Annotated in this window: 54 protein-coding genes (2 of these 54 running past the window's edge); 28 read left to right on the forward strand and 26 right to left on the reverse strand. The window is 42.3% G+C overall.

Going from position 1 to position 57,671, the window contains the following annotated elements; all coding sequences use genetic code 11:
- The 3 genes from NP165_RS18325 to NP165_RS18335 form a co-directional block, all read left to right on the forward strand.
- Positions 1–581 carry the 3' portion of a hypothetical protein gene (locus NP165_RS18325; RefSeq protein ID WP_257085902.1) on the forward strand. 280 nt of this gene lie to the left of the window's left edge, so 581 of the gene's 861 nt are visible here — the last part of the coding sequence; its start codon lies beyond the left edge, outside the window; its stop codon occupies positions 579–581.
- Positions 582–867: 286 nt separating this feature from the next.
- Entirely contained in the window at positions 868–1,767 is a 900-nt protein-coding gene (locus tag NP165_RS18330) for an HprK-related kinase A (RefSeq protein WP_257085903.1), read from the forward strand.
- Positions 1,751–2,839, forward strand: a complete 1,089-nt coding sequence (locus NP165_RS18335; protein WP_257085904.1) for a nucleotidyltransferase family protein — start codon at positions 1,751–1,753, stop codon at positions 2,837–2,839. Before NP165_RS18330 ends, NP165_RS18335 begins: the two co-directional genes overlap by 17 nt.
- Positions 2,840–2,957: 118 nt before the next feature.
- Here NP165_RS18335 and NP165_RS18340 read toward each other — a convergent pair whose 3' ends face one another.
- The 7 genes from NP165_RS18340 to NP165_RS18370 all read right to left on the reverse strand — a co-directional run bounded on the left by NP165_RS18340 (position 2,958) and on the right by NP165_RS18370 (position 9,715).
- Positions 2,958–4,133 carry a hypothetical protein gene (locus NP165_RS18340; protein ID WP_257085905.1) on the reverse strand — a complete coding sequence of 392 codons (1,176 nt, stop codon included), beginning with the start codon at positions 4,131–4,133 and terminating at the stop codon, positions 2,958–2,960.
- Positions 4,134–4,500: 367 nt separating this feature from the next.
- The gene (locus NP165_RS18345) at positions 4,501–4,869 is read right to left on the reverse strand and encodes an EamA family transporter (protein WP_257085906.1); all 369 of its coding nucleotides are present in this window, start codon (positions 4,867–4,869) and stop codon (positions 4,501–4,503) included.
- Positions 4,866–6,290 carry a UbiA family prenyltransferase gene (locus tag NP165_RS18350; RefSeq protein WP_257085907.1) on the reverse strand — a complete coding sequence of 475 codons (1,425 nt, stop codon included), beginning with the start codon at positions 6,288–6,290 and terminating at the stop codon, positions 4,866–4,868. The genes NP165_RS18345 and NP165_RS18350 overlap by 4 nt, the downstream gene beginning before the upstream one ends.
- A gap of 71 nt (positions 6,291–6,361) precedes the next feature.
- Positions 6,362–7,303, reverse strand: a complete 942-nt coding sequence (locus tag NP165_RS18355) for a hypothetical protein (RefSeq protein ID WP_257085908.1) — start codon at positions 7,301–7,303, stop codon at positions 6,362–6,364.
- A 111-nt stretch (positions 7,304–7,414) separates the two neighbouring features.
- Entirely contained in the window at positions 7,415–8,125 is a 711-nt protein-coding gene (locus NP165_RS18360) for a nucleotidyltransferase family protein (RefSeq protein WP_257085909.1), read from the reverse strand.
- Complete coding sequence (locus tag NP165_RS18365; protein ID WP_257085910.1) at positions 8,109–8,699, reverse strand: D-sedoheptulose-7-phosphate isomerase; 591 nt, start codon at positions 8,697–8,699, stop codon at positions 8,109–8,111. The genes NP165_RS18360 and NP165_RS18365 overlap by 17 nt, the downstream gene beginning before the upstream one ends.
- Complete coding sequence (locus NP165_RS18370) at positions 8,687–9,715, reverse strand: GHMP family kinase ATP-binding protein (RefSeq protein WP_257085911.1); 1,029 nt, start codon at positions 9,713–9,715, stop codon at positions 8,687–8,689. The genes NP165_RS18365 and NP165_RS18370 overlap by 13 nt, the downstream gene beginning before the upstream one ends.
- Positions 9,716–9,864: 149 nt before the next feature.
- On the opposite strand from NP165_RS18370, the gene NP165_RS18375 reads away from it, so the two are divergent.
- Both NP165_RS18375 and NP165_RS18380 read left to right on the forward strand, forming a co-directional pair.
- Positions 9,865–10,995, forward strand: a complete 1,131-nt coding sequence (locus tag NP165_RS18375) for a glycosyltransferase (protein ID WP_257085912.1) — start codon at positions 9,865–9,867, stop codon at positions 10,993–10,995.
- Positions 10,996–11,094: 99 nt separating this feature from the next.
- On the forward strand, positions 11,095–12,396 hold the full coding sequence (locus NP165_RS18380) for a putative O-glycosylation ligase, exosortase A system-associated (RefSeq protein ID WP_257085913.1): 1,302 nt from the start codon (positions 11,095–11,097) through the stop codon (positions 12,394–12,396).
- Between the two features lie 76 nt (positions 12,397–12,472).
- On the opposite strand, the gene NP165_RS18385 is transcribed toward NP165_RS18380, so the two are convergent.
- The 3 genes from NP165_RS18385 to cysD all read right to left on the reverse strand — a co-directional run bounded on the left by NP165_RS18385 (position 12,473) and on the right by cysD (position 16,635).
- Positions 12,473–14,197 (reverse strand): SLC13 family permease, encoded by a 1,725-nt coding sequence (locus tag NP165_RS18385; protein WP_257085914.1) that lies wholly within the window; start codon positions 14,195–14,197, stop codon positions 12,473–12,475.
- Between the two features lie 80 nt (positions 14,198–14,277).
- Positions 14,278–15,708, reverse strand: a complete 1,431-nt coding sequence (cysN, locus tag NP165_RS18390) for a sulfate adenylyltransferase subunit CysN (protein WP_257085915.1) — start codon at positions 15,706–15,708, stop codon at positions 14,278–14,280.
- An 18-nt stretch (positions 15,709–15,726) separates the two neighbouring features.
- On the reverse strand, positions 15,727–16,635 hold the full coding sequence (cysD, locus tag NP165_RS18395) for a sulfate adenylyltransferase subunit CysD (protein WP_257085916.1): 909 nt from the start codon (positions 16,633–16,635) through the stop codon (positions 15,727–15,729).
- A gap of 494 nt (positions 16,636–17,129) precedes the next feature.
- On the opposite strand from cysD, the gene NP165_RS18400 reads away from it, so the two are divergent.
- Genes NP165_RS18400 through NP165_RS18415 form a run of 4 tightly spaced genes read left to right on the forward strand, consistent with a single transcriptional unit; the run spans position 17,130 to position 22,784 of the window.
- Entirely contained in the window at positions 17,130–20,111 is a 2,982-nt protein-coding gene (locus tag NP165_RS18400) for a PEP-utilizing enzyme (RefSeq protein ID WP_257085917.1), read from the forward strand.
- Positions 20,108–20,737, forward strand: coding sequence for a gamma-glutamyl-gamma-aminobutyrate hydrolase family protein (locus NP165_RS18405; RefSeq protein ID WP_257085918.1), 630 nt, complete (start codon positions 20,108–20,110; stop codon positions 20,735–20,737). The genes NP165_RS18400 and NP165_RS18405 overlap by 4 nt, the downstream gene beginning before the upstream one ends.
- The gene (locus NP165_RS18410; protein ID WP_257085919.1) at positions 20,734–21,513 is read left to right on the forward strand and encodes a phosphocholine cytidylyltransferase family protein; all 780 of its coding nucleotides are present in this window, start codon (positions 20,734–20,736) and stop codon (positions 21,511–21,513) included. The genes NP165_RS18405 and NP165_RS18410 overlap by 4 nt, the downstream gene beginning before the upstream one ends.
- 2 nt (positions 21,514–21,515) lie before the next feature.
- Entirely contained in the window at positions 21,516–22,784 is a 1,269-nt protein-coding gene (locus NP165_RS18415; protein WP_257085920.1) for a CDP-glycerol glycerophosphotransferase family protein, read from the forward strand.
- 25 nt (positions 22,785–22,809) lie between these two features.
- On the opposite strand, the gene NP165_RS18420 is transcribed toward NP165_RS18415, so the two are convergent.
- The 11 genes from NP165_RS18420 to NP165_RS18470 are packed head-to-tail and all read right to left on the reverse strand — an operon-like array spanning position 22,810 to position 36,184.
- Positions 22,810–23,841 (reverse strand): glycosyltransferase, encoded by a 1,032-nt coding sequence (locus NP165_RS18420; protein ID WP_257085921.1) that lies wholly within the window; start codon positions 23,839–23,841, stop codon positions 22,810–22,812.
- Between the two features lie 32 nt (positions 23,842–23,873).
- Positions 23,874–24,764, reverse strand: a complete 891-nt coding sequence (locus tag NP165_RS18425; protein ID WP_257085922.1) for a glycosyltransferase family 2 protein — start codon at positions 24,762–24,764, stop codon at positions 23,874–23,876.
- Between the two features lie 12 nt (positions 24,765–24,776).
- Positions 24,777–25,874, reverse strand: a complete 1,098-nt coding sequence (locus NP165_RS18430) for a glycosyltransferase family 4 protein (RefSeq protein WP_257085923.1) — start codon at positions 25,872–25,874, stop codon at positions 24,777–24,779.
- A 15-nt stretch (positions 25,875–25,889) separates the two neighbouring features.
- Complete coding sequence (locus tag NP165_RS18435; RefSeq protein WP_257085924.1) at positions 25,890–27,059, reverse strand: glycosyltransferase family 4 protein; 1,170 nt, start codon at positions 27,057–27,059, stop codon at positions 25,890–25,892.
- A 40-nt stretch (positions 27,060–27,099) separates the two neighbouring features.
- Complete coding sequence (locus NP165_RS18440) at positions 27,100–28,320, reverse strand: glycosyltransferase family 4 protein (protein ID WP_257085925.1); 1,221 nt, start codon at positions 28,318–28,320, stop codon at positions 27,100–27,102.
- A 2-nt stretch (positions 28,321–28,322) separates the two neighbouring features.
- Positions 28,323–30,203: an XrtA/PEP-CTERM system amidotransferase gene (locus NP165_RS18445; protein WP_257085926.1), complete on the reverse strand. Its 1,881-nt coding sequence runs from the start codon at positions 30,201–30,203 to the stop codon at positions 28,323–28,325.
- 14 nt (positions 30,204–30,217) lie between these two features.
- Entirely contained in the window at positions 30,218–31,654 is a 1,437-nt protein-coding gene (gene xrtA, locus NP165_RS18450; protein ID WP_257085927.1) for an exosortase A, read from the reverse strand.
- On the reverse strand, positions 31,647–32,864 hold the full coding sequence (locus NP165_RS18455) for a TIGR03087 family PEP-CTERM/XrtA system glycosyltransferase (RefSeq protein WP_257085928.1): 1,218 nt from the start codon (positions 32,862–32,864) through the stop codon (positions 31,647–31,649). Before NP165_RS18455 ends, xrtA begins: the two co-directional genes overlap by 8 nt.
- Positions 32,865–32,867: 3 nt before the next feature.
- The gene (locus NP165_RS18460) at positions 32,868–33,911 is read right to left on the reverse strand and encodes a FemAB family XrtA/PEP-CTERM system-associated protein (protein WP_257085929.1); all 1,044 of its coding nucleotides are present in this window, start codon (positions 33,909–33,911) and stop codon (positions 32,868–32,870) included.
- Positions 33,853–34,779, reverse strand: a complete 927-nt coding sequence (locus NP165_RS18465; protein WP_257085930.1) for an XrtA system polysaccharide deacetylase — start codon at positions 34,777–34,779, stop codon at positions 33,853–33,855. The genes NP165_RS18460 and NP165_RS18465 overlap by 59 nt, the downstream gene beginning before the upstream one ends.
- A 4-nt stretch (positions 34,780–34,783) precedes the next feature.
- Entirely contained in the window at positions 34,784–36,184 is a 1,401-nt protein-coding gene (locus NP165_RS18470) for a TIGR03013 family XrtA/PEP-CTERM system glycosyltransferase (protein ID WP_257085931.1), read from the reverse strand.
- Positions 36,185–36,788: 604 nt separating this feature from the next.
- Between NP165_RS18470 and NP165_RS18475 the strand changes: the two genes are divergently transcribed.
- The 11 genes from NP165_RS18475 (at position 36,789) to NP165_RS18525 (ending at position 49,054) form a co-directional block, all read left to right on the forward strand.
- Entirely contained in the window at positions 36,789–37,442 is a 654-nt protein-coding gene (locus NP165_RS18475) for an XrtA/PEP-CTERM system exopolysaccharide export protein (RefSeq protein WP_257085932.1), read from the forward strand.
- A 17-nt stretch (positions 37,443–37,459) separates the two neighbouring features.
- Positions 37,460–38,992 carry an XrtA system polysaccharide chain length determinant gene (locus tag NP165_RS18480; protein ID WP_257085933.1) on the forward strand — a complete coding sequence of 511 codons (1,533 nt, stop codon included), beginning with the start codon at positions 37,460–37,462 and terminating at the stop codon, positions 38,990–38,992.
- Between the two features lie 19 nt (positions 38,993–39,011).
- Entirely contained in the window at positions 39,012–39,866 is an 855-nt protein-coding gene (locus tag NP165_RS18485; RefSeq protein ID WP_257085934.1) for an XrtA-associated tyrosine autokinase, read from the forward strand.
- Positions 39,859–41,292, forward strand: coding sequence for a porin family protein (locus tag NP165_RS18490; protein ID WP_257085935.1), 1,434 nt, complete (start codon positions 39,859–39,861; stop codon positions 41,290–41,292). Before NP165_RS18485 ends, NP165_RS18490 begins: the two co-directional genes overlap by 8 nt.
- A 115-nt stretch (positions 41,293–41,407) precedes the next feature.
- Entirely contained in the window at positions 41,408–43,942 is a 2,535-nt protein-coding gene (locus NP165_RS18495; protein WP_257085936.1) for a PHP domain-containing protein, read from the forward strand.
- Between the two features lie 159 nt (positions 43,943–44,101).
- Positions 44,102–45,202 carry an SGNH/GDSL hydrolase family protein gene (locus tag NP165_RS18500; protein ID WP_257085937.1) on the forward strand — a complete coding sequence of 367 codons (1,101 nt, stop codon included), beginning with the start codon at positions 44,102–44,104 and terminating at the stop codon, positions 45,200–45,202.
- Between the two features lie 165 nt (positions 45,203–45,367).
- The gene (locus NP165_RS18505) at positions 45,368–46,714 is read left to right on the forward strand and encodes an MBOAT family O-acyltransferase (RefSeq protein WP_257085938.1); all 1,347 of its coding nucleotides are present in this window, start codon (positions 45,368–45,370) and stop codon (positions 46,712–46,714) included.
- Between the two features lie 77 nt (positions 46,715–46,791).
- Positions 46,792–47,706 carry a hypothetical protein gene (locus NP165_RS18510; protein WP_257085939.1) on the forward strand — a complete coding sequence of 305 codons (915 nt, stop codon included), beginning with the start codon at positions 46,792–46,794 and terminating at the stop codon, positions 47,704–47,706.
- A gap of 251 nt (positions 47,707–47,957) precedes the next feature.
- Complete coding sequence (locus NP165_RS18515) at positions 47,958–48,275, forward strand: YbjQ family protein (RefSeq protein WP_257085940.1); 318 nt, start codon at positions 47,958–47,960, stop codon at positions 48,273–48,275.
- A gap of 88 nt (positions 48,276–48,363) precedes the next feature.
- Positions 48,364–48,501 (forward strand): hypothetical protein, encoded by a 138-nt coding sequence (locus NP165_RS18520; RefSeq protein WP_257085941.1) that lies wholly within the window; start codon positions 48,364–48,366, stop codon positions 48,499–48,501.
- A gap of 358 nt (positions 48,502–48,859) precedes the next feature.
- Positions 48,860–49,054 carry a hypothetical protein gene (locus tag NP165_RS18525; protein ID WP_257085942.1) on the forward strand — a complete coding sequence of 65 codons (195 nt, stop codon included), beginning with the start codon at positions 48,860–48,862 and terminating at the stop codon, positions 49,052–49,054.
- Positions 49,055–49,167: 113 nt separating this feature from the next.
- On the opposite strand, the gene NP165_RS18530 is transcribed toward NP165_RS18525, so the two are convergent.
- The 5 genes from NP165_RS18530 to flgA all read right to left on the reverse strand — a co-directional run bounded on the left by NP165_RS18530 (position 49,168) and on the right by flgA (position 52,028).
- On the reverse strand, positions 49,168–49,374 hold the full coding sequence (locus NP165_RS18530) for a hypothetical protein (RefSeq protein ID WP_257085943.1): 207 nt from the start codon (positions 49,372–49,374) through the stop codon (positions 49,168–49,170).
- 248 nt (positions 49,375–49,622) lie between these two features.
- Positions 49,623–50,369, reverse strand: a complete 747-nt coding sequence (locus NP165_RS18535) for a lytic transglycosylase domain-containing protein (RefSeq protein ID WP_257085944.1) — start codon at positions 50,367–50,369, stop codon at positions 49,623–49,625.
- The gene (gene flgN / locus NP165_RS18540; RefSeq protein WP_257085945.1) at positions 50,350–50,787 is read right to left on the reverse strand and encodes a flagellar export chaperone FlgN; all 438 of its coding nucleotides are present in this window, start codon (positions 50,785–50,787) and stop codon (positions 50,350–50,352) included. The genes NP165_RS18535 and flgN overlap by 20 nt, the downstream gene beginning before the upstream one ends.
- A gap of 26 nt (positions 50,788–50,813) precedes the next feature.
- The gene (flgM, locus tag NP165_RS18545; RefSeq protein WP_257085946.1) at positions 50,814–51,095 is read right to left on the reverse strand and encodes a flagellar biosynthesis anti-sigma factor FlgM; all 282 of its coding nucleotides are present in this window, start codon (positions 51,093–51,095) and stop codon (positions 50,814–50,816) included.
- A gap of 144 nt (positions 51,096–51,239) precedes the next feature.
- Entirely contained in the window at positions 51,240–52,028 is a 789-nt protein-coding gene (gene flgA, locus NP165_RS18550) for a flagellar basal body P-ring formation chaperone FlgA (protein WP_257085947.1), read from the reverse strand.
- 78 nt (positions 52,029–52,106) lie between these two features.
- Here flgA and flgB point away from each other — a divergent pair, with 78 nt between their 5' ends.
- The 8 genes in view from flgB to NP165_RS18590 are tightly spaced (at most 29 nt apart) and all read left to right on the forward strand, a layout consistent with a single transcriptional unit that may run on beyond the window.
- Positions 52,107–52,469, forward strand: coding sequence for a flagellar basal body rod protein FlgB (flgB, locus tag NP165_RS18555; protein WP_257085948.1), 363 nt, complete (start codon positions 52,107–52,109; stop codon positions 52,467–52,469).
- Between the two features lie 2 nt (positions 52,470–52,471).
- Complete coding sequence (gene flgC, locus NP165_RS18560; RefSeq protein ID WP_257085949.1) at positions 52,472–52,906, forward strand: flagellar basal body rod protein FlgC; 435 nt, start codon at positions 52,472–52,474, stop codon at positions 52,904–52,906.
- Positions 52,906–53,589, forward strand: coding sequence for a flagellar hook assembly protein FlgD (gene flgD, locus NP165_RS18565; RefSeq protein WP_257085950.1), 684 nt, complete (start codon positions 52,906–52,908; stop codon positions 53,587–53,589). The genes flgC and flgD overlap by 1 nt, the downstream gene beginning before the upstream one ends.
- Positions 53,590–53,613: 24 nt before the next feature.
- Positions 53,614–54,861 carry a flagellar hook protein FlgE gene (gene flgE / locus NP165_RS18570; protein WP_257085951.1) on the forward strand — a complete coding sequence of 416 codons (1,248 nt, stop codon included), beginning with the start codon at positions 53,614–53,616 and terminating at the stop codon, positions 54,859–54,861.
- A gap of 11 nt (positions 54,862–54,872) precedes the next feature.
- On the forward strand, positions 54,873–55,604 hold the full coding sequence (gene flgF, locus NP165_RS18575; protein ID WP_257085952.1) for a flagellar basal-body rod protein FlgF: 732 nt from the start codon (positions 54,873–54,875) through the stop codon (positions 55,602–55,604).
- Positions 55,605–55,629: 25 nt separating this feature from the next.
- On the forward strand, positions 55,630–56,415 hold the full coding sequence (gene flgG, locus NP165_RS18580; RefSeq protein ID WP_257085953.1) for a flagellar basal-body rod protein FlgG: 786 nt from the start codon (positions 55,630–55,632) through the stop codon (positions 56,413–56,415).
- 29 nt (positions 56,416–56,444) lie between these two features.
- Positions 56,445–57,116, forward strand: a complete 672-nt coding sequence (flgH, locus tag NP165_RS18585) for a flagellar basal body L-ring protein FlgH (protein ID WP_257085954.1) — start codon at positions 56,445–56,447, stop codon at positions 57,114–57,116.
- Positions 57,116–57,671, forward strand: partial view of a flagellar basal body P-ring protein FlgI gene (locus NP165_RS18590; RefSeq protein ID WP_257085955.1) — the 5' end (the start) only. The gene runs 566 nt beyond the window's last position; the window shows 556 of its 1,122 coding nt (coding positions 1–556); its start codon is at positions 57,116–57,118; its stop codon lies beyond the right edge, outside the window. The genes flgH and NP165_RS18590 overlap by 1 nt, the downstream gene beginning before the upstream one ends.

Here is a 57,671-nt window from a genome sequence, read left to right on the forward strand (position 1 = left end):
TATCAGGTAACGCGTCGCATCCTCAAAGCACTCAAATCAGCGCCAGAGCACCTGCCTACTGGCTTAACACTTTCCAAGGTGGAAACGAAATTGTCCTAAATGAGCTGAACAATAATGGCTGCTATGCTTCTACACAACTTTATACTCTAGTTCCCCTGAACTTTAATACTTGGCTAAGTAACCGTGTAGTCAGTAACAATTGGCAATACAAATTGGATGCCATTTCCGACAACCCAACATTACTTCAATCAGTTCAAACGGATCTCAGCGGTTCATTTAGCTTGTGGGTGGATTTTAAAAAAAATAAAAGCAATACTGCGCGAGTCGATATTCTAAATAACGTTAGCGCCTGTCACTGTTGTGTAGTAACTGGTTATCTTAACGGTATCTTTCATCCAATGCCAGTTAACTACATCGGTGATTCCAACTATGTCAGAAACTTATTCATTGATGCTATTAATCAATCCATCAATTTAATTCTATCAGATCTTGATAAGAACAGGTTTGAAGGCCCCAATTCACCAAAGTACTCGCAACCAATTAGGGAACTTAGTAATACCCTCAATACCTGGGATTCATAACATTGAGAGCATTCTTAACCAAAGTCTATGAACATTAAAGTCAATGAAGAATACTGTATATATGACTGTGTTTTTTTTAGTGAACATGATGCTGTGATATTCAGCCCATTCACCATTGAAACATTGCTTTGTGAACGGTCCGTTTTAGATTTTTTAGTGTCATTAAGTAATAAAAATCGAAGTGTTCCCATCGAAGAAATGATGGAAGAAAATCATGAGCATATTGATGAGATTATAGAAAAACTGGTTTCGATGAGGATAATTTTACTCAAGGAGTGAGTGGTTAATGTTCCTTAAAACAAGAAAATATCTACTACAAGTAGGAAATTTTTCTTTTGAGATAGAGTCCGATGTATCCTCTATACATCACTATCTTACAAAGCATTATCAACACAACCTTCGCCAAAACGACGGTCGTCAGTTTGTTGATTACTATGTTTCTATAAGGCATGGTCATTGGCTACGCAGATTATTTAAGCCTCAAGTGGAATTTTTCTTTAATCACCTCAAACCTTTTAAGCCTTTACCGCTATCCCAAGCCCATGCGTTCTTGGAATGGGGGATGAACTGGATTCTATCCACACAAGCTCATCAGTATCTAATAATTCATGCCGCATCTTTGGAAAAAAATGGTAAAGGTGTCATCATATCTGCCCCTTCAGGATCAGGGAAAAGCACCCTTTGCGCATACTTGGTTTCTCAAGGCTGGCGTTTAATGTCGGATGAGCTAGCGTTAATTGATACAGAAACATTAAGTATGCATGGCTTAGCTCGTCCAATAAATTTGAAAAATCAATCCATTGACGTAATCAAGCCACATTACAATAACGATAGTTTTAGCAAAGTTGCAATCGATACTCATAAAGGAACAGTTTGCTTACTTAAGCCTCCACGATCGAGTATTGAGCAAGCACAGCAACCAGTAAAGCCTAGCCTACTGGTGTTTGTGAATTACAACGAAGATGAAACTATATTCATGGAGCATGTGGACAAACCAATAGCGTTGACAGAGATAATCAAGAATAGTTTTAATTTCGGGATGCTCAACCTCAAAGGTTTTCAATGCGCAAAAAAACTAGTTCAATCTTGTGACGCAATATATGTTGAATATAGCGATTTAAAGGCGTGTAACTTAGCATTAACTAATTACTTAGAAGAAGATATTAGCTGTGATAAAACTTGTTGACGTATTAGCTAACCCTGAAGCACTTATCAATCTACCGCCCTCAGCATTGTCTAACATCATTGCTGAGGCTAGATATTACAACATGCTTGCTCAACTTAAGTACATTTGTGAAAGTAAAGGTTACTGGAACGCGCTGCATAATCAATTTAAGCAACATTTGGACTCTGGCTATCTATTTTATGTTAATCAGCGTAAACAGCTAGCAAATGAAGCAGAGCAAATAGCCCAAGTATTAACCCCTCTGAAAGTGAATTGGGTCTACTTAAAAGGAGGAGCATATCATCTAAGTGAAATGAAGTGTTTTTCTGGTCGAATGATGAACGATATTGACATTCTCGTCGAAGAAAGAGACTTAGCGCGTGTTGAAGAAGCATTTAAAATCAATGGCTGGCTCTCATCCGAAATAAGCAACTATGATGACAAGTTTTACCGAAGTTGGTCCCAAGAGATCCCGCCATTACGACACTTATACAGACAGATTGAACTCGATGTTCATTTCAATATTCTCCCTAAAACACTAAAAGAATCTTTAGATGGAAGGTACTTATTCGAAGAGTCAACCGTCCTAAATGCCAACAGCTATGAAAAGGTTATGAAACCGCACGCCATGCTCATGCATAGCGCTATTCACCTTTTTTACGAAAGTGAATACCACAAGGGCCTAAGAGATCTTTATGACATATACATTCTGATCAACGCTTTTGGTAAAGAAAGTGAATTTTGGCGCAACTTGATAGATCTCCAACATAAAGTTGGCAATGAACGATCTGTATATTGTGCTCTTAGGTATAGTCGTAAAGTTTTCAATGTTGATATCCCATCAGATATCTTAGAATACTACAACCAATATAAGCCCAATACGTTCTACCTCCGTTTACTAGACTTCTGCTTTCTGAATGTGTTTACTTCTAACTACCCCCCCTATAGAAAGTTTGGTTACACTCTGTCTGAACTGGCACTTTACCTACGAGGTCATCTGAAGAGAATGCCATTAAGATTACTCGTCCCCCACCTAGCAAAAAAATCCTTTGATAAATTCAAAGTAAAAGAAGAAATACACGATTTGATTTGATTCAAAATCTGACTGTATGAACTAGTACCCTCTATTGGCAAGGGTTCGAAAATTTCGTGGTGATGATCAAATATCATATCGTTGATTAGCGCATAGATCTCACATGAAACACTAAGCATTAGTTTACCTCAGAGAAACTCCCCTTTAGACGCTTGAAAATGGAGTGAGGTAGAAAAGCTACGAATAGTGCTAATACTTTCTCCTTTGCTGAGAATTGATGCCCAACCTCCTGTGCAAGACTCCTAATTTCCTGAATGAATGGGTCACTACGTTTCTTATGATTCAAAATATGCTCAGCAATATACCAACTTCTTCCTTTCTCCCATTTTGATAAATCAAACACCTCATGATAAGAGTGGATTTTTCCAATGAGTTCCAACGTTAATAATGTTCGACCACACTTCCAACAAATTGAACAATTGTCAATGCGGTTTGGTGCAATGCAAACATTCAGCAGTGAATATGAGTTTTTAAAACTTGAAACTAAGCGTGTTTTATCAATTCGTGAATGTTGCCCACCACTTGAGATAAACGTTATTTCTTCTGTAGAGAATAAATGTATTGATAAAGGATCAATGTATCCTATGTTGTATGTCGGTGTTACTTGAGTATGTTTGTATTGATAGGCAGAAGCATATAAAAACTTATCATACAGCCCGTGCAGTACTAACGCACAAGCCGCATTTCTTAATACATGGGTTTGCTGAAAAGAGAGAGCGATAAAATCATCCATGTTAGAGTCAATGGGTATTAGCTCCTTGTTTAGGCCTCTTTGAACCCGAGATAGCTGTTCATATTTTTCATCAAATAGCTGAGTTGGAACAGCACCAACGTTGTTGAATAGAAGTTTGGTTAAGGTGTATGAGGGGGTTGTCTTATTTTCGAAGTGTTCAGAAATTGTGCAAAAAGAATCGATACCACCGGAAAAACCTGTTGCCGCACCTAGTGACTTATCATTTATAAGTTCTCCACGTGTAGTTGTTAAGTTTTTAGGCGTAACAGAAATAATGGATAGCTTGGGAGCTATTTCTTTCATTAATGGCATGAAATAATTTTGGAGGTTGTAGAAAAGGCTTTCAGAAATATCCCCATCTACAATGATATCTTCCCCTAGTAACATTGCTTGTGGTAGTAATGCCACCAAAAACGCATCAGCCCTATTCGGTTGAATGTTTTTAGCGTATTGGATAGGGACTGAAAACCATAACTCTTTACTTTCTCCACTAATTTCTATCACCGAGGCAAAGATAGAGCGATTACGTTTGCTGTAAACTTCGGGTAAATTTATTTTCATTCTGGCTTCCTAGTCATCGATAAAAAGGCTGTAGGTTCCATCCTTCGCTAAAGCACATTTCTAAATGTGATCTGCTGGCGTTTTCTAATCAAGTGATGATTCCTCTACGGGTGTTAGTCGCAGTGTTACTCATTCTTTTCTTTGTTGGGGAGATCGGCTTAGTTTAAGTGTAGAGGCTTTTGATTTTTATGCAGAGTTTGCACTCTATAATGGCTTTGATGTGATGGACGCACCTCTCTTCTAGCCTCGTTGTACCAAACTATGGTGCAACCACCCTGAAAAACGTCGCTTATCATTAAAAAATACAGCATATATAGTGAGGGAAAAAACAAAAGCTTTATACTTAGAACAAATGGTAAGGTCTCAATTATTTAGATATTAATAACACTCCTACTAGTATCATCAGCGTACCGATAAGTTTGGTTGATGTTATGGGCTCATTTAAAAACCAATACGCAAATAGCATAGTGCCGATAAAGCCTAGTCCTACAAAAGGGTAGGCTTTACTGACATCAACTTTTGCTAACACCCCTAGCCAAATTGCTGCACTAGACACATAAGAAAACAGCCCACCGAGTATAAAAATATTCGTTAAAACCGTAGATACGCCAGATATCAAGCCAATATTGAATGAAGCTTGGACTGCTGGGTTAGACATGCCTTGTTTCAATAGAATCTGAGCTAGTACAGACAATGAAACACTGAAAAGGATGAGCGTGATAGATATGACATTCATAATAATTGCGCCGCTATTGCTACCAATCCACAAAAACCAATGGTCGCCAGGCTTCCCTTATCTTTCATTGAAAAAACAATAGGATCATGGTGCATTTCGCCGCGGTGGGTTTTTATCCACATCCGCATAAGCCAATAACATAGCGCAGGAACGATTAACCAGAGTATATTTGGATGTTGGTATTGGTTCGTGAGTACATTGTTGTTGATGTAAAAGCAGAACATGAGTACTGACAACAAGGCAGATGACGCACCAAAGCTATTTAATATGGCGTAGTCGTTAATTGTGTAATCTCGACCTTTTGCCCTTTGCTTTCCTTCGCTCTCCATAGATTGAATCTCCGAGCAGCGTTTGACCAAGGCTAACGACAAAAAGATAAAAATAGAAAATGCTAATAACCAAAATGAGACGACCACACCTATCGCTGCTGCCCCTGCCAATATTCTTATCGTGAAAAGCAGTGCAAGCGCTACAACGTCCATGGCTACATGCTGTTTAAGCTTGATGGAATAAAAAACCGTTAAGCTTAAATACGCAAGTAAAACGATGGAAAACTGACTGCCAAGCGATACTGAAACTGCGAAGGAGAAGAGGAGCAAGATAAAGCCAGCTAACACGCCATTTTTTATACTGATCGTTCCTGCCGCTAATGGCCGAAATTTTTTTTGGCTGTGCGCTCGATCCGATTCGAGATCCAAAAGGTCATTAAGTATATAAGTGGCTGATGCTAAGAAGCTAAATGCAAAGAATGCATATACTGCTGTGGTGATGTTGTTAATGTCTGTAAAACCGCCAGACACCATTAGTGGCACAAAAATAAGCAGGTTTTTTAACCATTGATGAACTCGTAGCTGCTTAAACCACACTTTTATGCTTGTCGGGGAAACATCAAAGGTTTTGTCGACTTTAAACTTAGTCGCTTTCTTCTGTGCGTTATAAGAAGGATTAACCAACACGCTTTCTTCAGCATGAGCAAAGATATCGAAATCGACAGCGTCGTTGCCAGCATACAAAAACCTGGGGCTTATCTCTTTAATTTTTTTTAATTTATCTTTACCTTTTAAGTTAACACTCTGATTACTGCTAATGTAATCATCAAAAACCTTATGATGATTAACCACTTCTTGAGCGTACCTCTCATTAGACGCTGTGGCTAAATATATCCGTCTTCCTTTACTTTTCTCCGTTTGTAAAAACGAAAAAAACTCGGTATTTAAAGGCAGGTTTATGACATCAATATCGGCATGTTTAGAGAGTTGGTACTTAATGTATGACTTGCCTTTAAATAACCAAAAAAAGCTATAAAAGAGTATCAGCGGATTTTGTTTGAAAGCCGCGATAAAGCTTTCAAATAGCAGATCGGTTTTTGTGTAAGTCCCATCTAAATCGACAAACAAGGGATAAAATTCATTGTCTTCCATAACTGCCCTTAAGCATCTTAGCTTTTCAGTACGTAACCATCGTTCCTGTTGGAAAAACGTACATTGGATTTTTATCTTAGCGTTTGTATGGTGTGGTTAATCATCTTGGTGTAGAGATCATTAGAAAACCTTGTGGGACCAATAAAATGTATTAAAGACACTTTGCCTAAGTATTCAGATAGCCCATTGTGATTAGTGTCATAATTAGGGAATCCATGATTATGGTACTTTGGCCAATTTAAAATCTGGCTACCTTGACATAATGATTGCATGACATTGCTAGAAAACTGTTCTGTTCCCCATTCTGACCAAGTTTCTTTTCCCAGCTGTTTTTCCATTGTTTGAGAGACTTCCGACAACAGCGTCCGTAAGTTCGAGCCTTTAGGGAAACCGGCGAATGCGGCGCAACCTCGTAGGTAATGCGTTATGTGCAGATCCTTAAGAGCAACAAGGTTCATTTCCGCTTTCGCTTGCACATGATCAACATTCCAACTTTCCGCCAACTGAGACATATAATCGATAGGCACGGGGTCTGGAAACATGGGACCACCGATAGAAAAGCCTAGGTTATCGTTAACTTGTTGGTGTATTTCGGGTAATGCGCCAATTGTGACAGTGTCACTGTCCAATTGTATAACGTAGTAGTCCTCTGTTCTCTTGAGCAAGTGACAAAGCCTTTCCCAACACCCGCCTTTAGGACAGTCCGCGATATCTATGTCAGTGATCTCAACAATAGTGACTCCCTGTATATGCTGCTGCAGTAAAGAGAGATCTGTTTCCGTTAAACTTCCGTCGTTAATCAGTTCAATTTTGCAATGTCCAAACTTCTTCACAAAAGACTTAATTGCAATTAGCGACATTTTTACTGCGGCATGATGCACCTGTGATAACACAAGGACATTTGAATCTTCGACGCTTTGGATAGGAGGAGTCTCAATGACATTTAATAGTGCTTTATTAAACTTAATGATATTCCGCTTTTTCGCTAACTTATCTATTATATTTTTCACCATGCTTCCCATGCTCTCAGTGAAGTTAAGATCGGACCTGGAAAAGTGACAAATGTTCTGTCGAGGCTTTTTATCACCATGAGTCAGTGACTTATAGCCGACACAATGACTTAACTACATCAAATCAACTTGTGCTTTTTGATAATCTTCGGGTATACCAATATCAATAAAATAACCGTCCGAAATGGACGATAAAACATGATGCGAATGAATAGCTTGCTCTAAAAAGTCTTTCTCAAATGAAAATGACGAGCGTGTGGGTAAATCACGACTTAACCTACCACTGAGTAAGTAAACTCCCGCATTAATCAGACCCGCTTGCCCACTCTGTTTCTCTTCAAAATCCGTTATCTTGTTTTTATCAACTTTAACTCGCCCATAGCGACTCGTATCGTCGATACTTTTAAGCGACATGACTAAATCAGCATCGTGTCCTGTAATTTTGTCACACATGTCGGCTAACTCGTACTCAACCAGTGTGTCCCCATTGATAATCAAAGCGAGTTCATCAGGGTTTTTGCAATGTTGCTCAATCGCTTTTTTGATTGCGCCTCCTGTACCCAAAGGGGATGGCTCAATGGAGTAAGCAATGTCCAGATTTTTGTATCGATCGCCGAAATGCTTAACGATGAATTTTTTTTGGTAAGACACAGCCAAGACAGCTTTAGTCACTCCTTGCCGAATTAGATAATCGAGAACGTACTCCAAAAAAGGCCTTCCAGCTACAGGAACCATTGGTTTAGGCAGCCCACCACTGACAGTGCGCAATCTTGTTCCTAACCCGCCACATAGCACTATTGCAGTGATTCTATCCATACTTTGCATGGAAAAGTTCCTCTTCAACATAAGCGCAAATTATGTGGCCAATAAGAATATGACTCTCTTGTATTCTGGGCGTATGCGAAGACGGAACACTGATGCAAATATCACATTCATTCTGAATTTTTCCGCCAACGCCAGCTAATCCAATAGTGATCATTCCATTCGCTTTCGCCGATTTCAGAGCAGATAAAATATTCGGTGAATTTCCTGATGTACTGATACCGATGAAAATATCACCTGGTACACCGTTCGCTTCAATCTGACGAGAGAATAGCCTTTCAAAGCCATAATCATTGCCTATAGCAGTCAGGATGGAAGTGTCTGTTGTTAGAGCAAGTGCCGGTAGACCCGGGCGGTCAAACTCGAAGCGACTGACAAACTCTGCAGCAATATGCTGGGCGTCAGCAGCACTACCGCCGTTACCAGCAATCAGTACTTTATTCCCATTTCTATAGGCATCTAAGCAAGTGTGCGCCGCTCGTACGATACTTTTGTTGACTTCACTTGATGACAGTAATGCCTGCTTGGTTTCAATTGAAGCGGCAATATGCTGCTGGATAAACGTCATACTGTCCATGATTGTGTTCCTTGTTGAGTAAAGCGAAAGGGTTGAATATGTCCATCTAACTCATTGAGTGCTCTCTCGACGTCTAAGCGTCGGATGGGGTCAACAAAAAGCATCATAAAACCCCCACCGCCTGCCCCTGAAATCTTTATAGATTTCGCGCCAGCGCTCAGCACCTTATCCTCGATAAGTTCAATCTGGCGAGTGGAAATAGCAGTTGAGGTCGATTTCTTTGCATTCCAAGCATCTTTGAGTAACTCAGCCATACCATCAACATTGGACTTAAGGAGACACTCTTTCATTGCATAAGCGAGTTCCTTAACTTCATGCATAGCTTCTAATGGCTTTTTATCATCAGAATTGGTGGTTTTTACCTGATCATCAATGATTTGTGCAGACGATCTCGAAACGCCAGTGAAAAAGAGAATCATCTGACTTTCTAGCTCATTAATGATGTGCTGCCTTATGCGCAGAGGATTAACGATGACTCGCTCACCATCGTAAAACTCCATAAAATTAAATCCACCAAACGTTGTAGCGTATTGATCTTGTCGACCACCGGACAGCTGGCAATCTTTTCGCTCTATTTCGTACGCTAGCCTCGCAACGTCATACTCACCCATAGATAAATTCAGGAGCTGCTGGTAGGCACTAATAATGGTTACCACCATCGTTGATGAGGAGCCTAATCCACTGCCAGGGGGCGCGTCAGAGTAGGTATAGACTTTCACAGGTAACGGTTTATTGTCGTTAAACTCGCTAACAATGCGGTTATAGATCGCTTTATGCAGCAACAACTCGCCTTCCAAAGGGAGCTTATTAAGTAGAGGAGAGTGAAATGTTTGCTCAATATCCTGTGCGACAAAAGTTATACCATCCTGTGCCTCCAAAAGTTCAATGGTACAGTTCGCATACATATCTATCGTGGCGTTAAGAACACATCCACCAAAAGTATCACTATAAGGCGATATGTCTGTCCCTCCGCCTGCAATGCCAAGACGCAGAGGAGATCGTGCTCTTACTAACATACTTTCAATTCCTTTTAAAAAAGTCGTAAAAACGTTTATTCCCTTCATTATTAGTTAAAGACTAATATCAATACTTTTGCAAATTAATCAGTCTAGTCCTAGAGTTAGCTTAGGTAATGGATTGTGCTTTTTGTGATAGAGTGTGGTTTATGGTGAAAAAAGAGAAAATACATGTATGCCATCTCGTCTACAGCTTCGACATAGGCGGTTTAGAAAGAGTGATCGCTAACTGTATTGGAGCTTTAGATAAAAACGCATACAGACATAGTATTATCGCACTTACTGAAGTCGGGGAGTTTATTTCCGAGATAGATGGAGTGGTAGAGCACTACTCATTAAATAAGAAAAGCGGCCACGATTTTTTTATCCACCTAAAGTTGTACAAGATATTGAAAAAAATTCGGCCAGATGTTTTGCACAGCTATAACCTATCGACCATTGAGTACCAATGGCTAACTTCTTTCTTAGATATCCAACTACGTATTCATGCCGAGCACGGCAGAGACTCGTATGATATGAATGGTACAGTGAAAAAGTACCAGCTATTAAGAAGAGTAATGAGCCCATTCATTGATCACTTCGTCACAGTGTCGCAAGATTTACACCATTGGTTAAGAGATGACGTCCTTATACCAGAAAAAAAACTTTTATTAATTACGAATGGTATCGATACCGACTATTATCGTCCTGACAACATCAAACCTGAACGCAAAGGTATTTATGAAGGAAAATTCATTTTCGGCCATGTATCGAGACTACATCCAATAAAAAACCAAGAGTTTCTCATAGAAAGTTTCAACAAAGCCTGCTTTCTTTCACCGAGCTTTCGTGAAAGCTGTTTACTTATTATTGTTGGTGATGGGCCCGATAAAGATAAGCTTAAAAAGTTGGTCGATAATAACGAACACTTGAAAGATAAAATAATATTCACTGGTTCAAAATCTAACGTCAGAGAATATTACAGTATATTTGATGTATTTGTTATGTCTTCTTTAGCCGAAGGCGTACCTATGACGCTTCTTGAATCTATGTCTATGGGCGTTCCTCATTTGGTTACTTCGGTAGGAGGTATCACGGAGGTCGTAGAAGAAGGAATAACAGGAATCAGTCTCTGTGATAAAGACAAAGACACTTACCATGAAAAAATGATAGAGCTGTTTGAAAACAAGAATAATCTCAGCACACTTTCACAAAACTCTCGGCTAAGAGTGACATCAAGTTATAGCCAGAACAAGATGGTTGGCTCTTATAACAAAATTTATAAAACGGTATGTATATAACATGGAAAGTATTTTATTTGCAGGATGCTTGGTGATGGTAGTATTCATCTGTATTAGAGCAACAAAAATAGAAAACAATGATAATGACAAGGATGCTAAATGAGGGATTTGTTATTTGTAGTTTTTTTTCTTGTCATCATGGTTATTTCTTTTAGAAAGCCATTTATCGCTGTATCTATGTGGTTATGGTCTGGTATATTTGTTCCAGTTTATTGGCTTTTTGGATTTGCAGAGTCATTCCGATATAATGTTATTTTTGCAGCATCAGCAATTATTTCGTATCTTATACTGAAGTCTAAACCCAACTTAAGGTTTGATTTTTTATTTTTTATAGTTATATTATTTTTCTTACACACCACGATAACCACCAATACAACCCTTATACTTCCAGAAGTATCATGGATAATATGGGATTACTTCTCAAAAGCAGTATTGTTGTTTGTATTCATTTGCTTAATTATTAGAAAAGCCAACCATTTTAATTTGCTAATATGGCTGATAGGATTGTCAATTGGATTTTTTGCACTAGTAGAAGGTCTAAAATTTGTAAAATCTGGCGGTTTCCATCAAATTCATGGCCCAGCCGGGCACCTCCTTGCTGACAATAACCACTTAGCGCTCGCAATTCTAATGACCATCCCTTTATTGGTTTACCTAATTTCAGCAACACCAGAAAGATGGTTGAAAATAGGACTTATCGGTTTGGTAGCATTGTGTGTATTGGCCGTATTAGGCACAAAATCTCGCGGAGGATTCGTTGGTTTAGTTATCGTAGGTGGCTATTTTTGGCTCAAATCCAACAAAAAATTAGTTTCAACGGTAGGAATTATAGCCCTAGTCTTTATTGCTTCCAGTTTACTCCCTGGGAAGTGGTTTGAGAGGATGGACACCTTAAATGACGTCGAATCTGATGGTTCGTTTATGACAAGGGTCGTATCCTGGAAAGTGCATACATTAATGGCGATGGAGCGCCCCATTCTTGGTGGAGGCTTCAGAGCTACACAATTTGGACATGTTTGGCGTTCTTTACTGGTAGATTTTGACAAATTAAGCTTTATTCCATCAGCCCAACCTAAACAAAAAGGTTGGGCTGCCCACAGTATTTATTTCCAAGTATTAGGTGATCATGGGTTTGTGGGGCTATTTCTTTACTTACTTATAATCTGCCTAGCTTTCTTAAAACTTTCATCCATTGAAAAGTACTTTGGTGATAGTTGGCAATCAACATTGGCTAAGATGATTAAAGTCTCTTTGATGGCGTATTGTGTGTCTGGGGCTGCCGTATCAATGGCTTATTTTGAATTATTCTATGCACTCCTTGCGATGATTGTCTGTTTGTCTATCATCAAGAAAGATTCTGAGCTAGAGAACGAAAAAGTAAGATTTACACCACCTATGTAGCTATACCTGTTCAAAGTTATGATGATTATAAATACCTAATTATCAAAGCCGCCATATACCTCTAATATTTAGAGGCTTAAAATGGAAAGAAGACTGGGATCAGCGTCAGAACCAGTAGCGAGTAAACAATAGAAATGGGCACACCAATACGAACATAATCGGTTAATTTGTAGTTTCCTATGCTATATACCAACAGGTTGGTTTGGTAACCATAAGGGGAAATAAAACTCGCACTGGCACCGAACAAAACCGCCATAATAAAAGGCATGGGCTCAACACCATAAGCCACGGCCATGCTGTAGCCGATAGGGAAGCAAAGTGCTGCAGCGGCATTGTTGGTTACTAGCTCTGTCAGAACTAAGGTTATAATGTAGGTGGCGACCAGCGCGCCAAATACCCCTGAACCGTTGAAAGTTTCAATGAACATGTTTCCCATTCTGACTGATAGTCCAGAGGAAATCATAAGCTGGGCAATGGATAAGGCCGAGCCAACAATCACGACGATATCGACCGGAAAGCGTCGTCGAAGCTCAGAAACTTGGATGACGCCAAACGTAAGTAAAGCAAGGATATAGACTGCTAAGCCTTTGATGATTGGCAGTAGTCCGAGCAGGGAGCCACCAATCACTAAAGCAAAACCAAGCAAAACCAGAGAAGATTTGTGTGCATCCAATCGAACCCCAGAGTCTAAGTCGTTAACCAGCATGAACTCTTTACGATGAGCGCGTCGTTCGGCTTCAAAACGTTTACCGGGTACTAAAATTAAGGTATCCCCCGCGGCTAATGTAATATTGCCAAGGCCACCTTCAAGTCGCTCATGCCCACGGCGAATCGCCACCACGACGGCATCAAAACGATCGCGAAAACGACTTTCTTTTAGTGTCTTGCGGCAAATGGTCGCAGAGGAGCTTATTACCGCTTCAACAAAGTTCTGTCCGTTAAGGTGTTGATGACCAAATAAGGTCAGGCCGGGGATTTCTTGCAGTGTCGCCACGCTTTCAACGTCACCACAGAAGAGAAGACGGTCATTGGCTTTGAGCACAAAATCGGGCCCTACCGAAGGCATGCTAACGCCATCACGGATAACTTCAGCTAAGAAGAGTTTTCTCAGCGCACGCAGATTGTTTTCACTGATGGTACGGCCGACTAAATTAGAATTTGGCTCTACACGAGATTCTAGAAAGTAAGGCAGGTCTTCCTGATTCTGATCGTCATAGTTAGGGAGTAGGTAGCTTAGCGGGATCAAAACCAATACGCCGCCCACCAGTATCGCTAAGCCGATCGCAGTTGGAGTAAAAAAATTCAGGCTGGGTAAGCCTGCATCTTCGACAAAGCTGTTAATGATGAGATTGGTGGACGTGCCAATGAGTGTTAGCGTCCCGCCAAAAATGGCCGCATAGGAAAGTGGAATCAGCAATTTGGATGGCGCGTGCTGTTGGTTGCGTTTAATCGCACTTATCAAGGAGACCACTACAGCGGTATTGTTGGTGAAGGAGGAGAGTAGTGCAGTAGAAACGCTAAGTTTGGCAATCACACTGCCCAAATGGCCTTTCGAAAGGCTGCGACTCACCCAGCTGATTAATAGGGTTTTCTCCAGTGCACAGGAGGCTAAAATCAACAAGATCAAAGTTAACAACGATGAGTTCGTAAAGTTGGCCGCAATAGTATTGAGTTCAATCATACCCGCCATGAAAGCGAGAAAAGCGGCCCCTGCAAATACATAGCTGGGTTTAAGTCTGGTTACGAGCAAACAAGTGATAATGCCAAGTAAAATCGCTAATACTAGTCCTTGTTCCCACATCGCTCTTCCTTACTTATTGGCCCGGTATACAGGTAAACAATTCAAACTACTTTCGCTGAAAACAACTTCTTTCATTTGGCCTATTTCTTCAGTAACTGGCTTAGATCTTTCGCCTGCCAATGCGGAAAGTGTTTACGGATAAGCGCATTAAGCTCTAACTCAAAGGCAGAAATATCGGCGATGCTGTGATCCAGTGATGCCAGACTTTCACTGACCATACCCGCACCAACGGTCACGTTTGTGAGACGGTCGATAATGATGAACCCGCCAGTATCTGCGCAGTCTTGGTAGTTATCTAGAGCGATAGCCTCAGAAAAAGTCCATTCACATAAGCCAATACCGTTAAGAGGAAGTTCGGTGGCATGATGGGTAGACAGATTATTGATGTCATATTGATGTTTTATAGCGCTAACATGACCTACAGTCTTTTTACCTGCGATCTTGATGTTGTAATCACGACCAGGTTGTAATGGTTGCTCTGTCATCCAGACCACGTTGGCCAGTAAATGGTTGGTCGATTCTACCTGTGCATTATCTAACACAATCAGATCGCCACGGCTGATGTCGATTTCATCCTTCAGGGTTAATGTGACCGCTAACCCTGCTTGTGCTTGTTCCATATCGCCATCAAAGGTGACGATGCGCGCGACAGTAGAGGTTTTTCCTGAAGGGAGAGCTTTAATGACATCGCCTACTTTGACCGAGCCAGACGATATCGTGCCGGAAAAACCTCGAAAATCCAGATTTGGACGGTTCACATACTGCACGGGGAAGCGGAAATCACCTGTGCCTTTTTCTTGGTCGACATCCACGGTTTCAAGCAATTCAAGTAAAGAGGGGCCATCAAACCAACTTAGGTTTTGGCCTTTATCGACGACGTTATCCCCTTCTAGTGCGGAGATTGGGATGATCTGAATATCGGTATTACCCGTTAAGTGTTCAGAAAATTTTAGGTACTCATCACGGATGGACTCAAAACGTTGTTGTGAATAATTCACGAGGTCCATTTTGTTGATAGCGACAATAAAATGTCTTAAACCTAGTAGGTTAGAGATGAATGAGTGGCGGCGAGTCTGATCCAGCACCCCTTTACGTGCGTCAACAAGAATGACGGCAAGATCGCTCGTTGAAGCGCCTGTGGCCATGTTTCGTGTGTACTGCTCGTGTCCGGGTGTATCAGCGATAATAAACTTACGCTTCTGTGTAGAGAAGTAACGGTAAGCTACGTCAATGGTAATCCCTTGTTCTCGTTCAGCTTGAAGACCATCGACAAGCAAGGCTAAATCTGGCCTTTCACCCGTTGTACCCACACGTTGGCTATCTGAGTGGACGGCGGCAAGCTGGTCCTCATAGATCTGTTTTGAGTCATGGAGCAATCGTCCAATCAACGTACTTTTACCATCATCCACTGAGCCACAAGTCAGAAATCTAAGCAAAGACTTGTACTGGTGTTGTTTCAGGTAGCCTTTAATACCAAGCTCGGCTAATTGAGTTTCAACTGCGCTGTTCATTATCCATCCTTAGATCTTTTAGAAGTAACCTTGACGTTTCTTTAGCTCCATAGAACCAGATTGATCGTGATCGATAGCACGTCCTTGGCGCTCACTAGAGGTTGCTACCAACATCTCTTCAATAACGGCTGTCAGTGTGTCGGCTTCCGATTCAATTGCTCCGGTGAGTGGATAACAGCCAAGAGTACGGAAACGCACGCTCTTTTGTTCGATCACTTCTCCTGACTGCAATTTCATTCGGTCATCATCAACCATGATCAACATACCATCCCGTTCAACTACCGGGCGCTTTTCTGCAAGATAAAGTGGCACTATCTCGATATTTTCTAAGTATATGTATTGCCAAATATCAAGCTCGGTCCAGTTTGATAGTGGGAACACTCGAATGCTCTCTCCTTTGTTAATTTGACCGTTGTACGTTTTCCAAAGCTCCGGACGTTGGTTTTTGGGGTCCCAAGTATGATTCTTATCTCGGAAGGAATAGACTCGCTCTTTTGCGCGAGATTTCTCTTCATCACGACGTGCTCCACCAAAAGCAGCATCAAACCCATACTTGTTCAAAGCCTGTTTTAAACCTTGGGTTTTCATTATGTCCGTGTGTTTTGACGAACCATGAACGAATGGACTACAACCCATCGCTAGTCCTTCAGGGTTCTTATGAACTATGAGCTCAAAACCGTACTTTTTCGCGATGCGATCACGAAACGTGATCATTTCTCGAAATTTCCAGTCAGTATCAACATGTAGCAAAGGGAAGGGGAGCTTACCTGGGTAAAAAGCTTTGCGAGCAAGGTGAAGCATGACAGATGAATCCTTACCAATTGAATACATCATCACTGGGTTATCAAACTCAGCGGCAACTTCACGAATGATATGAATACTTTCTGCTTCGAGTTGTTTAAGGTGGGTTAAACGTTGCTGGTCCATGCTTTGTCTTTCCTTTTTATACTTATCAACGCATTAGCTTTATTAACTTTAGTTCAGAAGACGGATTCCGTGCGGAGTGACGGCATGAATTATCTAGTTTGAGTCATATATGAGTATCACTATTAAAGGTAGTTCAATGTTCGATAGTTAGGTGAGAGAAGGCGCTAGTTTGATAGGGATTTTTTGTGATTTTTGAAGGTTGTATCGTAAATGGTATGTTTGACAGATTTTTCTTAGACGATTTTACTTATTTTAAAACGAGCACATCACCTAGTTTAATAGTTCTAAATTTCGTTTCATTTTACTAATGGCAAAGTAAAAAATAACTTTTCAATTAGGTTTCAGGTAAGTTACAAAACAAGTGCTAAAATAAAAATGGTTATTTTGTATAGAGTTAGAGTTATAAAATAACATAAAAGAAAAAGTGTAGAACATAGATTGGTATTGATCAAATAAGACGAGTTTTTCTTGGAACTAAACTAAGGTGGTGGTGAGTGAAGGCTTTTATTTTAGGCGCTGGGGTCCCAATAAGCGGTAGCAAACCTTCAGCATTAAAAAATATATCCATCAACAAGAGAGCGTTGGATTGGCAGCTCCATAGCCTAGAAAGTTTAGTTCCACTCAATAGTGTTTTTTTTCTGGGTGGATATCACATAGAAGAAATTGTCAAAAGGTACCCAGAACTCAACTTTATTGTTATGCCGGAATGGAGTAAGTCCACACCACTGGACACTTTTCTTAGTGCACCTTTTTCAAATGAGTCCTGTGTAGTCACGTACGGAGACACGCTATTTAGAGATGAGTTTATTAAAAGTTTCATCTCTAAGGATGCAGATATCACCGTCGCGGTAGACAGTTGTTGGCTCGAAAGATATAAGTCAAGAAATAAAGAAGATATCGACAAAGCGGAAGTCTTGGTAAGAGAAGGTAAAGTTTTTGAGTTTACAGGGTTAATATACTTTAGTGAACATTCGGTAAGAGTGATTGAAGAATTAAAATCAGAGTCAAATGATCTATCAGGTAAACGTCTGATAGATTTAATTGAGCTGATGGAGGTTAATGGATTAACGGTTAGGTTTAAAGATGTTAAAGCCGATTGGGCTGAATTTAACTCACCCAGTGATATTGCCAATTTTATTTTAGGAACAAAAGCTGACACGCTTTCTCGATTAGAGAGCATGGTTAAAACGAGTTATATTGGTGAGCAATATAGCTTTATGATCGAAGATTGGATGCAAAACTCTAATCAAGTTATTCTCAATATACAGAATAAGTTTAGAAACAAAAAACTCGCTGTCCGAAGCAGTTCGAAACTTGAGGATAACTGGCGTTCTTCTAATGCCGGGGGATTTGATAGCATTCTTAATGTGGACTGTAGTGACTCTGGCGAACTCAAATCGGCAATAAAGTCCGTCGTTGACTCTTATGGTCTTTCGTTGGAAGGGAAAGATCAGGTTCTTATTCAGGAATTTTTGCAAGATGTTGCGATAGCTGGGGTGGTGTTTACCTGCACGCTTGAATCTGGCGCACCATACTATCGATTCAACTTTGATGATACGACCAGTTCGACAGAGTCCGTCACTTCAGGGGCACACTCTGATCTAAGAACGGTTCTCGTTTATAAGTCTCAGCCTGAGACGATAGAGACAGTCGCCCCCGAACTAAAAGGCATCCTAAAAGCGGTTCAGGAATTAGAAAAACTACTCGGCTTCGATAAGTTAGACATAGAATTTGCTATCGACTCTAAAGGAAATGTTCATATATTTCAGGTTCGCCCGGTGATAGTAAATAGCGATAACTATGAAATTGAAAATGACAAAATAGTCGAGTCACTTAATTCGAACGTGACTAGGTATTGCGAACTTCAATCTAAGCCTTCATTTGTCTCTGGCGATAAAACCATTTTTGCCAATATGCCTGATTGGAACCCCGCTGAAATTATCAGTACACGACCGAAACCACTATCGTTAAGCTTGTATCAACAACTGATTACTAACGAAGTGTGGGCGAAGCAGAGAGCAGAGTTTGGTTATAAAGATGTGAGGCCTTACCCCTTAATCGTCACCTTTTCGGGTCACCCATATATTGATGTCCGCGCAAGCTTTAACTCTTTTATACCTGACTCAGTGCCAAAGGACTCAGCTGAGAGAATCGTAAATGCGTATGTTGAAATACTCAACGATAATCCAGGCTTTCATGACAAAGTGGAGTTTGATGTCGCATTTACGATCTGGATACCTGAATTCCATCAAGAAGCGAAAAAACGGTTACTGCCCTATGGCGTACTAGAGTCTGATTTATCGACTTTAGAAGAGGGACTAAAAGTCATTACAAGGAATGCGCTGACTAGGCTGGATGATGACATTCGCTCGGTCGAGCAATTAACGGTTAGGCGTCAGCAAATCAATGATTCAAGCCTGACGGATATCGATAAAGCTTTTGCGCTGCTTGATGATTGTAAACGCTATGGGACATTGGCCTTTTCTCATGCGGCGAGGGCGGGTTTTGTGGCTAAGACGTTGTTAAATAGCCTAGTGACAAGAGGCGAGCTTTCAGATGAACGCTGCATGATGTTTTTGAATAGCTTTGACACGGTGGCAGGGCAATTTGAAAAAGATAAGGCACGTTTTGCTAAGGGGGAGATAACGCTAGGAGAACTTATCGACAAATATGGGCACTTACGACCTGGGACATACGAAATTACAACTCCTGCATATTGGGAGCTTCCTGAGCAATATTTAATACCCAGAGAAGTGAAATTGACGGATCACGAGAGTGTCGATATGGCGTTTTCCGATGAGGAGCTATTCGCAATATCTTCGCTTCTGGAACAGTTGGAATCAGAAGTGAGTGAGCAAGAGTTTATCCACTACCTTATCAAGTCAACGCAAGAGCGCGAGCGAGTCAAATTTGAGATGACGAAAAACCTAAGCAAAGCGCTAGATTGTATCGCTAAATGGGCATATGGGGCAGGCTTAAGCAGAGAAGACGCATCATTTTTAACTTACAGTGATATTGAAAGCTTAAAGCTCAATCGCTCCGATTTTCAGGATTTGTTAGCCACGCTTCAAAGGAGAAAATCGAATTATCAAGTGACGAAAGTGATTGAGCTGCCGTCAGTGATTAATGATAAGTCCCAATTTTACTGCTTTGAAAGGTACGCGTCCTTACCAAACTACATCGGCTTGAAAAGTGTCACAGCAGATACTGCAACAATGATGGATGACAACACTAAGCTGAAAGGAAAAATAGTCATTATCCCTCAAGCTGACCCCGGTTATGACTGGCTCTTTGGACATGAAATTGCAGGTCTCATCACGCAGTTCGGTGGCGCGAATTCTCACATGGCAATACGTGCGGCAGAGATAGGTTTGCCTGCGGCGATTGGTGTGGGCGAAAAGCTCTATGAGGTGCTGCTTGCATCAAGCCGGTTGGAGCTGGATTGCCTTGGACAGAGGTTGAAAGTCGTTGAATGAAGCGTATTGGTTTAACTCACCGTGTCGATGACATTGAAGCCTATGGTGAGAGGCGGGATTCTATTGATCAAGGTTGGTATAAGCTGGTACTGAGTATGGGAATGTTGCCCATTCCTTTACCTAATGTTCCTGAAGAGTTTGTTGTTCATGTAGTCGAGTCACTTAACTTGAGCGGAATCATTCTAACAGGAGGTAATAGTATTGCCTGCCTCGATTCTACGGCTAAAGATGCGGCCCCAGAAAGGGATGAGTTTGAGAATGCCTTGATTCGATATTCGCTGGACAGTGATATTCCATTGATAGGCGTCTGCCGAGGCATGCAGATGATCAGCCAATACTTTGGGGGTCACTTGATTCGAGTGGAAGGTCACATTAACTCTCGGCATGAATTGATTTGCCTGAACTCAGAGTATGAGCTTCCTAAATCGGTGAATAGTTTTCATGGTTGGGCTGTGCCAAAGACAGGATTAGGCTGTGACTTGCAACCTATAGCCACTGACAGTATGGGCAACATTGAAGCTTTTATTCATGGTTCAAGAAAAATTCTAGGGATTATGTGGCACCCAGAAAGAGTGAATGACTTGAATGTCCAAGACGTTAACTTATTAAAAAGAGCGATATTATGACTAAGGCATTAATTCTGGCTGCAGGAGAAGGCACGCGACTGCGCCCTTTAACCAATCATACCCCTAAGTGTTTAGTCCCGCTGGTTGGAAGGTCACTCTTAGAGCGACAGATAGAGACACTGAAATCTGAAGGCATCCATGACATACACATTGCAACAGGTTACGAGGCTGGTCAGATTGAAAAACTGGGCTTTGATACCAGTTATAACGAACACTTTCAAAAAACGAACATGGTTGAAAGCTTGTTTTCGGCAATCGACTTTATCAAGCATTGTGATGAAGACTTAATCATTAGCTATGGCGATATCGTCTATAACCCAGAAAATCTAAATAAGCTAATCCAGTCGAATAGTGAAATTGCTTTGATGATTGACAAAAATTGGCGTGAGCTGTGGTCATTAAGGTTGGATAACCCCCTTGATGATGCGGAAACACTGATTTTGGATCCTGATGGATTCATTTTAGAATTAGGGCAAAAGCCTGAAAGCTATGAACAAATTCACGGCCAGTATACTGGCCTGATAAAAGTCAGACATGACAAAATCCGTGAATTTGTGGAGTGTTATTTATCGTTAGATCGCCAGGGTACCTACGATGGGAATAACTTCCATAACATGTACATGACCAGTTTCTTGCAGATACTTATTAACCGCCATTGGGAGGTAAAGGCGGTAGAAGTTCAATCAGGATGGTTAGAGGTGGACTCTATCGATGATTTGGAAGCTTATGAAATATTACATGAGCGAAATCAACTTGATTACTTTTATAGGGCCTAGCAATGATGAGAGAGGCCATCGCATCGATCCCAGGAGCAAGGTGGTTATGGGCGTTGTTTAAAAAGAATCGAACCTTGCTTCTAGTCACCCTTTCAAAACCCTATCACTACTTTGAAGTTAATCGAATCAGAAATAAAATTAAGCGAGGGGAAAAAGTCAATGTTGTCTTTCTTGTGCTAGAGAAAAGCATGTGGAAAACAGATTTAGTTTATCAAGCCATGGATAAACACCCGTTATACTCTCCGTTGATTTTTGTTATTCCTAGGTGTAATTCGTCTGATATTGAGGCTAATGAGGCCAGTACGACAAAGTTTTTTGTTGATAAAGGCTACAATGTTGAATGTGCGAATCTCAATGGTTATAGGCGAGATATAGATGAAGTAATCACCCCAGATTTGATCTTTTTCACGCACCCCCACAATGACTCACTAGAAAAATACTCTATATCAAGTCTAAGAAGAAAGTTGACCTGTTATGTGCCGTATTTTGAACAGATTGATTTGAACTATATCATCCATTTTAACGGACCAACGGAAAATCTGGTTTGGAAGTTTTTCCAAATTAATGACATTCACAAAGAGATTGCTAGAAAACACGCGTATAACAGGGGGAGAAACATCGATGTTGTTGGTTACCCTGCAACAGAGTCATTATATAGTGACATAGAGTATGAAAACCCCTGGATAAACCCATCACTCAAGAAAATCATCATAGCGCCTCATCATAGTATTGATAGCCATAGCTTTTTATCTAACTCAACCTTCATTGAAAACGCAGACTGCCTTAAAGAACTGGCAACCAAGTACTCAGATAAAGTTAACTTTGCATTTAAACCTCATCCCTTATTAAAAGATAAGCTTTATCACCATCCAGCTTGGGGTAAAGAAAAGACAGATCAATATTGGAGCTTCTGGTCTTCGAATCCTAACTCTCAATTGGAGGAAGGGGAATATGTGGGCTTGTTCAGAGAGTCAGATGCGATGATACACGACTGTACCTCTTTTATGATTGAGTATTTGTATACAGGCAAGCCGTCTCTCTACTTAAACTCCACCATCAGAGAGCGATTAAATAAGTACGGCAAGCTAGGATTTGACTCGATTCTGAAAGCGGAAAAACAGTCTGATATAGAGTGCTTTATTCTTTCAGTCATCCGGGGAGAAAGCGTGAATGTGGATGATTCACTCATGGACAAGTTGAAGCCACTCTCTTCTCCAACCGGCAGCATCATGAAAATTCTTAACAAAGCGTTGATAGGGGTGGATTCCTAGCGAGCAAGGTCACCCCCGAACGTCTCTACTTTCTTGTACTATGCGGCAGGACGTTTTTAGCAAAGTAATCCTGAACATTACCTTCAAAGTTGGATGTGATCTCTAGGTACCTTTGCCGAGATTGAGCGGACATAGTGAGTAAACCGTCATAGGTCATATCAATGATGGAATGAATGACTTTTTCAAACTCTGGCTCATTGATGGTGAACCCTCTTGCGCGGTATTGTTGTTCGGTTTCTACACAGTTAACCAGATACCCACTGCTTGGTGTCACGAGTTCGTTCATTGGCGCACCATCTGTACTCACAACGATGGCACCGGTTGAAAGCGCTTCAACGATGTAGTGGCCAAACCCCTCCATCTCAGAAACGCAAAGGTGTATGCCATGGCTATTCATGAGTTTTAGTAACTCTTGACCACTTTGGTTAGTGGTAATTAGATGAATATTAGGCACGCCTTGCGCCGATTCAATGTAGCTTGGTACGGTTGTTTGTAACGTTAATGTGGGCCATTCAGGGTGTTTTTTCCAAGCGTTTATGACAGATAACGTGCCTTTTTTTTCACTTTTCCCTGCAAGATGGAGATATTTATCAAAACTTTTTTCAACGTTGCTTTGGTGTCGGTCTAACGAAGTGAACCCTAAGTAATGAGTGCGATCCTTGATATCAGAAAATGCCCGAATGGCATCGAGCGTTTTGCAAAGCAAGATTATCTTATCGTTATTCAAGGTGGCTTTTTCGGTATGAGATCGAAACCAATCCTGATTTGGAATTAAGTAGTTTTTTTGGGCGGCCCAAACAAGCTTAGATTGCACTTCTTCCATATGAATAAACACCAACTCTTTTCCATAGAATCTTTTCAGAATCAGCTTTAGGATGCTTATTGATTTTTTTAGGAGGCTTTCTTTCCCTAGAATTAAGTTTGACTCAAGATTTGGATAGGCTTTCTCTAACGCGGATTGCAGGACTAATGAATCGTTCTCTAAGCCAAGAGAGTTTCCGCTTATTATAGCGATGTGAGTATCTTCTAAGCTTTTTTTTACTTGGTTTCTATTCATAAGATCACTCTTGTTGTAAGAGAAAGGACAGTCTATGAAGCGTTTTTAATTTTTAGGTAGTTGATCATATCAAAGACACTGCTTGTCGATTTTAGCCTTAAGTGATCCAGCTTTACGTCACCATAAATGTGGTCCACATTCTTAGGGAGTGACTCAAAGCGGTCGTGGCGAATCAGGTGTTCACGTATCGCACTTTGCTGCAGGTGTCTTAGGCTGTATCGGTGTAAACGTCTGATATATTGATAGATGTTCTTGAGATTGGTTGGTGTCAGCCTGTGATAATAAAATTCTGCGCCTTCACACCCTCGCATAAAGCCATAAGAGAAGCCGTTGGATAACTTAAAGTTATGGCTGGCCACCCAGGCCAGAAGGCTGTCGTCACCAATCAGTCCAACAGGGAGCCTAAAGTTTAGCGCATAAACTTTGTCCAGAAATAGCGGCGTTAACGCATAAAAATTGCCGCTTAAGGCTTCTCCTTTTAACGTCGCGCTTCTGGTGTTACTGGTTGTTCTCCCCTTCGTTTTTGGTATGCCTGCTAGGATGTAGCAATCGGGGTGTTCTTCGTAGGACTTAATGATACTGCCAATCGATTCTGGGGTAATCGTGCAGTCACCATCAATAAAAGCGGTGATAAGTGAGTCTCCCTCACCTAGCTCTATTGCAAAGTTCCAAGCATTTGCCTTATCACCGATCGTGACTTCATAGGCATGCCAACCAGTTTTGTCTTGGCAGTAACGCTCTGCGACCTGGTAAGTATTGTCGCTACATCCGTTGCAGATGACATTAACTTCTGAGCTTATACCGCCAAGTTGTGCTAACGATTTTTCTATAGAGCCAAGGCAACTTTCTATAAAGTCTGCCTCATTATAAGCGAGAACATTGAGCCTGATTTGATGTGTATCTTTACTCGTGACTTTACTCATAGTGACGCGCTCTCATAGTTCATGAATCATTGATTCCCATTGACTGATAATGTTTTTAGGCGTGTATACCTCTGAACGTTGATAGGCTAGCTTGCCATACTCATCCCGTAGTTTCGGATCGAGTAAGAATCTATTAATTGACTCTGCCATTTGTTCAATATCATCGGGTGCGAGTAGCTTTCCATATTTGTCAGAGATGATCTCTGAGGGACCCATTGGGCAGTTGAACGCAATGACAGGTAACCCTTGTCCCATTGCTTCAATTAGGGTTAGCCCGAAGCCCTCGTAGCGAGAGCTCAATACATACATCGAAGCTTGTTGGTACTCTCGAATAATCTCTGTCGATTCCGGAACGAGCATCACACTGTGTTCTAGTTGATACTCTCGTATTAACGTTTCGAGTTCAGGCTTAGCGCTCCCAGTTGGACCGACTATCCTTAAGGTCCAGTTTTTCTTCGATTGTTCATCAATTTTCGCCCACGACTTAATCAGTAAATCGAAGCCTTTTTGATCGGTCATCCGTCCAACCGCCAACACTATATTTTGCCGTTCACTCTCACGCCAACTGTCGAGTCGATCAATGGGTAACGGGTTTGGGATCACCACCACTTTCTGAGGGTTGGTTTGAAGCGTGTTTATCCAGTGCGCTTTATCTGTGCCGGTTAAGACAATAATCTTCTTGCAGAGTAAAGACGCTAATCGGCGGCCAAACCAACGGCTTCCAAATCGTGTGCTTATTCCTGAGTTGAAGTGCTCCCACGCGATATGATTTTGGTTCACAAGTGGGAGTGAGGAGTAGAGGCACATCTGCGTGTCGCAGCTGATAACAAGATCGGGTTTAAGTCGTTGGATAGTGCGATAAATGGCGAAAGGCAGCATAAGGTGCTGGATTTTCGATCTTGTCGCGCTGAACAGCTGTTCTCTTTTTACAGACTCATTCAGATAGAAAAACGGCGCTTTTTTTGATTCGTGATGACTGATGATGGTCACGTCAAAACCCGCACCTACTAACTCGTTAGAGATCATGGTGCACATCCTTTCGGTCCCACCAAGCGCGGTAATATCATTAATCAAAAAAACGATGCTGATTTTTTGTGTCCATTTATTCACGAGCAGTTCCTTGCGCTACTTTGTTTCCTTAAACGTAACCGGTACCTTAGATGTTAGCGTTGAAAATATATACTCGATACGTTTTGCATTGTTTTCCCAAGTGAGCTTTTTATCCTGAATCGTCTTGGTGGCTTCCATTTGCAGCCGTGCTCTTAAGTTGTCGCTCGATAGGATGCGTTTGATGCAGTCTAAAATGGCATCAGGCGTGTCCATGTTGTAGAGAAGGGCGTTTTTGTTGTCGCACAGTAGTTCCTTAATATTATCGGTGTCAGGGGCAACAATGACCTTTCCTTTTGCTAAGTATTCAATGAGTTTAAGTGGGGAAGACCAAGGGGTCACAGCTGGCTGGAGTGCGATGTCTATTTGATCGAGCCAAGCTGGCATGTCTTTCCTTTCAATCAACCCGGTGATGTGGAAGCGGCTCTCTACACCTAACTGCTTTGCCTGTTCTTGCAGAGGCTCTGCAGCTGGGCCGTCACCAATAATCAGTAACATCAAATGATTATTCTCTGGTTCTGCTATTAATGATAGTAACTTGTCGAGCTGATGCCACTCGCGACAGAAACCAACAAACCCTATAGTGAGCTTGCCTTCAAACTGACGGTTGCGAGTAATGCCTTGGTTTGGAAAGAACTTTTTCGGGTCAATCCCATTCGGAATTACAGTGATATGGTCTTCAGGTACGCCCGCTTTTATCACGTAGTGGGCAAGCACATGGGTAACAGGACAAACATGGTCTGCATTGCGCCAGGTATACACCTCACTCCATTTAGCAAGGGGTTTGAGTGCAATACCTCCATACTGGGCTCTTTCATCATATAGCGGAGAGTTAACCTCCAGAATGAGCTTCAAACGAAATAGTTTTTTCACCCAAATGCCCGCGGGCAGGAAGAGGTTGTATCGCTCATAGATAGCATCGGGCTTATGTTTAATGATCGCTAGAAGTAGTTTGAAAAAGACATAAAATGAGTAGCAGAACTCTAGTAATTCTGAGCAGAATTTTGGCAATGATTTGCGTAGTTTTGAGACCCATCCGCCATCACTGCCGAACTCAGATTCTTCCGCGATTTTAGGGCCGACCACAATGACATCATGACCAAGCTGCCTTAGTGCGCGAATGATCTCTTCTACATGGACATACTGACCATCTTTAGATGCAATTCTGTGATGATATAGTATTTTCATTACATAATACCCTCAGACTAATTTGGTATCAGTGAGTCAATTAAGAGCGACATAGCTTAATGCTGCTGCTTTGGTATGCGCTGATGGCCGACTGAAAAATTTCATACTGTCCTTGCGAAGTCGTAAACCAGTCAAACTGCTCTGCGTATTGGCGCGTGTCGCTACGGTTGGGCGGATTCATGAGGACACTTTCGACTCCTTTAGCGATTGCCGCTGAGTATCTATCGACAAGGATGCCGGCACTCTGATTTTGCACCACTTCGGGTGTTCCCCAAATATTGGTTGCCACGACAGGGGTTCCGCAGGCCATAGACTCTAACAATACATTGGCCCAACCTTCTCGGCTTGACGCCAATACAAGCGCATTGGATGCACCATAATAGCCTGCAAGCTCACCCTGGCTCAGGCTGCCAAGGAAAGTAACGCGGGACTGTAATTGCTCTTTTATGACTTGTTGTTTCAGGCGCTTTTCTTCAGAGCCAGTACCGGCAATCAAAAGTAAGACGCCAGGCAAATGTTTGAGCGATTCGATGACCAAGTGATGCCCCTTTCGCTCAATCAGGTGACCTACCGAAATAATAATGGGTTTATCCATCGGGAGATTTAGCTGTTTTCTTAATACACGTTGTTTTAACTCATCGATATAAGGAAATAGCTGCAGATCAACACCATTTCGGAGCGTAGTTACGGAGTTGGGCTCTGCGCCAAGCTCTATCATTTCTGATCTTAGGGCTTCACACACCGCCATATTATGATCACTTTGCCCAAGCACGGCTTGTATGTCTTTCTTGGGTTTATTGTATTTTGGAATGAGGTTGATATCGGTCCCGCGAGCCGTAACCGTAAAAGGTTTACCTAACTTTTCCGCCGCTTGTGAGATGGCCACACCATCGGGATAAAAGTAATGGCCATCGATTACATCGAAATCAAAGCCTTGTTGAATCAGCTGGCTGGCTTTCTTATATATGGCGGTAGAAAGGGTATGAGGAGTGAGCGTCATACCGACTTTAGGCACGACCACATAACGAGGATGGTAAACATCCATACCAAAACGTTTCTCATACAGTGGTGCATTGGCATAAGAAGCATACGAGCCAAACATTTTCTGCCGAAATGGAAACCAAGGAACAGGGGCGATAACTTTTATCTCTACATCAGGAAAGTGGAGTTTCAAATGACGCAACCGTGTCTCTATAAACACGCCGTGTTTTGGGTTGTTAGCGTAGGGAAATAGTGTGGTCACCGTTAAGATTTTCATCATAGTTACTGCCTATTCATGAATTTTGCAAACATCATCAGGCACCACAGAGCATCGGCATGATTACTTCTTCCGGAGGTATGGGCAGAAATCATATCTTTGAGAGCTCTGGCATCGAAAAAGCCGCTATCTAGCATATTGTCAGACAGTATGGTTGAGCTCAGACTGCTCTTGAGCGGGCCTCTGAACCACTCGGCGATTGGAATACTGAACCCCATTTTAGGACGATATAAGATGTTGCTGTCTACATAAGGTTCAAGGGCTTTTTTGAACGCGTATTTCCCCTCTGTGCCACGAATATTATCTGAGCTATTAATTGAGAATGCCCACTCGACAAATACGTGATCCAGCAAAGGTGCGCGCACTTCCAGTGAATGTGCCATGCTGGCTCTGTCTACCTTGGTGAGGATATCGCCGGGTAGCCAGGTTTTCATGTCCAGATATTGTATCAGTTTCAATGGGTCGTTTGTGGGGGCATTGTTGGCATGCTGTTTCATGATTTCGGAGCCTGTATAGCCACTCAGACGACGTCGGTAATCGGCACTAAATAACTGGTGCCTTTCTTCGATACGTAATTTGGACATGGTATTGGCGTACGCTTCGACAGGAGTCATGGCCAGCGATTGTAATGTGGTTTTTGCTCGTAAAGGTTTTGGTGCCCAATCCGCTTTGGGGTAGACGTTCGCTAAACCACCGAATATGGGTTTACGTATGCTTCCTGGAATTTTGTCCCGTAGGCGCTGTTCCATCCAATGCATTCTTTGGCGGCGATAGCCGGCAAAAATCTCATCCCCCCCATCGCCTGATAAAGCCACTTTGACGCTCTGTCTGGCGAGTTGGCACACCTGATATGTTGGCAGGGCAGAGCTGTCAGCAAAAGGTTCATCGTACACCTGACTCAGCTTATCGATCAGTGCGTAATCGTTTGATGAGACAATTTGGCTCGTGTGCTGGGTTTGGTATCGGTTAGCTATTTGGTTTGCATACTCACTTTCGTCATAAGCACTTTCGTTAAAGCCGATGGCGCAAGTGTTGACCGGAGAATCCTGAAGCCCGGCCATAAGAGCAGTGATCGCGCTTGAATCAACGCCTCCAGATAAAAAAGCGCCTAAAGGGACATCAGAGAGCAAGCGGATTCTGACCGCTTCATTGAGTCTTTCGATTAACTCTGTTTGAACCTCTTCCCATGAGTGAATTCTGGTCGGTGCTGCCAAATCCCAGTATTGAACTTGCTGAACGTTAGCGTGCGGCTCCAGAAGCATAAAGTGCCCGGAGTTAAGCTTAAAAATATGTTTGTACGCACTATAAGGCTCAGGTATGTAGCCATACATAAAAAACTCTTCGGCCATTTCAGCACGTAATGTAGTATCGACCTCAGGGTGGGCAAGCAATACCTTGAGTTCTGAGCCGAAAATGAATTGGCCAGAGCGAGTCTGAGTATAATAAAGCGGCTTTTTGCCCAACCTGTCTCTAGCGATGAATAGCTGCTTTTTGTTGCGATCCCATAGGGCAAAAGCGAACATCCCACGAAAGCGGTCAAGGCATTGGACTCCCCATTGTTCCCAGGCATGAACAATTACTTCGGTATCGCTATGAGTTGAGAAACGATGCCCAAGACAAGAGAGTTCAGCGACGAGTGACTCGAAGTTGTATATCTCGCCATTGAAGACCACGCAAACAGACTGATCTTCATTAAAAATAGGTTGCTGGCCGCCGCTTAGGTCGATGATGGATAATCTTCGGTGCCCTAAGCCCACATGGCTATCAATAAAGTAACCTTCATCATCTGGGCCTCGGTGGGATTGCGCCCGATTTATCTGTCTTAACAGGTCACTGTCGATTGAACTATTGGCCTTAAGGTTAAATATTCCAGAAATTCCACACATAACAACACTCCCTGTTAGTATTCTCCATTGGCCATCCATGCCGTCGCAAGCGCTTGGAGCTGTTCGTCCGTCGAATCAAAGCTCGCTAGTGCCAGTACATCTGCAGTGCCTGATTGTTCGGTCATTAACCTCGCTGCTCTGAGTAGTTTTACTTTAATTGGGTTACTTGAACAAAAGCGGTCAATGCAATACCAGTAAAGAATTTTCATCGATTGGCCCCGATGATTGGCAACGGTAAGCTGCGTTGCCTTAAAGGCTTCAATGACCTCGGGTGAAATGACTTGTTCTGTGTTTGAGTTTAAAGACCATTTCTCTTGATCATAGATGTGATTGCTAGAGCTAATTAACTCTCCATGCTCTTGCTTAATTGAATATCGGGCGGAAAAAAACTCAACCCGTCCGTCAGGCGTCTTTCCTCTTGTGACTTTCAGTGCCTCTGGAAAAGAGATCCCCCAAAGAGAAGATTCAACCTCTGTGACATCATTAGGCAAGCCGATTGGATTGATGGTTTGATGATCCGCTATTTTTAAAGACTCTTCCCATTTGAACTGAAAAAAGAAAACAGCAACGAAACAGGTAACGATAGTGAGTGTTTTTGCGGGCATCTGGGATGCATGCTGGACGGCACTTGAGAACGTTGGAGAGATAGGTGTGTCGGCAAACTTATCCGCCACATAAAAAATGATACCAATAACAAAAGTGAAAAATACCCATCCGTAGACCAAATGGTCGGCTCCAGTGGCGTATTTCATGTCGCTCAAGTGTCCAATAAGCACAATGCCGTAGGCTCGGATACCGTTGGCGATTATAGGAAAGATGAATGAAAAAGCGACGAAGGAGAGGATTTTCCACCACTTATTGAAGCTGAGGTAGGCGAACAAGGTGCCAAGCGCAAGACTCGATATCAGAAAACGTATTCCCGAGCATGCTTCGGCCACTTCAAACAGACCATTAGGGATGGATAAAAATAGCCCTTCGCGATATACCGGAATACTGGAAAGTTGCAGTGCAAAAACGGTGATATCGGCGGTAATAAGTTGAAGATAGGGGATGAGCTCTTCACCAAACGGGATGCAGAAGACCAAATAAAATATTGGAAAAAATAGGATTTTTGTCAGAGCTGTTCCCAGTAAAGCCCAAAGCATCAGCTGTAAGCTAGCAATGAGCGCGACATGCTCAAATAACGCCACATCCGCAGCTTTTCCTAACATCCAAAGTAGCGTCGGGAGTACAAACAAAGCGACAGGGAGCCAAGCTGTGCTGATTGGTGTTTGCTTTATCTGCTCTTTTTTACGCCACGCTAACCATAAGGAAATGGGGATAATAATAAAGCCATGTTCATAGGTTTTGGATTGCATCCAAACCGTCACCATGCTTTCTATGGATTCGTAATAAACAAGAACCCATGCAAGCAGCGGTAAGATAAAGCGAAACAGGCGTAAACTACTCACAATTGGCTCCAAGGTAATTCAGCAATGGGGTCAGTTTTGCATCCCAGCTGTAATGTTCTTCTAACCATTCTCTGGACTCGGCCGCAATATAGGGAGGAGTATTGAGTTTGTTGATCACCCACTCCGTCATGCTTTGCTGAGAATCAGTGACGTACAAGCTTTCTTCTGGGTAGTCTTCTAATCCTTCTATACCTCGTTTTGATGTCATTACCGGACGTTCCATCGCCATCGCTTCTAAAATCTTATTTTGGATCCCGCGAGCCATTTGCATTGGCGCAACAGCGGCTTTGGCTTTAGATAGGTATGGCCTGACATCGTCAACGCGTCCGGTTACAACGACACCAGGAAGTTTTGAAAGATCTGTGACCTGCTTAGGTGGCGACGAACCCACAATGTAGAACTTACTATTTGGGCACTGTTTAATCACTTCAGACCAAATGTTCTGCGTAAACCAAATGACGGTTTCAATATTGGGCCGATAATCCATGGCACCGGTAAAAACGATATAGTTCTCATCATCTAACGAGAAATTTTCGCTGAGGGTTGAGGGCGCCGAAGGTGAAAAGTATTCGCTATCGATTCCGTTGCTTAAAGTCTTAACCTTGGTTTGTATATTTCGCTCGACAGTTTCTCTGAAGAGCGAAGCCTCGGTATCCGAGATAAAACAGCTGACAGAAAACTGATCAGCGACGTACTTTTCATACTTTGCGAGAGTGCGGTATTCACGCATGTATACTTTGCTCATTACCCCTTTCGAAGCGTTGGCATATTGGCGCCATTTGTCCGAGTCAATGTCAGCAAACTGCATCACTTTGTGCAGATTCTTGGTGCCTGGGGTCAGTACATATTGCGCCATACAGCCAGAATAAATGAATGCTTTGGATATGTTGTTATCACGCACGGTTTGATCCACCCAGTGCGACATTTTAGAGCTTCGATAGTAGGGGAGTGTTATCGGCTCGCCTCGACCAAACGCAGACAATCCCTTCAATTTGGCGATAGAAGAGTTAAGATCGACGAAAAAGCACTCTTTACATAACTCAGAGACGTTGTGCTTATATTGCTTGTCATTAGGATCGTCAATGAAACACCCAACGTAAACGTCATAGTGTTTATTGAGAAACTTAAGCACGTTGAACGTTGTTATTTTGTCCCCTTTGTTTGGAGGGTAGGGAATACGGTGACATAAGTAGAGTAACGGTTCTTTCATTTTTCACCCTAAATACTTGGAAAGTTGAGGTCCAATTTGACGAGAAAGCTTGAGTGGCATTTTTTTCCAAATACCAATTAAAATCTTATACTTAGGGTTGTTTGGTGATAGGTTGGGCAAATCTTTCGCTTTGATTAACGCGATACGATAGTTGAGGCTATCCTCCTGCATTCCCCAATGCTTTTTATACTGGTAAGAACCCGAATCTTTTTTGCTTCTTCCAAAGTCAAACTTGGTCATTCCTTTATCTTTCGCAATACACATCAGTTGATAATACATGTAGTCATTGCTCTTCAAATCTCGGGCATCATTGGTCCCGCCGCCATAATATGGAAGTACCGTATCCTTGTAATAAAAACTCAACACACTGGAGACAGGTGTTCCTTCTTGATCATGAATAACAAGTGTCTCGCATCTATCACCGAACGTTTGCTTGAGTGACTCAAACAGTTTCTTGTTGAATACGGGCGTGCCGAGGTTACGAACACTTTGGGAGTAGACATCGTAGCAGATCGATGTATTGTCTTGGTTATCCCACTGAAGGCTATTTTTAAGGGAATGACGAACGACCGCTCGTTGCTTGCGTTTAATGTCGGTCAGGATTTGATCGGGTGTTTCATTGAGTATCGATGAAAATGTCGCATGATGGCAGTGCGATACCCATGGTCCTTCTGACGGTCTCTGGTCTTTGTCACGAAGCTCGACATAATCCACCTTTAAAGAATGGCCCAGCTCAAGGGCTGACTTCTCAAGTTTATGCCTGACCGCATCAGAATCCGCTAAAACTCCCCCATATACGCAGAAAGGTGTCGAGATGAGAGCGTGCCCAAAAAAATTGCTTTTCTGTTCGAAAAGGGGGAGGACGCCCACGATCTGCCCATCTTGTTCAGCCAACAAGTATTGAGGCTTATGCTTAAAAACCGATTTTATGACGTGGTACCAACCCGTGAGATGGAAAAAAGTACCGTCTTGATGATTGTCTACATAGTTATCCCAAGCTGACATATCTTGGTGGTTCATCTTTCTGATTTGTAGATTTTGAGTCATTAGTTAGTCCATCCAGTTGGAAAACATGGCTCATCGTATTCCATGAAAAATCTGTCAGTAGCGACCGAATACGAGCTTCCATTCGATTAAGGTTGAGATAGTGTCGAAAATGAGATTTCACAGGAATTCCGGTCATGCGAGGCTGCTCATGATCGAGTTCCCATGGGTGAAAATAAAAACTGTACGGTTGACCTGTTTCATTCAGATAACGTTTTATCAGTGTTTTGCTTAGGCTGTATGGATACAAGCGGAAAAAGCCACCTCCACCAATAGGGACACTCTTTCGAAGCTTGTGCAGTGTTGGAATGGGGATCTCAACAATGCCTTCAGGTCTAAGGTATTTGGATTTTGGCCAATCAGGCGCTCCGTAGTGATCGTGTTTGACAGGATAAGTGCTGCTGCTATAAAGGAACCCTAATTCAGCCAATATACTGAACACCCATTCAGTTCTGGGGTTAACCGAAAAGCTAGGAGCTCGATATCCATGGATTGGACACCCAGTAATGTCTTCCAGCAAGGCCTTACTCCGAAACACATCTTGCCTGAAAATGAGTGGGGATTGGGCGGTGGCTTTTTCATGAAAGTAACCGTGGCTTGCCAGTTCGTGGCCGTTTTTTACTATTTCTCTCGCAAGTTGAGGGCAACATTTGGCAACCCAACCCAACATGAAAAACGTGCCTTTGACATTGTGCTCGTCAAAAATTTCAAGAATCTTGTAGGTATTTTGTTCTACTCGCAGAGGATAGGTTGTTCCCCAGTCTGAGCGTTTCACTTTTTTGTCAAAGGCGGCAACGTGAAAATAGTCTTCCACATCAACAGTCAACGCGCACTGCGCTTTTAAATACTTGTTGCCTTGCGATTTCAACATAAAGTTACTGCCCTTTTCCGAATAGAATAATTTCAGATGTCTTCAATAAGATTAAAAGATCCAAGGTAAAGTTACGGTTTCTGATGTAATACAGGTCGAATTTCAGCTTTTCTAATGCGTCCTTTTCACTACTGCCGTATGGGTACTTTAGTTGAGCCCATCCTGTTAAGCCCGGTTTTACATTATGTCTTTGGTTGTAATAGGGGATGGAGCTACTCAATCCTTCGGTAAACTGTGGCCTCTCTGGTCTCGGGCCCACGAAGGACATGTCACCGATAATCACGTTGTAGAGTTGCGGGAGCTCATCAATACGGAATTTCCTGATGAACTTTCCTACTTTGGTGGTTCGAGGGTCATTTTTTTGTGCCCATTGAACACCATTTTTTTCAGCGTCTGCACGCATGCTTGTGAATTTGTAGAGGAAGAAACTTTCTCCGTTCAGGCCGACTCGTTCCTGAGAGTAAAGGATTGGAAATCGTAAGCCGCTTTCGAGCTTGATCGCGATGGCAGTGAGAATCATGAATGGGAAGGTTAATAAGGCGATACCGATAGCGACACAGCAGTTAAACAACCAATAAGCACTGGTACGTAATTGATTTTTCGAACGATGATTTTGAAATAGAAACCATGAAGGGTTGAGGTGACTGACGGCAACTTGTCCGGTTTCACGCTCTACAAAATCTATGATGTCAGTAATTCTTACTCCCAACTGTTTTAAACCTAGTAAATCTTCAAAAGGGAGATTATTTCGGCGCTCATCGATCGCAATGACAAGCTCGTCGACGCCATTACTTTTAACAAAAGATTCTAAAGGTTCAGAAAGTGTGAGTACTTTCTCCTGTTTCAACTGCCCGTTAGCGTCACCCTCGACAGAAATAAAGCCAATAAAATCGAGCCCAATTCGGTCAGATTTTCTGCGCATACATTGCTCAATAATACTCGCTCTTTGCCCAGAGCCCAGAACGAGTATGCGGCGCTTGGACAATTGGTTTAAGCCAAGTTTAATGATGATAAAGCGGAGGTTAGTAAGCGTTAAAAAAGCGATGACCGACAGTAATTCATTGAAAGATGGTGGGAAAAAATCATCAATAAACAATTGGCTGAGTAGATATGTCAAGATATAGCCGAGTATAACCGCCACTAAAATTCTGATTGTAATGCCATTAAAACTCTCTCTAAGCTTTTCGTTGTATAGACCAACGCCTAACAAGGTTAAATGCAAAGGAATCGCAAAGACAAAAAACTGTATGTAGACCTCGAGATCTGTATAGCTGAGATAAAAGTGGTTCACAAATAGCTTTGCGCAAAACAAGGTCAATATGAAGCTTATAAAAGTCATCATAAAGTCAGTCACGATCATCAAAGTATTGTTCGTGTTCAATCCGTGAAATTTAGCGCTAGACATATCATATCCCTGACATCGTATAGAACTTACTTTAAAAATAAAAAATGGTTTATTTGCGAAGAACTCACTTAAGAAACGTAGACGGCTTTTTTGCTTTGATCCAACTTAATAAATGATTTTTGATAATGTTATTAGTGATTTTAGTTAGCCATAAATATATTTTATTATTTAACTTGACCAACAATTAAAAAAGGACTAATGGATTGTAATTTAATTGATAAAAGCATACTTAATGCAAATAATATCTGACTAGACAAGAGAAAAGTTTCATTTTTGAGAATTTACCATTGGAAACCCCGCGCTTTAGTATTAATGCTAAAATTTTTATCATTATGGAGATCGAGATAGTAGTTTAGTTGTAGTGTGAGCTACTATATTTGATGTAAGAAAGCTAAGTTAGGATTTTCATTTGAACGATGAACGGTGCATGTAACAAAACCTTGTTCTATATTAAATTCGTGCATAGCTAAAAATCATTTATATTAATAGAGTTAATGATACGCAGCTCACTATCGACACTAGGTATTTTGCATGATTTATATCACACTTTTGATGTATATTGACATGCAACTATGTGAGGAAAAGGAATTCTGAGGAAGCATGTATGAATACAAGTCGTCAAATATGTAGAAAACTTAAACAACTGATTGTATTTAGCTGCATAATACTGGTGGTTGGCTGCACTACTACTTTAGATTTGCCACCTTTGCCCGCAGCAACGATACATCCCTCCTTAACTCAAGATATTAATAACTATCGATATTTGATTGGTCCTGGAGATTCACTCGTTATTTCAGTTTGGGGAAACCCTGAAGCGTCCGGTTCTTATACTGTTAGACCAGACGGAATGGTGTCTACTGCACTTGTTGATGACGTAGTCGCATCAGGAAAAACACCGACTGAGTTATCTCGTGATCTTGAAAAAGAGCTGTCCGTGTATGTGAGAGACCCAATTGTTTCTATATCAATTGACACTTTCGTTGGCCCCTTTAGTGAACAAGTCAGGGTTATGGGGGAGGCCGTGCAACCTAGAGCAATCAATTACAAAGAAAACATGACTCTGTTTGATGTGATGATCGAGGTAGGTGGCTTGACCGACTTTGCTGATGGAAATAAAGCACGGCTGATTCGGGTTGTGAATAATCAACAAAAACAATTTGGTTTGAAGATGGATGATCTAATGAGGGACGGAGATATACAGGCAAATGTAGATATTCTTCCTGGTGATATCATCATCATTCCAGAAGCGTGGTTTTAATCAAGGAAGACGTTGATATGCAAGAACAAATAAAAATAGTAGTCGATTACCTACGAGGTATTTGGTTAAAACGACGATATATACTTATATTTTCTTGGATTATATGCCCTTTAGGTTGGATAGGGGTCACTATGTTACCTAGCCAATATACATCTCAGGCTAAGGTTTATGCAGATACGCAATCTATTCTTAGACCACTACTCCGAGGTCTTGCCATTCAAACCGACCCTTCACAAAAACTCGATCTGATGGCCAAAACACTACTGAACCGACGAAATCTAGAAATAATCGGCAATGAAGTGGATGCAAATGTTAGAGCCAAAACAGCGGAAGAATATGAAGACATACTGGATGAGCTAAAGTCTGGAATCAGGATACAGTCTACGGGGAAAAACAATTTGTATACGATTAGCTATACAGGTGATAACCCAGTATATGCGAAAGATATTGTACAAGCGGCATTAAACGTATTCATCGAAAGTACATTAGGTGACAAACGATTGGATACAGAAGAAGCCAACGACGTAATCAATGATCAGATTGCATATTATGAAAAACGGTTGATTGAAGCCGAAAAAGACTTGGCAGACTTTAAGCGTGAATACATCGGAATGTTACCTGGTAGCGATCGAAACTATTACTCTAGCCTGCAAGCAGAGAAACAAGCGCTAGAAGAAGCCGAGCTTGCACTGAATGAGGCTGATTCTCGTCTTATTGACGCAAAGCTTCAATTAGATAATGAGAAAGAAAACTCAATCAGCCAGATCTACAACATACAAACTGAGTATGATGGAAGGATTGAAGCCGTAGAAATGCGTTTGGATGACTTAAGTTTTAGATATACAGATAAGCATCCCGATGTTATTGAAACTAAGCGACAGCTCTATGACTTGAGAAGACTCAAAAGAGTTGCAATGAAAAATATTTCTACAAACGATAGCTTAAGAGATAATGTGGTTTATCAAGAGTTGAAAATCGCTATCAACCAGATTAATAATGAAATAGCGTCGTTAGAAGTTAGAGTTGAAAAACACAAAAGTAAGATTGTTGATTTACAAAGTAAGCTAGACGTCGTGCCTGATGTGGAAGCGATGCTAACTTCACTGACGCGAAACTATCATATAACCAAAGGAAAGTACGAATCCCTTGTTTCTCGAGGAGAGAGTGCTTCGATATCATATAGTGTTGGTGCAGCTTCAGAAGATATAAAGTTCAAAATCATCGACCCTCCAACAATACCATTGTCACCATCAGGACCTAATCGTCTGCTATTGATATTAGTTGTCCTTGTTGTTGGAGTTGGCTCTGGAGCTGGATTTTCATTTGTCATGAGTCAAATTAATCCTGTTGTCTCTTCAACAAATCAGCTTTATAGATTAACAGGAATACCCGTTTTTGGTGTGGTTTCTGCAACAGAAGGATCTGGGCTATTAGGTATAGAAAGACGGAAGTTAATGACATTTATTTTGTTGACTTTATTATTGCTGATGGTCTTGTTTGTTTCGGTAGCCATTAATATTGTCCCTTCAATATATACTAGCTTTAGGTAGCATATACTAGGTGATTATTATGATTGAGCTTAATAAGATAAGGGAAAGAATGCAGAAATCAAAAATAGGTGATAGTACAAACCTTAACGTTGACGAATGCTTCGAAGAAAATGTGGAAGAAAGTCGCGTTTTTACGAAAGAACCCATATTTATAGATGAGGAAAAGCTTCAAGACCGGGAAATGGTTTGTGTAAGAACAAATGCCAAAAAAAACAGGGTTAATGATGAGTTCCGAGCAATAAAACATAAGCTGGTTAATAACGCATTTGGCGCAGGTGCAAGTAGTCACAAAAATGGAAACTTAATCATGATTTCCAGTGCAACGGCAAATGAAGGAAAAACTTTTTGTTCGGTTAACTTGGCTTTTATTTTATCTTTAGAAAAAAACAAATCCGTACTGTTAGTTGATGCGGATGTACTCAACCCCAGCGTCAATAAAACACTAGATATAGATAACCGGCCAGGGCTGATAGATTATCTTAAAGGTGATACATCAAATATAGAGGACATTATCTATAACACTTCGATCCCTAATCTTAGGATAATGCCTGCGGGTCAATCACATCACTTGAGCTATGAATTATTAGCAAGTGATAAAATGTTGGCGCTAGCGCAGGAATTGGCAAGTCGATATAGTGATCGGATCGTATTATTTGATTGTCCACCACTTCTAGGCGTCATTGAAACTATCTCGCTATCCAAGTTAGTAGGTCAAGTTGTTGTTGTTGTTGAACATAACAAAACAAAAATGGCATCTATTAAAGAAGCCGTATCCCAGCTTGATAGTAAATTAGCCATTGGCTTTATAATGAATAAATCCGTCAACAATAAGTTAAGTCAATATGGTTACGGTTATGGTTACGGTTATGGCTAATATATTGTCGAATAAGAATAAAATATTACTCACAATAGTCGCTGCTCTTTTTGCGAACAATAGCACTGCAGCCGAAGTAAAAGTCAATGCGAGGGCATCCACGGAGTTGACGTATTCAGATAATATTAATTTATCCTCGACAGGGGAGAAACATGGCATTGTTTCAACATGGTCAGCTGGAACAACGTCTGACATAAACGGCAATAATGGTAAGCTGTCATTTGATTATGATGTATACCAAACCATTCACTCAGTTGACTCGGATAAAAATGAACTATTCAATGAGCTGAGTTTTTTTGGTACCAAAAAATTTCATAGAAACAATCTGACGCTCAATGCTAATGCGTCAGTTACGAATACAGCAAGATCTGTTGAAGACAATGCCAATACGGATTTCATTTCTGGAGACACCATTGAAAATAGAACGATAGATGCTCAGGCGATCTATCGTTCTAATCCAAGAGGTTACTTTGATTTTTATGGTTCTTTAGATGGAAGCACAACTTCAAACGAAGACGATGTCGGAGATTTTTATAGTGTTGGTGCCACCACCGTATTTAAGAATGGTAGTGCAGTAAAAGATTACTTTTGGCTGATGGACTATCGATATAACAGAAACATATCTAATAATACCGATAATGAATACTATGACTTCAATTTGCAGCAAGAGTTGGGGCTTCAACCAGTAAAGGGGTTCAGTCCATTCATTCGGGTTTATTATGAAGGTTATTCTAGAAAAGATGGTAACGGGGTCAATGACTCAGGAAGTTGGGGGCCTGCTGCTCGCTATTATTGGCATAAAAGGTCGTACATTGAGTTGAGCTACGATTTTTCATTTAGAGATAAAGATTTTTGGCGAGGTGCATTCAGGATTAATCCAACACCACGAACATTGGTGGAGTTTGACTATACAAGAAGGTTCTTCGGGGATGCTTATGATTTTTCTTTGACGCACCAAATCAAAAAAGTTAAGAACTCGATAAAATATACAGAAGAGGTAACCGCTTTTGATAGAACGTTTTTTATTGAGGGAGAAGACATAGAGGAATATCAGCTTTCAAAGAAACTTAGCGTGGACTCAACGGTTTCTTTAAAGCGATCGTCAATAACGCTGGAAGTTCATACCCTAGAGCGCACTCCACTTGAGGATAATGATGAAATAGGGAGAAGGAAATTTTATGGTGGGACAATCTCTGCATCACACCGGCTATCGAGTAAATCAACGTTGAATGGTAGTTATCAATACGATAAAAATGTATTCAATACTGAAGAGCGAGGGCATGATGTTGACTACTATCGAACTTATGATATTTCCCTAGTCAATCAGTTTTCCGAAAGTATTTCATGGGATGTTTCCTTTAGGCATTCGAATAGTTCCGGCTACGATGAGAATAGAGCAAACATGAAACTATCGGTGGTGTATTAATCGCCCCTTGTTTATAGTCATCAACGTTCTTCATTTTGATATGAAGAGTATCAGGCATGAATAGATAATGGTGAACGCTTATACATTGAGTAAACACAAGCTAAAGATAATATTTATGTTGGTGATTCTTTTCATCGCCATGATGATTTATCTTTCGATTTCCAGAGTGCCACTCGTCGATAAAGTCTATATCCAACCTAAAGATATCAAAGAAGCGGTTGAAAAGTATCATTATGTGTCAAAAAGCCTCTTTGAGACTGAGGGTAGTATAGAAGTAGAACTCAGTAGTGATGATTTGCAATCTATACTTAAAGCTGCATCACACCTTGTCCCTAGATTAAATGTAGAATCAGAAGTGTCAAACTATGGAGCTGTAGTTTTTGGTACATTCGATGTTAGCTATGTTTTTGATTCTATGTACATTAATTTCTCTTGTTTATTTATACCGAATCAAAATAGCTCACTTGATTCATGTAAAGTAGGTCGTATTACACTTCCTGGTTCCCTTGTTGAATTCATCGCTAACTTCGCCATCAATACTGTGTTTGATGAGTCAGTGAGCGATGTCTTTGAACAGTCGATTCGAAGTTTCGAAATCAAACGCGATACCGTATACATTTCAGCGGTTAAAGAAGACAGCTTGAAAAATGACATAAAGTCAGGGCTTTCCCGTCTATCGTCGTTCGTGAAATCTTTTCGAGTTGACTACAGTAATGCACTTGATTCTGAAGTGATAAATAGCTATTTGCGCTACATAAAACACGCTGAAAGTCTCAATACCCGCAAAGAGCTCTCTTTATCCGATGTATTTAATGTTGCTTTTCAACATGCAAAGGAGCGAAGCACGCAAAGCAATGCGATGAAAGAGAATGAGTATGCCCTTGTGTCAGTGGCTATTGCGTTCGCCAATCAACGTTTTGCTGAAGTCTATGGCGTGAACACTGTGTCAGTAGAAGAGAGTTTAGCTAGCCTTCCTCGGCATACCATTTCGTTAAATGGTCGGAATGATCTCGCGTTACACTTTTTGTATTCAGCGATCATCGAGCGAGTGGGTAATGAGGCCCTGTCTAATAAGATTGGTGAACTTAAAGAACTGTTTGATGCCAATAAAGGAGGTTCGGGTTTTGATGTTTCTGACTTAGCAGCAGATATTGCAGGTGCCAAGTTCTCTAAGTTTATATCCAGTAGTCAAGAAAATGCGATTCATTCGCAAGATTTGCTCACGACCAGCGATTTCGAAGACACGTTTTTCCCGAATGTAAATCGCTACTCTCGTTCTATCAAATGGGATGATTTTGAGAAATACATTGGTACAACGCAGAGCGAACAGTACTCAGCCACAATCGATCAATTACAACAGGAAGTGTTAACGTTGGCGTTATATCAACCTCGTCGTGCTGAAGTAGAAGGTGCCCCCCTTACTTTAGGGGTTGTTGACGCTATTCCATGGGTATCAGAGGGCACTTGGCTATCCGTTGATACGCATATTCACACAAAACATTCCGACGGTGGTTTTACGATCACAGCAATAGCGGAGAAAGCGCTCGAGTTTGGTTGTGATGCTATCGCGATTACCGATCATGCGGATGGAAACTTAACCGCAGGAACTTTGAGTTATTTCCGAGAAATAGAAGCCATTGACCGAATTTATCCAGAACTTTCCATTATCTCAGGTTTGGAGTGGAACTTACCGCCTTACGAAGGTAGGGAGCACGCGACTATTTTGTTTCCTCAGGAGGAGAGCTCAGCCGTTTTGGCAAGTCAATTTAGAGAACAATTTGATGATTACAAAAACGCCAGTAGCCCGTTTGTCTCTGTCTTGGATGGCTTAAAGTGGCTAGAAACCAGTTTTAAGCCTTATCCTGTTTTACCTGCCGTTTTTTATAATCACCCGAGTCGTAAGGCGAGTAACTTAAGAGAGATCCGAAGAAACGCGATTGATTGGCAAAAAAATCATGTGTTCTTAGGTTTTTCAGGTGCACCTGGCCATCAACGCATGCCAGCTGAAAGGATTGGTGCTTATAAGACAAAACTCAAAACCGTAGACCGTTGGGACCCGATTGTTGCAGAGGTCGGTGGGGTTTGGGATACCTTACTGGGTAAAGGTGTTGCCTTGTGGGGAGCGCGTGCACCCTCCGATTTTCACGGGCCCAATGGTGACTATTGGCCTTGCCAGTTCTCTGAAACAAAGGTTTATGCCCGGGATAACTCAATCAATAGTATTATTGAGGCGCTACATAAAGGCGCTTTCTTTGGCAGTCACGGAAAAGTAGTAAGAGACATCGAGTTTACCGTCAATAACCATTTTCTCTCTCGTCCTGCTGTCATGGGAGAGACCATTACGACCCTAAAAGGTACGGATTTAGAGATAAGCATCGAGATTTCGCTCAATGGAATAAATTGGAAAGGGGCACCAGCCTCCCTTGATGAGGTCGAATTGATCGTCATTTCAGGTGACGGTGTAATGTCAAAAATATATAACGCTAAAGATCACACTAATGAACCGGTTGTGACTATTGTCGTCTCTGACATTAAAGCGAGTGGCGACATGGCCATCAGATGGAGAGGACGAAGTATACAAAAAGGAAACCGGGATTATATGTTCTACACAAATCCAATTTTCATCAAAGCGATGGAACACAAATTCTAACGGATACGTTGTTTATCTCTGTTACTGATAGCGAAAATGCACGTTGTCCAATATCAGGTGCTATTCTTAAAATTATCAAAGCCACCAAAGTACTAGCCACCAAAGTACTAATGGCAAAATGGACATCCTTCATTCAACATGCGTTTTCATGGAGAGACGATGCTGCATACGGGTAAACAGTCACTCATAGTAAAGTTGCACACTTTAATAAAATTTGGCGTATCGATTTTTGGCTTGTTTATAGTCGTTGCCTTATTTGGGGAGTATTTATTACGTTTTTTCGCACCTCCTCATAATTATCTGACACCAGAACTTACTTATCACGATAGATTGGGCTATCACATCGAGCCCTTTAAATCTGGGCATGATGGTTGGGGCTTTAGAAATCAAGATATACCCGCTCAGGTTGATACGGTTGTCATTGGAGATTCTTTTACTTATGGCGTTTCTGTTAGTGCTAACGATGCATGGCCTTCTCGCTTAGCAAACAACGTAAAACAGCCGATATATAACCTGTCCCTGGGAGGATATGGTGCCAAGCAGTATCAATATCTACTCGAAACGTATGCCGTCCTCTTAAAGCCGAGGCAAGTGATTATTGGCTTGTATTTAGGCGATGATATTGCAGTCCGACTCTCTCAGCCCAATAGGGAGAAGAATACACAACGCGCGTCAAACCAACGCCGTTTTAATCTTCGTCATTGGCTTGCAGCGAACAGTTTTCTTTATCATTTTGTCGTGCAGAGCCCAGTTGGAGATTGGGTTAGATTGGTCGAGAACTGGTGGTTGACCAGCGAGTCGAGCAGCGAACGTTATATCTTTTTTGACAATACCACTAATCGAACAATATTTACGCCGAAAGCAAGGTTTAGAAATCTCGATCTAACCAGTGAGAAAAACCAACTCGGTTTGGAAGCGTTGAAATCGATAGTTCTAGATATGGCGCTTTTTTGTCGTACTCAAGACATTATTTTGAAAGTGGTTGTTTTCCCCACTAAGGAGCGTGTTTTTATGGACGAATACCTCTCGAATGGTAACGAAAACTACCCAATCATGAATCAACTATTTTCTGCTGAGGACGAAGTCAGGCAGCACCTTACAAAATTTTTAGATGAGCATAAGATAGAGCATTTAGATTTACTGGAGCCACTCGTTCAAGCCAATAGAAAGAGCAAACTTTTCTTTCAGGATGCGAATGGGCATATGGCTAAGGAAGGACATGAAGTCACAGCGAAAAGGATTGAACATGGACTCTATTAACGCTCGCTCACAACGGCTTATTTCACCTTTTGTGTTCTGAATAGTGGGAGTGAATGGATGCTTTTCCCAACATTTGAATTTGTATTTGCTTTTTTACCGCTATCGTTATGCTTGTACTGGATGACCTTTCGTTATCGTCGAACTGAGTCTATACGAGTGATGCTAGTGATATCGCTCGTATTCTATTTTCTTCCGAACTGGTTACACAGTCACATCATCGTTGCTTCAATACTCGTGAACTTTGTCATATCAAAGTACGTTCAAAAGACAGGTCCAAGCGCTAAGTATTTTTTAATCCTAGGGATTATTTATAACCTTGCTGTTATTGGTTATTACAAATATTCGTTCTTTTTTGGTGAGATATTTTATTATTTAACCGATGTAGATATGGGGCTGACCAAGTTTATTCTTCCGGTTGGTATCTCCTTTTATACCTTCCAACAAATCGCATACTTGGTTGATTGTTACAAAGAAAAAGATGTGAACTACAGTTTTTGGCATTACAGCCTATTTGTCACATTTTTCCCACAGTTGATAGCGGGACCAATTGTACACCATAAAGAGTTGCTCCCTCAGATAATGAGATTGAAAAATCTCGGCTTTAATGCGGAGTGGTTTGCTGCAGGGGCGTTTATTTTTATCATTGGTTTAGCCAAAAAATTGTTACTTGCGGATAACCTAGAAGTCTTAGCCACAGAAGTTTTTTCACATGCCGATAAGGGGGAGTACATTGGCACCTTTACAGCATGGGTTGGGGCGCTGAGCTATACGTTACAACTCTACTTCGATTTTTCAGCGTATTCGGATATGGCTATTGGGCTGGGGTTAATGTTTGGTATCCGGTTACCCATTAACTTCTTATCTCCATATAAGTCTGAATCCATTGTTGAATTCTGGCGACGCTGGCATATAACGCTGTCTACTTTCCTTCGTGATTACTTATACATTCCTCTTGGAGGAAACCGTAATGGATCAATCGGTCGTTACCGAAACCTAATGCTCACTATGCTGATAGGTGGTTTATGGCATGGTGCAGGCTTCAATTTTATTATCTGGGGCGGGTTACATGGGTTCTACCTTATGGCTAACCACGCCTTTCAGTCCGCGACTCGGAACTTGAACTTATCGAGCTTTAAACCCTTCTTCGTTCTAGTCACGCTTTTCTTTGTTGTTATAGCCTGGGTGTTCTTTAGGGCCGAAACATTAAACGGTGCACTAACCATTACTTCCCAAATGCTAAACTTTTCACCTTCCGGTACAGAATCTATTGAAGTGCAACCATATATGTTGCTGTTAATTGGCTTTGGTTTCTTTATCACACAATTTACGCCAAACGTGTCACAGATGTTCAACTATCAGGGCTGGAAAACCCCGGATGGTTGGCAGCCGATAACGATCTTTTTAGACAAGTTTAAACTGCGCAAGGGTGCAATAGCCTATATCAGCTGTTTGCTAGCAGCATCCTTAATGTTCATGGCACAACCGACAGTATTCATTTACTTTAATTTTTGATTATGAAATTGAATCCTAGTTACTACTTAAAACTTTTACTTATTTGCGTACTGGCAAGCGTTACCTTGTTGGTAGGAGTGTCTTTTCTACCTGATACACCTTATACGCGTTATCGGTTGCTCGATATTGGTGCCTATAAGGTTGCAACATGGGTTTATGAGCGCATTCATTTCGACGACGCACCAATCGATATCGCATTTTTTGGAACGTCTCATACCATGAACGGTATAGACAGTGTGTTGGTTGAGCAGTCGTTAGGTAACGAAACCACCCGTGTTGTTAATTTTGCTATTCCCCATTTTGGTCGGGATATGCATTACACACTGGTTAAAGAGCTGCTAGAGAATCGCAAACCCAAGCTTATTGTTCTTGAAGTAAGAGAGCAGGAGGCGAGAGACCTTCATCCAGGGACGCACTACTTGGCACAACCAGAAGATCTCTATGGTGCGCCGTGGGTCGTGAACTTGAGATATTTTGGTAACCTTATCCGGCTCCCGCTAAGAACGCTAAAATCGACCTCTTACGATTCTTTTCCAGAGCTTTTTGGCTTTAATGCAGATTTCTCTACCGTTGATTATCATGGCTCACATCTTAATCATGCCTTATCGTGGCCTGACGGCAAAGAGAGGACCGGGGTAGCTTCAGAGGAGTCATTGCATTCACTCAACAATCTCTCTTTGCCCACAAACTGGCTTGGAGAGTTAAAGTTCTATCTCTTTCATAATGCGAACTTGTACTACGTTGAGCAGATTTCCGCTTTAGCCAAAAAGCATAATGTGCCCATTGCGTATGCGTACATACCGAGCTTTGGCGCACCGAAAACCTCTTTATTTGCCGAAAAGTATCCGGACAACAAATGGCTTTATTTTGATGAGGAGATATTTAAGCAAAAATTGAACTGGTCTGATCCTGGTCACTTGAACAGAGACGGGGCAACCGCGCTCTCCATCGATGCTGCGCATAAACTCGGCTCATATCTCAAAAGCGATTGAATTTGCACGCGTGTGGGAAGTGTAAACAACAAGCAGACGTGAGCCGTATTTATCAACACTTTGCCCAGATAGCATCGTTCCGAATAGAATCGCGATAGAAAGTATGTAGTTATGTACTAACTATTTTCTGTGGGATATAGCCTTTCTTTTCAAAATTATGAATCTCGCCTAACTTTCAATCTCTTAATGCGTATTGTTGCATATTTGGTCTTATCATTCGATCCTCACATTGTAGTTATGGGGATGAATCAGTGATTACTACCACATCGGAATCCATTGCGAATCATGAAATAGAAGAGACATTGGGTATTGTTTCAGGGAACGTAGTGCAATCCAAACATATTGGTCGAGATACAATGGCTACTATAAAGTCCTTATTTGGTGGCGAGCTTCGAGGTTACACTGAAATGATGAATGAGGCTCGTGAAAGAGCACTATCACGCATGTCATTTGAAGCTAAGCAGTTGGGCGCAGATGCCGTGATAAATGTTAGGTTTACGAGTAGTGCGATAATAACAGGCGCTTCAGAAGTCATGGCTTATGGTACAGCGGTGAAATTTCGAACATAACAAAGCATTAAAGAGCGACAGTCAACGCGCAGTGACGTGTTGCTGTCTATTTTCTGTGGAGTACACCAAACGCTCAAGGAGAACAAGAGTGAAAATTGGCATTATTCAAATGCAAATGAGTTGGACGATTGAAGAAAATCTTAGAACTATATCGGAACACGTGAAGAGCTTGGATGATTTGGACGTGCTACTGTTTCCTGAGTTAGCCCTGTGTGGTTTGGCCTAGCTACATAGGAAATAATCAAGAGACAAGTGAACGGCAAGGTTACTTGCTTGGTGTATTGGATCTTACGGATAGTTCCTTTGAAGTAGTAAATACCGAAAGAGTATTGCAACCCGCACTGCAATGATAAATGTCGCTGATAATTTATTGTGTAGAGTCTTTGCTGCGAAAAGCCCAAATCAGAAGTGGGCCTCGTTGATTACATAAAAGCATCTTACAACGGTAAAAGAAAACACGTGTTAGCCCGTTGAGTACTAAAATATGTAGTGATGTACTAGATACTTTTTGGAAGCTATCCCAGTGCTTGTAGGGGATGTCACTCTTAATCATTGTGCTTAATGAACTAGAAAGGTGTATACAAATGGCAGAGAACAAGCAAGTAACTGACAAGTCTAGCTGGGCGATTGGCGGTGGCGTTATGCTTGGCTTAGGTGTAGGTTTATTCTTCTTACAAGAATCACCTTTAGCGTTTGTAGGCTCATTGATCGCAGGAATAGGTTTTGGTCTAATCATTACCGCAATACTGTCAAGCATCTCATCGAATTCAAACACGTAAAAAGCTTTCAATAAATGGAAGTCTTGTGGGGTAGTGTTTAAGCACAGCTTTAACCGACAAGCCCAACTGAGCCTGTCAGTGACATTTCTGATTAGTTACTAATGTTGTTCATTTTAAGCGTTTTTGAGTGTGCCCGTTAAGACAGATATAGACTTAGCATTCGATGCTCGGTCGAAGTGAACGTTGACTTGAACGCCTTCTCTTTCGAAAATGACATCATCAAAGTCAGTCATTGCTATTTTGTAACCATTACGCGCAAAGTAGCTGGTTACTCCAGTTCTCTGTCGTATTTCTAGTGCAGATGAAAATAACTTATCCATGTTGGTTCCTCTATTAACTAGCCAAGTCAATATAAACTTTAGTATTAACTTTCATATTTATCCATGTGATTTAATCAGGTCTAACCACAAGTTAGTGCGCGCTATTATGCGTGATGTCTCACAGTGTTCTCATGATCTAGAACAGGTTTGTATTCAATTTATTTGAAAATTGTTATGAAATTATGAATTGTAAGTAGGCGGGTAATGCATTTCAGAGCTGGATTACAAGCGCTAGTAAGTCTAAACAGCTAAAGCGTGATCAAAGGTGGTAACGGGGCGAGATCCACCAGCGGTAACCGATTGTCATTCACGCCATTTGCAAACAGAAACAGTGGTTGAAAAGATTTACCTTTTAACTTTTCGACGTCAATGAGTACTTTAAGCGCATAAAATCGATGCACATATTGACGTGTTTCATGAGGTAATGTGAGGCGAGAAAATTGCCTGCTGTTAGCACGTTTTATGGCCCTTGCGACTCGGCCTTCACCTGCATTGTAGGCGGCGAGAGTTAACGCCAGATCTTGATCAAATTTATTGTATAAGAAGTGTAAGTATTTCAGAGCAGCTTGTGTACTGGCGTTGCTATCGAAACGTTGATCCTTATCTTTATCTACTTGTAATCCAAAGCGTTGTGCTGTTGCTGGTATCAGTTGCCACAAGCCTGCTGCATTTGCATGGGACACGGCATTAACATCAAATGATGACTCCAGCATAGGCACTAATACCAGACTTGCAGGAAGTGACTGGCCATCTAGTTGATCAAATATACGGTTTATGAGTGGTTTGAACTGAGTCAGACGCTTGGTTATATGTGATTGATAAGGTTTTAGAAGGTTGAGTTCATGCACAATATCACGCTGTTGCGGGGCAGCGATTACGGGCGTTGTAGCGAATAGGCAAGCCGCCACCCAAAAACACCCGACTGCGTTAATTTGACGAACTTGCCTGCGCATCAGCTCGATAAGTGAAAATGGCTTAAAACGTTCGCTCTTCATAAGTGTGCTGAACAGGGTTCTTGACCTGGTTTAATAATTCGTGAAACGCGGCTGAGCTTTGCCCGTTGCTTTGATTAAGTTGTTGGCATTGCTTAATCAGGTTTTTCAGCGTACTCCATTGCTGTCTTAATTGCGGGGTGAGATGTTTTGGTAACACGCTCATTAACTTATTGACGCTATGTTCATTGGTGCTCAGACCCAGCTGTTGCAAACATGAGTGTCTTTCTTTAGCAGAGTCGCTTAGTTGATTGAGAATTGGCATCTGTTGCTGAATATTGTCGCTTAGTGCTTGCCCATCGAATTGCAAATAGAGTGACTTCTGGTTCTGAAGTAACGGTAACAGCTGCTGATACAGCTTAATGTCGCGGGCTATCGTACGTACAAACGTTTGAATTAGTTGAGAGCGGCTTGTCGCCATGGCTCACACTCCTGTTGAGATTGGGCTCATTCGTGCCCAGTGTGGAACTGCATGATCGCCTGAGATAATGCTTTGGTGTCGAGGCCTAACTCTCCACGCAAGAGTGCATTTCGAATAGCTTCTACTTTTTCCATGTCAACATCAGGAAGGGACGCCAGCTCTACCTGAGCGCGATCGATTGCCGCGGTATTGGTCTGGACTGTGTTCTCACTGACTGTACTTGAAGCAGGCGTTTCTAACGGTTTTTTGCTAGTTTGCTGAAGTTTTGTTTGCAGAACATGACCGCCCGCTACTTTATCGATTTTCATTCTTTGGTCCTCAATCAACATCTCCTAAATTGAGTAGGCGGCCAGTGTTTAATGAACATTAAATCCAATTGCGATTTATTTTTTACTCCAATTCTCCCCGCAGTTACGAGAAGCAAAGTTCAAAAATGATAACTTGAGTCCAAATCAAAACTGGGTATGGACTCGGTTTCTCCCAGTCACAACCGCTTTTATCACCTTGTCAGATGCGCTGTTTCTTACGTCAATCTGTTGATTTTTCTTACCATCCTCTAAGGCGACACCTTTGGTAGTGGCAGTAAATCCAGCCTTGCTGGCAACAATCACCACTTCGTTTCCCTTTTCAATCAGTGGTGGTGCACTCAGGTTATTGGGGTTTACGATTTGCCCTGCACGAATACGGCGAGTTGTTTCAAGCCCGGTTGCGTCGGTTAGGTTAGTATAAAAGTCTTCTTGACGAGTCAGAGTGCGAGATTCCAGTTTCAGGTTGGCGACTGGCACCACTTCACCGCGTCCCATCGAGACTTTCGCAACGACAACCGGAAGGGTAATTGCGGACTTGATTGTGACGCTGATCCGCCAAGCAGAATCTACAGATGGGCAGCTAACAGAGCGTTTGAGGTTCCCCACTGGCAGAGTGTGATTATCACGTCCAGTAATCACCAATTCACTGGGACAAACGGGTAGGTGGTTGGCTGCGCCTGGAACCCATATTTTGTAATCCAATTTGTAATTTTTCCAGTGCTGTAATTGCGCTTGAGATGCGATCTCTTGTTCAAAGTCTCTACCAATATACTGCCCTAATCTTTGCTCAGATAGTGTTTCGACCTGTGCGCTTACAGCTAAAGGCGTCGTCATTCCCAGCAATAGGAACAGCGAGGAAATGGCTTGTTTCCCCTTGTTTTGTGTGGTTTCCGATAGTCGGAAGTTTGTCTTCCTACTGTATTTGTAAATCATTGAAAAGTAGCCTGTTTTTTTATGGCACGTATCTTGTCTCTAATTACCTGTATTCGAGCTGACTTAAAGGAAAGAGACATGGCGATCACATTTGAAAATGCGTTAGGTGTGCATCCAGAGGCACTGAATTTTCGTGTGCAGCGTACCAAAGTCCTTGCCAGTAACCTAGCAAATGTTGATACACCAGGATACCTAGCCAGAGACCTGAGTTTTACTACTGTCATGGGTCAGATATCACCGGCCAGTGTCGACAAACCCGTGCAGAAGTTGAAGGTGGAGAGCCAATATTCGATTCCCTATCAGAACAGCAACGATGGCAATACGGTTGAGCTAGGCGTTGAACAAGCCAAATTCACCCAAAACAACATGGACTTTCAAACCAGCCTGACATTTCTCAACATGAAATTTAACGGCTTAGCGAAAGCGATTGAGGGACGTTAACAATGTCATTTACCGATATTTATTCTATCGCTGGTTCAGCCATGACGGCTCAAACCGTCCGTCTGAACACTGTAGCCAGTAACTTGGCGAACGCCGATGCGGTGTCTGCAAACCCAGATGATGCTTACAAAGCTTTAAAACCAGTGTTTGCAACGGTATACAGCAAAACTCAAATGACCAGCAGCAACAGCATCTATCCGAATGCGGAAGTTCGCATTGTCGATGTGGTGGAAAATGCGGGTCAAGCTGAAAAGCGTTTTGAACCCAGTAATCCGTTGGCTAACGACGAAGGATATGTGTACTACCCGGATATCGATGTGGTGGCCGAAATGGCGGACATGATGTCGGCAACGCGTAGTTTCGAAACCAATGTAGAAGTACTTGCTAACGTAAAAAGCATGCAGCAAGGGTTACTAAAACTGGGGCAGGGTAGCTGATGAGTCTCGCACAATACACAGCACTTTCAGGTGACGCGCCAGTTTCGGCAAATCAAGCTGATACCGGAGGAATTTCCGCCAATCCACAGGACATGAATAGTGCGACAGCACTAGAAAACGAATTCATTAACTTGATGGTGGCGCAAATCCAAAATCAGGATCCGCTCAATCCACTGGACGGAACTGAATATGTTGGTCAGCTGGCGCAGTTTTCTCAAGTGCAAAGCATGGAAAACATGTCCAGCCTAATGCAAAACAGCATGGTATTGATGGACAACATGCAGGTTCTGTCAACGGCCGGGCTAGTTGGTCAAACGGTCTACGTTTCGAGTAACGAGTTTGAACTAGGCGAAGGGGTACAAAACGGTAAGGTTGAACTTGAGCATGCTTCGAATCAAGTCACGCTGGTGGTTAATGACGAATACGGTCAATCGACCAAAGTGCCGCTAGGTGCGCATCGGGCAGGGGATGTGGATTTTTCCATCAACCCAGAAGAATTAGGGCTTAAACCCGGTAAATATACGGTATCGGTCGAAGTTCAGGATGGCCAAGCCAGCCCAAATATTTTGCTCTCAGGGCAAGTAGAACAAGTAAGAATTCCTAATACAGGCGGTGCGGCACTCGTTAACGTTGAGGGTGTCGGCAGTGTGCCTTTCTATCAAATAACGCAGTTTGGTGCATAGCCAAATACGGACAAAAGGTGAATTATGAGTTTTAACATTGCACTAAGTGGTTTAGATGCGACCAATACCGAGCTGAACACAATCAGCCACAATATTGCAAACGCATCGACCTACGGTTTCAAAGAAGCGCGTACTGAATTTGCGGCAGTTTATAACGGCATGCAGCCAGGCGGGGTTGAAGTGGCGTCGATTTCGCAGAACTTTGACAAGAATGGTTCGGTGAGCGGTACTGGCCGTGCGATGGACCTCGCCATTAACGGCAGTGGTTTTTTCGTCACTAAAGATAACATGGGTCAGATGTTGTATACCCGTTCAGGTGTCTTTGGTACGGACAAAAACAATGTCGTGGTCTCTAACTCTGGGGCAAAATTACAAGGCTACAGTGTCGACGGTAATAACAACCTAATGACAGGTGCGGTAGGGGATATAAAAGTCTCGACTTCGTCTTTGGCGGCAAAAGCGACGACGACCTTAGACTTTGTTGCGAACTTTGACGCGAGTACGAGTGCGATTAACTTGGTGCCGGCAGGTGACCCTCAACTCGATCCGATGGACCCTAGCTACGATGCAACAGCAGTCGCATTTGATCCAAACGACCCTAAGTCGTTTAACTCTTCTTACACCACAAAGGTCTACGACTCACTAGGTAATTCTCATACGGCGACGCAGTACTTTACTAAGACGGCTGACAATACTTGGCAAGTTAACGTGCAGGTCGATGGTGGTTCAACGCCAGTTACTAGTATTCCAGTTACTTTCAATAGTGACGGTACGTTAGGATCACCAACGGGAACTTACAATGTGTCGTTTCCAGCGGCAGGTGCGAATCCGATGAGCATTGATATTAGCCTAGACGGCAGCACACAGTTTGGTGCAGCGTTTGGGGTTAGTACTAATAATCCAAATGGTTACACGTCAGGTGAGCTAGCGGGTGTACGCGTTGAAAACAACGGCATGGTATACGCGACCTACACTAATGGTCAGTCACAGTTACAGGGCCAAGTCGTCTTGGCAGATTTTGCGAACCCACAAGGTTTGTCGAACGTTACTGGTACCGCTTGGACACAGAGCTTTAGCTCCGGCGCACCAATCATGGGCGTTCCGGGTACAGGTACCTTGGGTGACCTTACACCTGGCGCACTTGAAGGCTCAAACGTTGATCTCACCAACGAGCTGGTCGCGCTGATGACCGCTCAACGTAATTACCAGGCTAATGCCAAAACAATCTCAACCAATGACAAGTTGACTCAAGCGCTGTTTAACGCGGTTTAACGGAGTAGGTCATGGATAGCTTGTTATTTACTGCCACTTCCGGTGCTAGCCGAGTTATGAAAGCGCAACATGTTCGCTCAAATAACTTGTCTAATGCCGACACTGCGGGTTTTCGCGCAGATATGGAACGAGTGCAGAGTGTTCAACTACAAGGTGCTGGTTTTGATGGCCGCACCATGGTTGTAACCAACTCTGCCTCTACCCGCTTTGATTCCGGCGACATCATCAAAACCGGTCGTCCACTGGACGTCGCGATCACCGGAGATGGTTACCTAGCGGTTGAAACTCCACTGGGCGGAGAAGCCTATACCCGCGCGGGTAACATTAAGGTGGACACTTTTGGAGCCATGAGTATCAACGGCTTCCCGGTCCTTAGCCAGAATGGCCCAATGCTAGTGCCGGATTATCAAAAAATCGAAATCAGTGAACGTGGTCGCGTGTCGGTTGTACCACCGGGTGGTGGTGCAGAAATCGAAGTGGGGACTCTGAAATTGGTTAATCCACCTGCTGCGCAGCTGCAAAAAGAGAGCGACAGTTTGTTGCACAGCGTAGATGGCGTTCCTTTTCCTATTGATGAAACGGTACAGCTGGCACCAGAACATATTGAAGGCAGCAACGTGTCGGCGATTGATGAGCTACTAAACGTGATGTCACTGACGCGGAATTTTGAAATGCAAGTACGCATGATGAAAACCGCAGAAACGCTGGCTCAGGCAGGCAATAAATTGATGGCAGCGAGATAACTCTCGTTCCAAAGGAGAATAAACAATGCACTCAGCTTTATGGGTAAGTAAAACCGGGATGGCGGCGCAGGACACTAAGATGACTGCCATTTCTAACAACTTAGCCAACGTAAACACCGTTGGATTTAAACGTGATCGCGTCGTATTTGAAGACTTGTTCTACAGCATTCAGCGCCAGCCAGGCGCTCAAGTCGACCAAGTGAACGAACTGCCTAGCGGTGTACAGCTAGGTAGCGGCGTACGCGTTGTTGGCACGCAAAAAGTCTTTACTCAGGGCAACACTCAAAACACCGCGCAAGAGATGGATCTGGCGGTCATGGGGCAGGGTTTTTTCCAAATTGAAAACTCTGACGGCCAAATCATGTACACCAGAAACGGCCAGTTTCATGTTAACTCGGAAGGCTTGATGGTGAATAGCCAAGGCCTACCACTTGAGCCACAAATCCAGATTCCGGCTAACGCGAACTCTTTTTCTGTTGGGGTCGATGGTACGGTCAGTATTACGACGGCCGATGATCCAGCGCCTACACAGCTTGGCCAAATTACCTTAGCCAAATTTATCAACCCTGCGGGTTTAGAAGCTGTGGGTGGAAACCTATTTCGTCAAACGGAGGCCAGCGGTGAGGCAGAAGAGCTGATTGCCGGTGAAGAGGGTGCTGGCAGCATAAAACAGGGCTCACTGGAAGGCTCAAACGTACAGGTTGTGGAAGAAATGGTCGACATGATCACGACGCAACGTGCGTATGAAATGAATGCCAAAGTGGTCTCAGCGGCGGACGACATGCTCAAGTTTGTGGCGCAATCCGTATAGCGGAAGTGGTGGTGATGAAGGAAAAAGCAATGAAATGGCTTTCTAACAGTTGGGCAGTAGCGGTTGTGTTGCTGGTGGGATGTGCTGGTCGTCAGGAGTTCATACCTCCTGAGCCTGATACAGAGAAATTTGCGCCGCCACCATTGGATTATGCTTTGCCTGAAGCAAGGTCCGGCAGCCTTTATCGTCACCAATATACGATGACATTATTCCAAGATCGCCGCGCTTATCGCGTTGGCGATATCCTGACAGTAGAACTGTCTGAAGAAACGGAATCCAGCAAAAAAGCGGGTACGAAGTTTGGAAAGAGCTCGAGTATCAACTTCGCAGCACCGAGCATTGGTAATAAAACCTTCGATGATCTGTCTGCTGGTGTTGATGGTAGCCGCAGTTTTGATGGCAACGCATCCAGCTCTCAAGGCAACAAACTGCAAGGTTCCATCACCGTTACGGTACATGAAGTTATGCCAAACGGCGTGTTGCGTATCAGCGGTGAAAAGTGGCTGCGTCTCAACCAAGGTGACGAGTTCATTCGCCTGACCGGTATTATACGGGTTGATGATATCAGCCGTAGTAACCGAGTTTCTTCGCAACGTATTGGTGATGCACGCATCACTTACGCTGGGCGCGGTGCTTTGGCTGACAGCAATGCTGCTGGTTGGCTAACGCAATTCTTTAACAGCCCGTGGGTACCATTTTAATGAAGTTACATAACGTATTTTTGACCACTCTCCTGATGGTATTAGCACTCGGTATTAGTGCACCGTCAGAGGCGGAAGTGAGAATTCCGATCATGGATTTAGTGGATGTTCAGGGCATTCGAGAAAACCAGTTGGTCGGTTATGGTTTGGTCGTTGGTCTGGACGGTCAGGGCGATCGCAACCAAGTGAAATTCACGTCCCAATCTATTACCAATATGCTGCGTCAGTTTGGCGTGCAGATTGATGACGGCATGAACCCCAAGTTAAGAAACGTGGCTTCGGTCAGTGTGATCGCGACGGTTGATCCCATGGCAGGGCTTGGTCAAACGCTAAATGTCGTGGTTTCTTCGATTGGTGACGCGAAAAGTTTACGTGGCGGTACCTTATTGCTTACCCCTCTACGTGGTATTGACGGTGAAGTCTATGCGGTGGCGCAAGGTAATGTTGTCGTAGGAGGGTTATCTGCGGAAGGTAAAAGCGGTTCTAAAGTCGCAGTTAATACGCCTACCGCTGGCCGCATACCTAATGGCGCAACATTGGAGCGCGAAATTCATA

This window comes from Vibrio japonicus (assembly GCF_024582835.1).
Lineage (GTDB): Bacteria > Pseudomonadota > Gammaproteobacteria > Enterobacterales > Vibrionaceae > Vibrio > Vibrio japonicus.

What these genes read in the sequence shown, in the direction of transcription:
- NP165_RS18330 (WP_257085903.1), top strand. Translation starts at nt 868, where the DNA reads ATGTTCCTTAAAACAAGAAAATATCTACTACAAGTAGGAAATTTTTCT.
- NP165_RS18340 (WP_257085905.1), bottom strand. Translation starts at nt 4,133, where the DNA reads ATGAAAATAAATTTACCCGAAGTTTACAGCAAACGTAATCGCTCTATC.
- NP165_RS18345 (WP_257085906.1), bottom strand. Translation starts at nt 4,869, where the DNA reads ATGAATGTCATATCTATCACGCTCATCCTTTTCAGTGTTTCATTGTCT.
- NP165_RS18350 (WP_257085907.1), bottom strand. Translation starts at nt 6,290, where the DNA reads ATGGAAGACAATGAATTTTATCCCTTGTTTGTCGATTTAGATGGGACT.
- NP165_RS18355 (WP_257085908.1), bottom strand. Translation starts at nt 7,303, where the DNA reads ATGGTGAAAAATATAATAGATAAGTTAGCGAAAAAGCGGAATATCATT.
- NP165_RS18360 (WP_257085909.1), bottom strand. Translation starts at nt 8,125, where the DNA reads ATGCAAAGTATGGATAGAATCACTGCAATAGTGCTATGTGGCGGGTTA.
- NP165_RS18365 (WP_257085910.1), bottom strand. Translation starts at nt 8,699, where the DNA reads ATGGACAGTATGACGTTTATCCAGCAGCATATTGCCGCTTCAATTGAA.
- NP165_RS18370 (WP_257085911.1), bottom strand. Translation starts at nt 9,715, where the DNA reads ATGTTAGTAAGAGCACGATCTCCTCTGCGTCTTGGCATTGCAGGCGGA.
- NP165_RS18375 (WP_257085912.1), top strand. Translation starts at nt 9,865, where the DNA reads ATGGTGAAAAAAGAGAAAATACATGTATGCCATCTCGTCTACAGCTTC.
- NP165_RS18380 (WP_257085913.1), top strand. Translation starts at nt 11,095, where the DNA reads ATGAGGGATTTGTTATTTGTAGTTTTTTTTCTTGTCATCATGGTTATT.
- NP165_RS18385 (WP_257085914.1), bottom strand. Translation starts at nt 14,197, where the DNA reads ATGTGGGAACAAGGACTAGTATTAGCGATTTTACTTGGCATTATCACT.
- cysN (WP_257085915.1), bottom strand. Translation starts at nt 15,708, where the DNA reads ATGAACAGCGCAGTTGAAACTCAATTAGCCGAGCTTGGTATTAAAGGC.
- cysD (WP_257085916.1), bottom strand. Translation starts at nt 16,635, where the DNA reads ATGGACCAGCAACGTTTAACCCACCTTAAACAACTCGAAGCAGAAAGT.
- NP165_RS18405 (WP_257085918.1), top strand. Translation starts at nt 20,108, where the DNA reads ATGAAGCGTATTGGTTTAACTCACCGTGTCGATGACATTGAAGCCTAT.
- NP165_RS18410 (WP_257085919.1), top strand. Translation starts at nt 20,734, where the DNA reads ATGACTAAGGCATTAATTCTGGCTGCAGGAGAAGGCACGCGACTGCGC.
- NP165_RS18415 (WP_257085920.1), top strand. Translation starts at nt 21,516, where the DNA reads ATGATGAGAGAGGCCATCGCATCGATCCCAGGAGCAAGGTGGTTATGG.
- NP165_RS18420 (WP_257085921.1), bottom strand. Translation starts at nt 23,841, where the DNA reads ATGAATAGAAACCAAGTAAAAAAAAGCTTAGAAGATACTCACATCGCT.
- NP165_RS18425 (WP_257085922.1), bottom strand. Translation starts at nt 24,764, where the DNA reads ATGAGTAAAGTCACGAGTAAAGATACACATCAAATCAGGCTCAATGTT.
- NP165_RS18435 (WP_257085924.1), bottom strand. Translation starts at nt 27,059, where the DNA reads ATGAAAATACTATATCATCACAGAATTGCATCTAAAGATGGTCAGTAT.
- NP165_RS18440 (WP_257085925.1), bottom strand. Translation starts at nt 28,320, where the DNA reads ATGATGAAAATCTTAACGGTGACCACACTATTTCCCTACGCTAACAAC.
- NP165_RS18445 (WP_257085926.1), bottom strand. Translation starts at nt 30,203, where the DNA reads ATGTGTGGAATTTCTGGAATATTTAACCTTAAGGCCAATAGTTCAATC.
- NP165_RS18455 (WP_257085928.1), bottom strand. Translation starts at nt 32,864, where the DNA reads ATGAAAGAACCGTTACTCTACTTATGTCACCGTATTCCCTACCCTCCA.
- NP165_RS18460 (WP_257085929.1), bottom strand. Translation starts at nt 33,911, where the DNA reads ATGACTCAAAATCTACAAATCAGAAAGATGAACCACCAAGATATGTCA.
- NP165_RS18465 (WP_257085930.1), bottom strand. Translation starts at nt 34,779, where the DNA reads ATGTTGAAATCGCAAGGCAACAAGTATTTAAAAGCGCAGTGCGCGTTG.
- NP165_RS18470 (WP_257085931.1), bottom strand. Translation starts at nt 36,184, where the DNA reads ATGTCTAGCGCTAAATTTCACGGATTGAACACGAACAATACTTTGATG.
- NP165_RS18475 (WP_257085932.1), top strand. Translation starts at nt 36,789, where the DNA reads ATGAATACAAGTCGTCAAATATGTAGAAAACTTAAACAACTGATTGTA.
- NP165_RS18480 (WP_257085933.1), top strand. Translation starts at nt 37,460, where the DNA reads ATGCAAGAACAAATAAAAATAGTAGTCGATTACCTACGAGGTATTTGG.
- NP165_RS18485 (WP_257085934.1), top strand. Translation starts at nt 39,012, where the DNA reads ATGATTGAGCTTAATAAGATAAGGGAAAGAATGCAGAAATCAAAAATA.
- NP165_RS18490 (WP_257085935.1), top strand. Translation starts at nt 39,859, where the DNA reads ATGGCTAATATATTGTCGAATAAGAATAAAATATTACTCACAATAGTC.
- NP165_RS18495 (WP_257085936.1), top strand. Translation starts at nt 41,408, where the DNA reads ATGTTGGTGATTCTTTTCATCGCCATGATGATTTATCTTTCGATTTCC.
- NP165_RS18500 (WP_257085937.1), top strand. Translation starts at nt 44,102, where the DNA reads ATGCTGCATACGGGTAAACAGTCACTCATAGTAAAGTTGCACACTTTA.
- NP165_RS18525 (WP_257085942.1), top strand. Translation starts at nt 48,860, where the DNA reads ATGGCAGAGAACAAGCAAGTAACTGACAAGTCTAGCTGGGCGATTGGC.
- NP165_RS18530 (WP_257085943.1), bottom strand. Translation starts at nt 49,374, where the DNA reads ATGGATAAGTTATTTTCATCTGCACTAGAAATACGACAGAGAACTGGA.
- NP165_RS18535 (WP_257085944.1), bottom strand. Translation starts at nt 50,369, where the DNA reads ATGAAGAGCGAACGTTTTAAGCCATTTTCACTTATCGAGCTGATGCGC.
- flgN (WP_257085945.1), bottom strand. Translation starts at nt 50,787, where the DNA reads ATGGCGACAAGCCGCTCTCAACTAATTCAAACGTTTGTACGTACGATA.
- flgM (WP_257085946.1), bottom strand. Translation starts at nt 51,095, where the DNA reads ATGAAAATCGATAAAGTAGCGGGCGGTCATGTTCTGCAAACAAAACTT.
- flgA (WP_257085947.1), bottom strand. Translation starts at nt 52,028, where the DNA reads ATGATTTACAAATACAGTAGGAAGACAAACTTCCGACTATCGGAAACC.
- flgB (WP_257085948.1), top strand. Translation starts at nt 52,107, where the DNA reads ATGGCGATCACATTTGAAAATGCGTTAGGTGTGCATCCAGAGGCACTG.
- flgC (WP_257085949.1), top strand. Translation starts at nt 52,472, where the DNA reads ATGTCATTTACCGATATTTATTCTATCGCTGGTTCAGCCATGACGGCT.
- flgD (WP_257085950.1), top strand. Translation starts at nt 52,906, where the DNA reads ATGAGTCTCGCACAATACACAGCACTTTCAGGTGACGCGCCAGTTTCG.
- flgE (WP_257085951.1), top strand. Translation starts at nt 53,614, where the DNA reads ATGAGTTTTAACATTGCACTAAGTGGTTTAGATGCGACCAATACCGAG.
- flgF (WP_257085952.1), top strand. Translation starts at nt 54,873, where the DNA reads ATGGATAGCTTGTTATTTACTGCCACTTCCGGTGCTAGCCGAGTTATG.
- flgG (WP_257085953.1), top strand. Translation starts at nt 55,630, where the DNA reads ATGCACTCAGCTTTATGGGTAAGTAAAACCGGGATGGCGGCGCAGGAC.
- flgH (WP_257085954.1), top strand. Translation starts at nt 56,445, where the DNA reads ATGAAATGGCTTTCTAACAGTTGGGCAGTAGCGGTTGTGTTGCTGGTG.